Annotated in this window: 56 protein-coding genes and 1 pseudogene (2 of these 57 cut by a window edge); 35 read left to right on the top strand and 22 right to left on the bottom strand. The window is 71.7% G+C overall.

The genetic code is table 11. The annotated features are described in order from the left end of the window. From ligD to ACIQHQ_RS08270, 11 genes are all read left to right on the top strand, one after another. On the top strand, nt 1–461 hold the 3' portion of the coding sequence (gene ligD, locus ACIQHQ_RS08320; RefSeq protein ID WP_402610950.1) for a non-homologous end-joining DNA ligase. It extends 499 nt beyond the left edge of the window; the window shows 461 of its 960 coding nt (coding positions 500–960); the start codon falls outside the window, past its left edge; its stop codon occupies nt 459–461. 93 nt (nt 462–554) lie between these two features. After that, a complete protein-coding gene (locus tag ACIQHQ_RS08315) occupies nt 555–923 on the top strand; it encodes a gas vesicle protein (protein WP_402611610.1) in 369 nt (122 codons plus the stop codon). Nucleotides 924–968: 45 nt separating this feature from the next. Continuing rightward, entirely contained in the window at nt 969–1,403 is a 435-nt protein-coding gene (locus ACIQHQ_RS08310; protein ID WP_402610949.1) for a gas vesicle structural protein GvpA, read from the top strand. Then, nucleotides 1,400–2,173, top strand: a complete 774-nt coding sequence (locus ACIQHQ_RS08305) for a GvpL/GvpF family gas vesicle protein (RefSeq protein ID WP_402610948.1) — start codon at nt 1,400–1,402, stop codon at nt 2,171–2,173. Before ACIQHQ_RS08310 ends, ACIQHQ_RS08305 begins: the two co-directional genes overlap by 4 nt. A gap of 4 nt (nt 2,174–2,177) precedes the next feature. Beyond that, nucleotides 2,178–2,441 carry a gas vesicle protein GvpG gene (locus ACIQHQ_RS08300; RefSeq protein ID WP_390978985.1) on the top strand — a complete coding sequence of 88 codons (264 nt, stop codon included), beginning with the start codon at nt 2,178–2,180 and terminating at the stop codon, nt 2,439–2,441. Beyond that, nucleotides 2,438–3,241: a DNA primase gene (locus tag ACIQHQ_RS08295; protein ID WP_402610946.1), complete on the top strand. Its 804-nt coding sequence runs from the start codon at nt 2,438–2,440 to the stop codon at nt 3,239–3,241. Before ACIQHQ_RS08300 ends, ACIQHQ_RS08295 begins: the two co-directional genes overlap by 4 nt. Continuing rightward, nucleotides 3,238–4,410 carry an SRPBCC family protein gene (locus ACIQHQ_RS08290; protein ID WP_402610944.1) on the top strand — a complete coding sequence of 391 codons (1,173 nt, stop codon included), beginning with the start codon at nt 3,238–3,240 and terminating at the stop codon, nt 4,408–4,410. The genes ACIQHQ_RS08295 and ACIQHQ_RS08290 overlap by 4 nt, the downstream gene beginning before the upstream one ends. Next, the gene (locus ACIQHQ_RS08285; protein WP_031108661.1) at nt 4,407–4,745 is read left to right on the top strand and encodes a gas vesicle protein; all 339 of its coding nucleotides are present in this window, start codon (nt 4,407–4,409) and stop codon (nt 4,743–4,745) included. The genes ACIQHQ_RS08290 and ACIQHQ_RS08285 overlap by 4 nt, the downstream gene beginning before the upstream one ends. After that, a complete protein-coding gene (locus ACIQHQ_RS08280; RefSeq protein WP_402610942.1) occupies nt 4,742–5,497 on the top strand; it encodes a GvpL/GvpF family gas vesicle protein in 756 nt (251 codons plus the stop codon). The genes ACIQHQ_RS08285 and ACIQHQ_RS08280 overlap by 4 nt, the downstream gene beginning before the upstream one ends. Nucleotides 5,498–5,513: 16 nt before the next feature. Beyond that, on the top strand, nt 5,514–5,702 hold the full coding sequence (locus tag ACIQHQ_RS08275) for a gas vesicle protein (protein WP_003994122.1): 189 nt from the start codon (nt 5,514–5,516) through the stop codon (nt 5,700–5,702). A 35-nt stretch (nt 5,703–5,737) separates the two neighbouring features. Beyond that, on the top strand, nt 5,738–6,001 hold the full coding sequence (locus ACIQHQ_RS08270) for a gas vesicle protein K (RefSeq protein ID WP_358606917.1): 264 nt from the start codon (nt 5,738–5,740) through the stop codon (nt 5,999–6,001). An 85-nt stretch (nt 6,002–6,086) separates the two neighbouring features. Here ACIQHQ_RS08270 and ACIQHQ_RS08265 read toward each other — a convergent pair whose 3' ends face one another. Continuing rightward, nucleotides 6,087–6,257, bottom strand: a complete 171-nt coding sequence (locus ACIQHQ_RS08265; RefSeq protein ID WP_402610940.1) for a hydrophobic protein — start codon at nt 6,255–6,257, stop codon at nt 6,087–6,089. 42 nt (nt 6,258–6,299) lie between these two features. Beyond that, entirely contained in the window at nt 6,300–7,121 is an 822-nt protein-coding gene (locus tag ACIQHQ_RS08260) for a class I SAM-dependent methyltransferase (protein ID WP_402610938.1), read from the bottom strand. 484 nt (nt 7,122–7,605) lie between these two features. On the opposite strand from ACIQHQ_RS08260, the gene ACIQHQ_RS08255 reads away from it, so the two are divergent. Together ACIQHQ_RS08255 and ACIQHQ_RS08250 are read left to right on the top strand one after the other, a co-directional pair. After that, a complete protein-coding gene (locus ACIQHQ_RS08255) occupies nt 7,606–8,148 on the top strand; it encodes an MOSC domain-containing protein (protein ID WP_402610936.1) in 543 nt (180 codons plus the stop codon). 63 nt (nt 8,149–8,211) lie between these two features. Further along, complete coding sequence (locus ACIQHQ_RS08250) at nt 8,212–9,831, top strand: ATP-binding cassette domain-containing protein (protein ID WP_402610935.1); 1,620 nt, start codon at nt 8,212–8,214, stop codon at nt 9,829–9,831. Nucleotides 9,832–9,850: 19 nt separating this feature from the next. Here the strand turns inward: ACIQHQ_RS08250 and ACIQHQ_RS08245 are convergent, their stop codons facing one another. Then, nucleotides 9,851–10,951, bottom strand: coding sequence for a Vms1/Ankzf1 family peptidyl-tRNA hydrolase (locus ACIQHQ_RS08245; RefSeq protein ID WP_402610934.1), 1,101 nt, complete (start codon nt 10,949–10,951; stop codon nt 9,851–9,853). Nucleotides 10,952–11,044: 93 nt separating this feature from the next. Here ACIQHQ_RS08245 and ACIQHQ_RS08240 point away from each other — a divergent pair, with 93 nt between their 5' ends. Then, nucleotides 11,045–11,302, top strand: coding sequence for a DUF6158 family protein (locus tag ACIQHQ_RS08240; RefSeq protein ID WP_382486735.1), 258 nt, complete (start codon nt 11,045–11,047; stop codon nt 11,300–11,302). A gap of 149 nt (nt 11,303–11,451) precedes the next feature. Here the strand turns inward: ACIQHQ_RS08240 and ACIQHQ_RS08235 are convergent, their stop codons facing one another. From ACIQHQ_RS08235 to ACIQHQ_RS08225, 3 genes are all read right to left on the bottom strand, one after another. After that, a complete protein-coding gene (locus ACIQHQ_RS08235) occupies nt 11,452–11,994 on the bottom strand; it encodes a type 1 glutamine amidotransferase domain-containing protein (protein ID WP_402610932.1) in 543 nt (180 codons plus the stop codon). Nucleotides 11,995–12,094: 100 nt separating this feature from the next. Beyond that, nucleotides 12,095–12,526, bottom strand: coding sequence for a CBS domain-containing protein (locus ACIQHQ_RS08230; RefSeq protein WP_402610930.1), 432 nt, complete (start codon nt 12,524–12,526; stop codon nt 12,095–12,097). Nucleotides 12,527–12,598: 72 nt separating this feature from the next. Further along, complete coding sequence (locus ACIQHQ_RS08225; RefSeq protein WP_352117383.1) at nt 12,599–13,000, bottom strand: DUF2795 domain-containing protein; 402 nt, start codon at nt 12,998–13,000, stop codon at nt 12,599–12,601. Between the two features lie 161 nt (nt 13,001–13,161). Here ACIQHQ_RS08225 and ACIQHQ_RS08220 point away from each other — a divergent pair, with 161 nt between their 5' ends. Further along, nucleotides 13,162–13,341: a hypothetical protein gene (locus tag ACIQHQ_RS08220; RefSeq protein ID WP_402610928.1), complete on the top strand. Its 180-nt coding sequence runs from the start codon at nt 13,162–13,164 to the stop codon at nt 13,339–13,341. Here ACIQHQ_RS08220 and ACIQHQ_RS08215 read toward each other — a convergent pair. Then, entirely contained in the window at nt 13,295–15,088 is a 1,794-nt protein-coding gene (locus ACIQHQ_RS08215; RefSeq protein ID WP_402610927.1) for a thiamine pyrophosphate-requiring protein, read from the bottom strand. The two genes, ACIQHQ_RS08220 and ACIQHQ_RS08215, sit on opposite strands and share 47 nt — an antisense overlap. Before the next feature lie 234 nt (nt 15,089–15,322). Here ACIQHQ_RS08215 and ACIQHQ_RS08210 point away from each other — a divergent pair, with 234 nt between their 5' ends. From ACIQHQ_RS08210 to ACIQHQ_RS08195, 4 genes are all read left to right on the top strand, one after another. After that, a complete protein-coding gene (locus tag ACIQHQ_RS08210) occupies nt 15,323–16,117 on the top strand; it encodes an RNA polymerase sigma factor SigF (RefSeq protein ID WP_402610926.1) in 795 nt (264 codons plus the stop codon). Nucleotides 16,118–16,243: 126 nt separating this feature from the next. Beyond that, complete coding sequence (locus tag ACIQHQ_RS08205) at nt 16,244–16,921, top strand: hypothetical protein (RefSeq protein WP_402610924.1); 678 nt, start codon at nt 16,244–16,246, stop codon at nt 16,919–16,921. A 218-nt stretch (nt 16,922–17,139) separates the two neighbouring features. Then, on the top strand, nt 17,140–18,387 hold the full coding sequence (locus ACIQHQ_RS08200; RefSeq protein WP_402610922.1) for an aminotransferase class I/II-fold pyridoxal phosphate-dependent enzyme: 1,248 nt from the start codon (nt 17,140–17,142) through the stop codon (nt 18,385–18,387). Further along, nucleotides 18,384–19,445 carry an MBL fold metallo-hydrolase gene (locus ACIQHQ_RS08195; protein WP_402610920.1) on the top strand — a complete coding sequence of 354 codons (1,062 nt, stop codon included), beginning with the start codon at nt 18,384–18,386 and terminating at the stop codon, nt 19,443–19,445. Before ACIQHQ_RS08200 ends, ACIQHQ_RS08195 begins: the two co-directional genes overlap by 4 nt. Nucleotides 19,446–19,448: 3 nt before the next feature. On the opposite strand, the gene ACIQHQ_RS08190 is transcribed toward ACIQHQ_RS08195, so the two are convergent. After that, nucleotides 19,449–20,045 carry a DedA family protein gene (locus ACIQHQ_RS08190; RefSeq protein ID WP_402611609.1) on the bottom strand — a complete coding sequence of 199 codons (597 nt, stop codon included), beginning with the start codon at nt 20,043–20,045 and terminating at the stop codon, nt 19,449–19,451. Nucleotides 20,046–20,095: 50 nt separating this feature from the next. After that, nucleotides 20,096–20,869: an MBL fold metallo-hydrolase gene (locus ACIQHQ_RS08185; protein WP_402610919.1), complete on the bottom strand. Its 774-nt coding sequence runs from the start codon at nt 20,867–20,869 to the stop codon at nt 20,096–20,098. 84 nt (nt 20,870–20,953) lie between these two features. On the opposite strand from ACIQHQ_RS08185, the gene ACIQHQ_RS08180 reads away from it, so the two are divergent. The 8 genes from ACIQHQ_RS08180 (at nt 20,954) to dnaK (ending at nt 30,185) form a co-directional block, all read left to right on the top strand. Next, a complete protein-coding gene (locus tag ACIQHQ_RS08180) occupies nt 20,954–21,355 on the top strand; it encodes a hypothetical protein (RefSeq protein WP_402610918.1) in 402 nt (133 codons plus the stop codon). 108 nt (nt 21,356–21,463) lie between these two features. Continuing rightward, nucleotides 21,464–23,542 carry a phage holin family protein gene (locus tag ACIQHQ_RS08175; RefSeq protein ID WP_402610916.1) on the top strand — a complete coding sequence of 693 codons (2,079 nt, stop codon included), beginning with the start codon at nt 21,464–21,466 and terminating at the stop codon, nt 23,540–23,542. Between the two features lie 97 nt (nt 23,543–23,639). Continuing rightward, nucleotides 23,640–24,701: an ATP-binding protein gene (locus ACIQHQ_RS08170; protein ID WP_402610914.1), complete on the top strand. Its 1,062-nt coding sequence runs from the start codon at nt 23,640–23,642 to the stop codon at nt 24,699–24,701. A gap of 68 nt (nt 24,702–24,769) precedes the next feature. Further along, nucleotides 24,770–26,500 carry a hypothetical protein gene (locus ACIQHQ_RS08165; protein WP_402611607.1) on the top strand — a complete coding sequence of 577 codons (1,731 nt, stop codon included), beginning with the start codon at nt 24,770–24,772 and terminating at the stop codon, nt 26,498–26,500. Between the two features lie 78 nt (nt 26,501–26,578). Then, nucleotides 26,579–27,007 carry an OsmC family peroxiredoxin gene (locus ACIQHQ_RS08160; RefSeq protein ID WP_363116990.1) on the top strand — a complete coding sequence of 143 codons (429 nt, stop codon included), beginning with the start codon at nt 26,579–26,581 and terminating at the stop codon, nt 27,005–27,007. 280 nt (nt 27,008–27,287) lie between these two features. Then, nucleotides 27,288–27,506: a hypothetical protein gene (locus tag ACIQHQ_RS08155; protein ID WP_402610912.1), complete on the top strand. Its 219-nt coding sequence runs from the start codon at nt 27,288–27,290 to the stop codon at nt 27,504–27,506. Then, the gene (locus ACIQHQ_RS08150) at nt 27,503–28,243 is read left to right on the top strand and encodes a glycerophosphodiester phosphodiesterase family protein (protein ID WP_402610910.1); all 741 of its coding nucleotides are present in this window, start codon (nt 27,503–27,505) and stop codon (nt 28,241–28,243) included. Before ACIQHQ_RS08155 ends, ACIQHQ_RS08150 begins: the two co-directional genes overlap by 4 nt. A gap of 61 nt (nt 28,244–28,304) precedes the next feature. Continuing rightward, the gene (gene dnaK, locus ACIQHQ_RS08145; RefSeq protein ID WP_402610908.1) at nt 28,305–30,185 is read left to right on the top strand and encodes a molecular chaperone DnaK; all 1,881 of its coding nucleotides are present in this window, start codon (nt 28,305–28,307) and stop codon (nt 30,183–30,185) included. A gap of 17 nt (nt 30,186–30,202) precedes the next feature. Here dnaK and ACIQHQ_RS08140 read toward each other — a convergent pair whose 3' ends face one another. Beyond that, nucleotides 30,203–30,670, bottom strand: coding sequence for a nitrate reductase molybdenum cofactor assembly chaperone (locus ACIQHQ_RS08140; RefSeq protein WP_402610906.1), 468 nt, complete (start codon nt 30,668–30,670; stop codon nt 30,203–30,205). Between the two features lie 134 nt (nt 30,671–30,804). Beyond that, nucleotides 30,805–31,668, bottom strand: a complete 864-nt coding sequence (locus ACIQHQ_RS08135; protein ID WP_402610905.1) for a helix-turn-helix domain-containing protein — start codon at nt 31,666–31,668, stop codon at nt 30,805–30,807. A 240-nt stretch (nt 31,669–31,908) separates the two neighbouring features. On the opposite strand from ACIQHQ_RS08135, the gene ACIQHQ_RS08130 reads away from it, so the two are divergent. Further along, entirely contained in the window at nt 31,909–32,334 is a 426-nt protein-coding gene (locus ACIQHQ_RS08130) for a hypothetical protein (protein WP_402610903.1), read from the top strand. Here the strand turns inward: ACIQHQ_RS08130 and ACIQHQ_RS08125 are convergent. Further along, a complete protein-coding gene (locus ACIQHQ_RS08125; RefSeq protein ID WP_402610902.1) occupies nt 32,316–33,122 on the bottom strand; it encodes a helix-turn-helix domain-containing protein in 807 nt (268 codons plus the stop codon). The two genes, ACIQHQ_RS08130 and ACIQHQ_RS08125, sit on opposite strands and share 19 nt — an antisense overlap. Nucleotides 33,123–33,251: 129 nt before the next feature. Here ACIQHQ_RS08125 and ACIQHQ_RS08120 point away from each other — a divergent pair, with 129 nt between their 5' ends. After that, nucleotides 33,252–33,557, top strand: a complete 306-nt coding sequence (locus tag ACIQHQ_RS08120; RefSeq protein WP_402610901.1) for a 4a-hydroxytetrahydrobiopterin dehydratase — start codon at nt 33,252–33,254, stop codon at nt 33,555–33,557. A 4-nt stretch (nt 33,558–33,561) separates the two neighbouring features. After that, nucleotides 33,562–34,305, top strand: coding sequence for a class I SAM-dependent methyltransferase (locus tag ACIQHQ_RS08115; RefSeq protein WP_402610900.1), 744 nt, complete (start codon nt 33,562–33,564; stop codon nt 34,303–34,305). On the opposite strand, the gene ACIQHQ_RS08110 is transcribed toward ACIQHQ_RS08115, so the two are convergent. Together ACIQHQ_RS08110 and ACIQHQ_RS08105 are read right to left on the bottom strand one after the other, a co-directional pair. Next, complete coding sequence (locus ACIQHQ_RS08110) at nt 34,274–34,750, bottom strand: hypothetical protein (protein ID WP_402610899.1); 477 nt, start codon at nt 34,748–34,750, stop codon at nt 34,274–34,276. The genes ACIQHQ_RS08115 and ACIQHQ_RS08110 overlap by 32 nt on opposite strands. Beyond that, complete coding sequence (locus ACIQHQ_RS08105; protein ID WP_402610898.1) at nt 34,747–35,226, bottom strand: hypothetical protein; 480 nt, start codon at nt 35,224–35,226, stop codon at nt 34,747–34,749. The genes ACIQHQ_RS08110 and ACIQHQ_RS08105 overlap by 4 nt, the downstream gene beginning before the upstream one ends. 39 nt (nt 35,227–35,265) lie before the next feature. On the opposite strand from ACIQHQ_RS08105, the gene ACIQHQ_RS08100 reads away from it, so the two are divergent. Further along, a complete protein-coding gene (locus ACIQHQ_RS08100; protein ID WP_402610897.1) occupies nt 35,266–36,216 on the top strand; it encodes a helix-turn-helix transcriptional regulator in 951 nt (316 codons plus the stop codon). A gap of 182 nt (nt 36,217–36,398) precedes the next feature. Here the strand turns inward: ACIQHQ_RS08100 and ACIQHQ_RS08095 are convergent, their stop codons facing one another. Beyond that, nucleotides 36,399–39,047: a cellulose binding domain-containing protein gene (locus tag ACIQHQ_RS08095; protein WP_402610896.1), complete on the bottom strand. Its 2,649-nt coding sequence runs from the start codon at nt 39,045–39,047 to the stop codon at nt 36,399–36,401. Nucleotides 39,048–39,263: 216 nt separating this feature from the next. Further along, nucleotides 39,264–42,182: a glycoside hydrolase family 48 protein gene (locus ACIQHQ_RS08090; RefSeq protein WP_402610895.1), complete on the bottom strand. Its 2,919-nt coding sequence runs from the start codon at nt 42,180–42,182 to the stop codon at nt 39,264–39,266. 456 nt (nt 42,183–42,638) lie between these two features. Here ACIQHQ_RS08090 and ACIQHQ_RS08085 point away from each other — a divergent pair, with 456 nt between their 5' ends. The 3 genes and pseudogenes from ACIQHQ_RS08085 to ACIQHQ_RS08075 form a co-directional block, all read left to right on the top strand. After that, nucleotides 42,639–44,357, top strand: a complete 1,719-nt coding sequence (locus ACIQHQ_RS08085) for a glycoside hydrolase family 6 protein (RefSeq protein ID WP_402610894.1) — start codon at nt 42,639–42,641, stop codon at nt 44,355–44,357. A 130-nt stretch (nt 44,358–44,487) separates the two neighbouring features. Continuing rightward, nucleotides 44,488–45,399, top strand: coding sequence for a class I SAM-dependent methyltransferase (locus tag ACIQHQ_RS08080; RefSeq protein WP_402610893.1), 912 nt, complete (start codon nt 44,488–44,490; stop codon nt 45,397–45,399). A 307-nt stretch (nt 45,400–45,706) separates the two neighbouring features. Beyond that, a pseudogene (locus tag ACIQHQ_RS08075) lies at nt 45,707–46,185 on the top strand (hypothetical protein); the annotation flags it as partial. 78 nt (nt 46,186–46,263) lie between these two features. On the opposite strand, the gene ACIQHQ_RS08070 reads toward ACIQHQ_RS08075, so the two are convergent. From ACIQHQ_RS08070 to ACIQHQ_RS08060, 3 genes are all read right to left on the bottom strand, one after another. Beyond that, the gene (locus tag ACIQHQ_RS08070; protein WP_402611605.1) at nt 46,264–47,055 is read right to left on the bottom strand and encodes an aldo/keto reductase; all 792 of its coding nucleotides are present in this window, start codon (nt 47,053–47,055) and stop codon (nt 46,264–46,266) included. Nucleotides 47,056–47,213: 158 nt separating this feature from the next. Then, on the bottom strand, nt 47,214–49,040 hold the full coding sequence (locus ACIQHQ_RS08065) for an AMP-dependent synthetase/ligase (RefSeq protein ID WP_402610892.1): 1,827 nt from the start codon (nt 49,038–49,040) through the stop codon (nt 47,214–47,216). Nucleotides 49,041–49,334: 294 nt separating this feature from the next. Next, complete coding sequence (locus tag ACIQHQ_RS08060; protein ID WP_402610891.1) at nt 49,335–50,213, bottom strand: LysR substrate-binding domain-containing protein; 879 nt, start codon at nt 50,211–50,213, stop codon at nt 49,335–49,337. Nucleotides 50,214–50,375: 162 nt separating this feature from the next. Between ACIQHQ_RS08060 and ACIQHQ_RS08055 the strand changes: the two genes are divergently transcribed. Then, the gene (locus ACIQHQ_RS08055) at nt 50,376–51,389 is read left to right on the top strand and encodes a bile acid:sodium symporter family protein (protein WP_402611604.1); all 1,014 of its coding nucleotides are present in this window, start codon (nt 50,376–50,378) and stop codon (nt 51,387–51,389) included. On the opposite strand, the gene ACIQHQ_RS08050 is transcribed toward ACIQHQ_RS08055, so the two are convergent. From ACIQHQ_RS08050 to ACIQHQ_RS08040, 3 genes are all read right to left on the bottom strand, one after another. After that, complete coding sequence (locus ACIQHQ_RS08050; protein ID WP_402610889.1) at nt 51,325–52,560, bottom strand: DUF4185 domain-containing protein; 1,236 nt, start codon at nt 52,558–52,560, stop codon at nt 51,325–51,327. The genes ACIQHQ_RS08055 and ACIQHQ_RS08050 overlap by 65 nt on opposite strands. An 11-nt stretch (nt 52,561–52,571) precedes the next feature. Further along, nucleotides 52,572–54,443 (bottom strand): exo-alpha-sialidase, encoded by a 1,872-nt coding sequence (locus ACIQHQ_RS08045; RefSeq protein ID WP_402610888.1) that lies wholly within the window; start codon nt 54,441–54,443, stop codon nt 52,572–52,574. 140 nt (nt 54,444–54,583) lie between these two features. After that, nucleotides 54,584–54,779: the 3' end of a zinc-binding alcohol dehydrogenase family protein gene (locus ACIQHQ_RS08040; protein WP_402610887.1), read on the bottom strand. Its footprint extends 722 nt past the window's final position; the window shows 196 of its 918 coding nt (coding positions 723–918); the start codon falls outside the window, past its right edge; the stop codon is at nt 54,584–54,586.

Below are 54,779 nucleotides of genomic sequence, written 5' to 3'. Positions count from 1 at the left end.
GGCTGCTCGGGGAACTGCTCGACGAGCTGGAACTGCCCTCGGCGCTGATGACCACCGGCTCGCGCGGGCTGCACGTGATCGTGCCGCTGAACGGCCGGCACGACTTCGACGAGGCGCGCGGCTTCGCCCGGGACGTCGCCGACCTGCTCGCCGCCGCCCACCCCGACCGGCTCACCACCGCCGCCCGCAAGAAGGAACGCGGCGACCGGCTCTACCTCGACATCCAGCGCAACGCCTACGCCCAGACCGCCGTCGCGCCCTACACGGTCCGGCCCCGCCCCGGCGCGCCGGTGGCCACACCCATCACCTGGGGGCAGCTCGACGACCCGGAGCTGCACGCCCGCCGCTGGACCATCGCCGACGCCGTCGAGCAGGCCCGCACCAATCCCTGGTCAGGCCTGCTGCGCCGCGGCCGGGCGCTGGGACCGGCCCGGCGGCGGCTGAACGCCCTGCGCGGCTGAACCACCGCCTCCGTCAGCCGGGCAGGTGGCAGATGCATGCGTCCCCAGAGGTTTGGCGAACACGCTTGCGGCCACACGGAGGGGGAGGTGGCCATGTCGAACACAAACAACACGCAAGAGTCGCAGAGTTCACAGAAGTCACAGGACTCTCAGAATTCGAGCAAAACGAACGACAACCGGTCGGCCCCGAAACGGCCGAGCCCGATGGAGGTGCTGCGCCAGGCGCGCGGCCAGCTCGCGGAACTCACCGGCATGGAAGCCGAGTCCGTGTCGTCCTTCGAGCAGACGGAGGAGGGCTGGGCGCTGGAGGTCGAGGTCCTCGAACTCGAGCGCGTGCCCGACACGATGAGCCTGATGGCGAGCTACCAGGTCGAGCTCGACCCCGACGGACAGCTGACGGGTTACCGGCGCGTCCGCCGCTATGAACGCGGTCGGTCCGACGCGCGCAGGGGCGGCCGCTAGGCCCCCTGACCGGACCCGCACCCAACACGAGGAGGAACACCCGGCATGACAGTCGTACCGGCACAGCAGTCCGGCGGCGGAGGCGGCAGCAGCGGTCTCTACGACGTGCTTGAGCTCGTCCTGGACAGGGGGCTCGTCATCGACGCATTCGTGCGTGTCTCCCTGGTCGGCATCGAGATCCTCAAGATCGACGTCCGCGTCGTCGTCGCCAGCGTCGACACCTATCTGCGCTTCGCCGAGGCGTGCAACCGGCTCGACCTGGAGGCCGGGCCGCGCAAGGACCCGGGCCTGCCCGACCTGGTCGGCGAGATGACCGAGTCCGGCGCCCGCGGCAAGTCGAAGGGGGCGCTGTCCGGCGCAGCCGAGACCATCTCCGACGCCTTCAAGCAGGGGCGGAGCGAGAACGCCGAGCGTGAGACCGAGTCGCGTCCGCGAGCCCGCAAGAGCACGTCGTCGCGCCGTAAGGAGGAGCAGGAGTGAGCACGTACGTCTACGGCATCGCCGCCGGTTCGCACCCCGGGCTGCCCGAGGGCATGAGTGGCGTCGGCGACCCGCCCCGCCCGGTGCGCATCCTGCGCGAAGGTGACCTCGCGGCGATCGTCAGTGAGGCGCCCGACGGGCTGCGGCCCAAGAGGAAGGAACTGCTCGCCCACCAGAACGTGCTCAGCGAGGCCGGTGCGGCCGGCTGCGTGCTGCCCATGCGGTTCGGCAGCGTCGCCCCGGACGACAACTCCATCACGGGGGTGCTCGCCGAGCGCGCCGAGCACTACAAGGAGCGGCTGCGGGCGCTGGACAACCGGGTCGAGTACAACGTCAAGGCCAACCACGTCGAAGAGGCCGTCCTGCACCAGGTGATGGCCGAGAGCCCCGACATCCGCGCGCTCGCGGAGGCCAATCGGCAGGCCGGCGGCGGCAGTTACGACGACAAGATCCGGCTCGGCGAGATGGTCGCCGCCGCGGTCAAGGCCAAGGAGGCCGACGACGGCGCGGCGGTGCAGCGGGCCCTGGAAGGGGCCGCCGACGACACGAGCGTGGGCCCCGAGTCCACGGGCTGGCTGGCCAACGTGTCGTTCCTGGTGGACCGGGAGTCGGCCGAGTCCTTCCTGGCCGCGGTCGAGCAGGTCCGCAAGGACATGCCGCACCTGGAGGTGCGGGTCAACGGTCCGCTCCCGCCGTACAGCTTCGTCGAGCCCGGCCCGGCCGAGCCCGCTGGCACCGTGGCGAGCGGCACGGACACCGGAGCGGGGTGACGACGTGGGCTTGATCTCCGAGGTGCTGCTGCTGCCGTTCGCACCGGTACGCGGCAGCGCCTGGGCCATCAAACAAGTAGTCCAGGAGGCCGAGCGGATCTATTACGACCCCGCCACCATACGGGCCGAACTGGCTCGCCTCGAGGAACAGATGGAGGCCGGAGAGATCACCGAGGAGGAGTTCGACCGTCTTGAGGACGATCTCCTCGACCGGTTGGAGACCGCTTCGCGCGGGAGCGCGGGAACAGGCAACGGGACAACACCATGAACCGAATGGGACTGGGTCTCGCCGTGGGGGCCGGATACCTCCTGGGACGGACCAAGAAACTGAAGATGGCGGTGGCCGTCGGTGGCCTGGTCGCCGGAAAGAAGCTGAATCTGAGCCCGCGCATGGTCGCGGACCTGCTTCAGCAGCAGCTGCGGAACAACCCGCAGTTCAAGGAGATCGGGGACCAGCTGCGCGAGGACCTGCGCGGTGTCGGCAAAGCGGCCTCCGGTGCCATGGTCGAGCGGCAGATCGACGCCCTCGCCGACCGGCTGCACGGCCGTACCACCCAGGTGCGCGACCAGCTCAAGGGCGCGGTGCCCGGCAGCGGCCGGGACGACGAGGACGACGACGCCGAGACCGAGGACGAGGAACCCGAGGGGGAGGCGACCGAGGACGAGGAACCCGAGGGGGAGGCGACCGAGGACGACGAGCCCGAGGACGAGGCGACCGAGGACGAGGAACCCGAGGGGGAAGCGACCGAGGACGACGAGCCCGAGGACGAGGCGACCGAGGACGACGAGCCCGAGGACGACGACGAGCCCGAGGACGACGACTCCGCGTCCCAGGGGGACGAGGAGTCCGAGCCGGCGGCGAAGAAGGCCCCGGCCAAGAGGGCCCCCGCCAAGAAGACGGCCAAGCAGGCCCCCGCCAAGAAGGCCGCCAAGAAGGCCCCCGCGAAGAAGACCGCGGCCGGGCGCAAGACGGCGGCGAAGAAGACCACGACCGCCAAGAAGGCGACCTCCGGGAGCAGAGGCGGCAACGCACGCTCCCGGCTGCCGAAGGGAGGCGGTGAGGGATGAGCGACACTCTCGGCTCGGCGAAGTCCGCCGCCAACGGAGCGGCGAAAAACCCGCTCACCGACCTGGCCCACAGCGAGGCCGCAGACCGGCTCAAGGCCGAGCTGCAGGAGTACCTCGCCGCTCAGGCCACGCGCATGCTGACCGGCGTCGGCCGCAAGCTCGGCGAGACCACCGGCAAGCTGAACGACATCGCCGAGGGCAACAGCCCCGGTTTCGCCAAGCTCGCCCTCGACGGCGGCCGCAAGATCGCAGAGGGCAAGGGCCCGTTGCGTTCCGCACTGGAGGTCGGCGGCTCCAACCTCAAGGACAAGGTCACCGGTGCCTTCAAGGGCCTGGGCGGCAAGGGCAAGGGGAAGGGCAAGGGCCGTTCCGGCAACAAGCCCACCGTCATCATCGAGCACATCGACGTCGGTGTGCCGCTGCGCACCGCGTACGACCAGTGGACCAAGTACCAGGACTTCAGCACTTTCGCGAAGGGCGTCAAGAGCGCGAGCCGCGACGACGACACCCACTCCGACTGGCAGGCGAAGATCTGGTGGTCCAACCGCAGCTGGAAGGCGAAGACCACCGAGCAGGTCCCCGACGACCGCATCGCCTGGACCTCCGAGGGTGCCAAGGGCACCACGAAGGGCGTCGTCTCCTTCCACCGGCTCACCGACAACCTCACCCGGGTGCTCCTCGTCATCGAGTACTACCCCTCCGGGTTCTTCGAGAAGACCGGCAACATCTGGCGCGCCCAGGGCCGCCGCGCCCGGCTCGACCTCAAGAACTTCGTCCGCTTCATCACGATCAAGGGCGAGGCGGAGGACGGCTGGCGCGGTGAGATCCGCGACGGCGAGGTGGTCCGCAGTCACGAGGACGCGCTGGCCGAGGAGGAGTCCGAGGAGGAGTCCGAGGAAGAACGCCCTGAGGGCGAGGAGGCCGAGGACGAGTACGACGACGAGGAGGAGCCGGAAGAGGAGGGCGAAGGGGAGCCCGAGGGCGAGTACGAGGACGACTCCGAGGCCGAGTACGACGAGGAGGCCGAGGACGAGGAGCAGCCCGAGGACGAGGAGCAGCCGGACGAGGAGCAGCCCGAGGGGGAGGAGGAACCCGAGGGCGAGTACGAGCAGGACCAGGACGAGTACGAGGACGAGGATGAGGAAGCCGAGGCAGGGAGCCGGCGATGACGACGCCCAGCAGGATGCCCGAGCCCTACGGTCAGGGAAGCGGTGCCAACCTCGCCGACATCCTTGAACGGGTGCTGGACAAGGGCATCGTCATCGCGGGCGACATCCGGATCAACCTGCTCGACATCGAACTCCTCACGATCAAACTGCGGTTGATCGTCGCCTCGGTCGACAAGGCGAAGGAGATGGGCATCGACTGGTGGGAGACCGACCCGGCCCTGAGCTCACGGGCCCGCCGTGACGAACTGACTCGTGAGAACGCCGAGTTGCGCGAGAGGCTGGCCCGCCTTGAGGAACTGGAGCCCGGCCGCGCGGAGAAGAAGGAGGCACCGTGACCGGACTGCGGTACGTCTACGCCGTCTGCCGCCCCTTCGGGACCCCGCTCCAGGCCCAGTTGACGGGGGTGGCGGGTGACCCGCCGAGAGCACTGACTCACCACGGCCTCGTGGCCGTGGTGAGCCACGTGCCGGAGCGGGACTTCGCGGAGGAGCCGCTTCGCGCCCATCTGGAGGACCTGGACTGGCTCACCGAGACCGCCCGTGCCCACCAGGGCGTCATCGACGCACTCACCACGGTCACGACCCCGCTGCCGCTGCGACTCGGCACCGTCTTCCACGACGACAGCGGCGTCCGCATGATGATGGAGGAGCGCGAGGAGGACTTCCTGCGCACCCTCGACCGGTTGGAGGGACGGGTCGAGTGGGGTGTGAAGGTGTACGCCGAGTCCGAAGCGCAGGAGAGCGCCCGGCCGCCTCAGAAGGCCACCTCGGGCCGGGACTATCTGCGCCAGCGGCGTATGCAGACCAGGTCCCACGAGGAGATGTGGCAGAAGGCCGAGGCCTTCTCGACGCGGCTGCACGAAGAACTCTCCGCGTTCGCGGAGGATTCCCGGCTGCACCCCCCGCAGAATCCCGCGCTTTCCAAGGCGACCGGGCGGAACGTGCTGAACGCCGCCTATCTCGTTCCGCGTGCGCATTCCGAGGAGTTCGTGGAACTGGTGGATCGCACGAAGGGTGAGGTGCCCGGAATGCGCATCGAACTCACCGGCCCCTGGGCCGCCTATTCGTTCGCCGGCGAGACCACATGAACGACGGAGTGAAGACGTGACCGTAGTGGAACGCCGTGAGGTCGCCCTCGTGGACCTGCTCGACCGGCTGCTGGCCGGTGGCGTCGTGATCACGGGGGACATCACACTGCGGATCGCCGACGTCGACCTCGTCCGTATCGACCTCAACGCGCTGATCAGTTCGGTGAACGCCCAGGTGCCCTCACCGTTCGAGGAGTTGCTGTGACCACGCCCGATCACCCCCGGCCGCGCTCCAACCGGATGGATCTGGAGCCCGACACCGTCGAGCGCGACCTGGTCAAACTCGTGCTGACGGTGGTGGAACTGCTGCGTCAGCTCATGGAGCGCCAGGCGTTGCGGCGGTTCGATGTAGGGGATCTGAGCGAGGAGCAGGAGGAGCGGATCGGGCTCACGCTCATGCTGCTCGACGAGCGGATGACGGAGCTGCGCGACCGCTACGGACTGCGGCCCGAGGACCTCAATCTGGACCTCGGGCCGCTCGGACCGCTGCTTCCGCGGGAGTGACGCACACGCGCTTCCCCGGCCCTGAGTCACTCAGGGCCGGGGAAGCGCGTGTGCATTCACCACCTGTACCAGCGGCCGTGTGCATTCACCACCTGTACCAGCGGCCCCTGCCGCCGGATGCCGACGTGCCGCGGAAGAAGAATCCCAGAAGCCACAGGACCAGAACCGCGAGTGCGATCCACCAGAGAATCTCTACTGCAAATCCGGCGCCGAAAAGAATCAAAACCAGAAGCAGTACCAGCAGGATGGGAACCATAATTCGAACCTCCTGGTCTCAGGGTGTCCCGAAAATGGCGTTTCAGGCTTCCTCGCGGCAGACAATTTCCCCGTGCAGCACGCTGAACCAGCCGTCCTCCCGGGCGCCCCACTCCCGCCAGGCCTCGGCCAGGGCCCTCAGCCCCGCCTCGTCGGTGTGTCCGCCCTCCACGGCCCGGTCCGCGTAGGCCGACGCCAGGGTGCGGTCGGCCCACAGTCCGCTCCACCACGCCCGCTCCTGCGGCGTGGCGAAGGTCCAGGTGCCGGAGCTCGCCGTGATGTCCGTGAGCCCGGCCCGCAGGGCCCAGGCCTTCAGCCGGCGTCCGGCGTCCGGTTCGCCGCCGTTGGCCCGGGCGACCCGTCGGTAGAGGTCCAGCCACGTGTCGAGTCCCTCGGACGCCGGATACCAGGTCATGGCCTCGTAGTCCGCGTCCCGCACGGCGATGAGGCCGCCCGGCTTGACGACCCGCCGCATCTCGCGCAGCGCTCGCACCGGATCGCCCACGTGCTGGAGCACCTGGTGTGCGTGGACCACGCAGAACGTGTCGTCCGGGTAGTCCAGGGCGTGCACGTCGGCGACCGCGAAGTCGATGTTGGCCAGCCCCCTCCCGGCCGCCGTGGCGCGCGCCTGCTCCAGGATCTCCGGTGCCCGGTCGACCCCGGTGACCTGTCCGTCGGGCACGAGCTCGGCCAGGTCGGCGGTGATCGTGCCCGGCCCGCAGCCGACGTCCAGGATCTTCATGTGGGGCTTGAGCGAAGGCAGCAGGTACGCGGCCGAGTTGGCGGCGGTCCGCCAGGTGTGCGAGCGCAGCACGGACTCGTGGTGCCCGTGGGTGTAGACGGCGGTCTCCCTGGGTTCCGGCATGGCGGATCCCACCCCTTCCGGTCGGGTCGGCATGAGATCACCGTACGCAGGAATGCCGCATAGTGAGACCTGCATCCTGACATGTGGACTGATGATGTGTCAGTGAGGCGCCGGAACCCTGCGGTCGGCCGGTACAGGACCCCAGACAGACCACGCCGCGCGCCGCCGCCCCGCGGCCACGGGGTGTGCGGCTTGCGCCGAGGGGGACGCGGCCGCGGACCAGAGCGCGTCGTGGTTCGGGCTGCGGCTCAGCCGGGGAGGGACGGGATCCGCCCCCGGTCGGTGCCGGGCCGCCGCGGCGTCGAAGAGCCGGCGGTCCGGCGTGAGGGCTCGGTCGCGCAGGGGACGGTGCCCGGCTTCGGAACAGTGAGCTCCACGTCGGGGAGCGTCATGCGGTGCGGGTACCCGGTGGGGCTGGACACTCCGGCGGTCCCGGGGCAGGCTCGTGGCTGATCACCATCAGCGAAGCAGGGGGAAGAGACGGATGAGCGGGCACGTGACGGCGGTCAGCAGCAACGGGGAGTACTCGTTCACCAAGCCGAACCGGGACAGCATCACGCTGCTCGCCGGGCTCGGGGTGGAGGGGGACGTGCACGCCGGGGTGACGGTCAAACACCGTTCGCGCGTCGCCCAGGACCCCACCCAGCCGAATCTGCGGCAGGTTCACCTCATGCACGAGGAGCTCTTCGCCGAGGTGGGGGAGGACGGGTTCGAGGTGGCTCCCGGCCAGCTCGGAGAGAACATCACCACGCGGGGCATCGACCTGCTGGGACTGCCCACCGGCACCCTGCTGCGCATCGGCGACGGCGCGGTCCTGGAGGTCACCGGGCTGCGCAATCCCTGCGTGCAGATCGACCACTTCCAGGACGGGCTGCTCAAGCGGGTCGTCGGACGGGACGAAGCGGGGAACATCGTGCGCAAGGCCGGGATCATGACCGTCGTGCGGGAGGGAGGCGTGGTGCGGCCCGGCGACGCCATCGAGGCGGAACTTCCCAGCGGGCCGCACCGGCCGCTGGAAAAGGTCTGACCGGCGGCCACCGGCCCGAAACCCGTTTGCCCCGGGCCCCCGCGCCCCCACAGAATCGGCCCCATGGGTCACCTCGAAGCCGCGCATCTGGAGTACTACCTGCCTGACGGAAGGGCGCTGCTCGGTGACGTCTCGTTCCGGGTGGGCGACGGTGCCGTCGTAGCACTCGTGGGGCCCAACGGCGCCGGGAAGACCACCCTGCTGCGGATGCTCGCCGGTGAGCTCAAACCGCACGGCGGGTCCGTGGTCGTCGGTGGCGGGCTCGGGGTCATGCGGCAGTTCGTGGGATCCGTACGCGACGAGACGACCGTGCGGGACCTGCTGGTGTCCGTGGCGACGCCCCGCATCCGCGAGGCGGCCCGCGCCGTGGACGCCGCCGAGCACGCCATCATGACCGTCGACGACGAGGCCGCCCAGCTGAAGTACGCGCAGGCCCTCGCCGACTGGGCCGAGGCCCGCGGCTACGAGGCCGAGACGCTGTGGGACATGTGCACGACGGCCGCGCTGGGCGTGCCCTACGACAAGGCGCAGTTCCGGGAGGTCCGCACCCTGTCCGGCGGCGAACAGAAGCGGCTCGTCCTGGAAGCGCTGCTGCGCGGCACCGACGAGGTGCTCCTCCTCGACGAGCCCGACAACTACCTCGACGTCCCCGGCAAACGCTGGCTGGAGGAACGGCTCGAGGAGACCCGCAAGACGGTCCTGTTCGTCTCCCACGACCGCGAACTCCTCGCCCGTGCCGCCGAGAAGATCGTCTCCCTGGAGCCCGGGCCCGCGGGTGCCGACGCCTGGGTGCACGGCGGCGGCTTCACCACCTTCCACGAGGCACGGCGTGAGCGCTTCGCCCGCTTCGAGGAGTTGCGCAGGCGCTGGGACGAGAAGCACGCCCAGCTGAAGAAGCTGGTGCTGAACCTGCGTCAGGCCGCGGCGGTCAGCCATGAGATGGCCTCCCGCTACGCGGCCGCGCAGACGCGCCTGCGCAAGTTCGAGGAGGCCGGACCGCCCCCGGAGCCGCCGCGCGAGCAGGACATCAGGATGCGGATCAAGGGCGGCCGCACCGGCGTCCGGGCGGTCACCTGCGCGAACCTGGAACTCACCGGTCTGATGAAGCCCTTCGACCTGGAGGTCTTCTACGGCGAGCGCGTCGCCGTGCTCGGCTCCAACGGCTCCGGCAAGTCGCACTTCCTGCGCCTGCTCGCCGGCGACGACGTGGCGCACACGGGGGAGTGGAAACTGGGCGCCCGGGTGGTGGCCGGGCACTTCGCGCAGACGCACGCCCATCCGGAGCTGGAGGGCCGCACGCTCCTCGACATCCTGTGGAAGGAGCACGCACAGGACCGCGGCGCCGCCATGTCCCGGCTGCGCCGCTACGAGCTCACCCAACAGGCGGAGCAGACGTTCGAACGCCTCTCCGGCGGCCAGCAGGCCCGCTTCCAGATCCTCCTGCTGGAGCTCCAGGGCGTGACGGCGCTGCTGCTGGACGAGCCGACCGACAACCTGGACCTGGAGTCCGCCGAGGCGCTCCAGGAGGGCCTGGAGGCCTTCGACGGGACGGTCCTCGCGGTCACCCACGACCGCTGGTTCGCCCGCTCCTTCGACCGCTTCCTGGTCTTCGGCAGCGACGGCCGGGTCCGGGAGACCCCGGACCCGGTCTGGGACGAACGCAGGGTGGAACGGGCCCGTTAGGGCCCGGGCCCGCTCCGGTTCACTTCCAGCGCAGCAGCGCCCCCAGGCCGCCCACGGGGACCTCCCGCTCCGACACCGACAGCGCGGGCGCGTCGGTGGCCACCGCGGAACGGATCAGCGCGTCGTCGGCCCGGGCCGGCCACGAGTGCTGCTCGCCGAGGATCTTCAGGTCCGTCCGGCGGACCGCGAGCTGATCGGGATCCTCCCCGATCCACACCTCGCGGTGCGCGTCCGGGCCGTCGACCCTGACCAGCAGCTCGTCGATACGGTGCTCACGGGCCGCCTCGACCAACGCGGGCACGCCCTCGACGGCCCCGGTCCGGCCCTCGTCGTCCGGGGCGCGGGCGGCGCGGAAGCGCTCCAGCTCCGCCTCCGCCTGCCGCCCGACGTGCTCGGCCCGGGCCCGCTCCACATCCTCGTCGAGCAGTCGGCTGCCGGTGCCGTGCGGCGCCTCGACCACCACGTCGTGCAGCCGCTTGGGCAGCCGCTCGTGCACGGACCGCCGCTCGCGGTCGTCACCGACGAGGATCAGCAGGTCGGCCTTGGTCTCCTCCTGGCACACGGCCAGCGCGTCGGCAATCTCCGCCGCGTTGTGTTCCCAGGTGTTCTCCACCCGGAGCTGGAAATGCCGCTCGGACCAGTCCGCGGTGCTCGTCCGGTGCATCGGCCACCGGCGGCCCGTGACGCCCCCGGCGTCCTCCCGGCCCAGCGCGCTGCGCAGCTCGAAGTCCGCGCCCTTGCGGTCGACGTAGGCCACCACGCACACCGGGTCCTCGCCGGCCAGCTCCAGCAGGGGCGCGACCCGGGGCAGCGGCGCCCATTCGGCCCAGTCGCCGCCCTGCGGGGGACGCACCAGCGGCGGGTCGAGAACGACCTCACCCGCACGGGCGAACAGGGCCCTGCCGTGCGGTTCGGAGGAGTGCCGCAGATCCTCGATCGCGCTCCGCACGGCCTGGCAGGTCGCCTCGTCCGCCCCCTGCGCGGCCAGCTCCCGGGACATCGCCTGGGCCGTCAGCTCCCGCTCGTGGGGAGTGCCCTCCGTGTGACGCGAGGTGTCGACGTACACGGAGGCCCAAGGGCCGGGGTGTTCGTACAGTGGGTGCAGAAAGGCGAGATCCATGGTTCCTCCCGGATACCGCTCGGGGCAGTGCTCACTTGCTCCGGGGGCGGGTACCCGGACCACAGGGACGAACACGACGAGCGGGGCGACACGATGACCGGAGTGGACCCTGACCGGCTGGACGACCAGCAGCTGATGAAAGAGCTGGAGACCATCCACCGCACGCGCCACGACACGCTGCTGTACGGCTCGAACGACGCGTTGCGCGCCCACAACGAGCGCATGGCGCAGCTCGAGGGCGAGTACCTGCGCCGCAACCCGCGCCGCCCGGTGGCCGCGGGCCGCACACGCGAAGGGGCCCGGGAGCGGGGGAGCGGGGAGTCGGCGACCCCCACGACCCCCGGCACCTGAGCCCCTCGAAGGACCCGGCCGGAAGGAACCGGCGCCAGGACGCTTCGCCGGCCCCGGCCAGGCGCTCGTCGCGACGCCCTGGCCCACGGGCCGGCCGTGGAACGCTCCGCCCCCCGCCGGCCGCCGCTGCTTCCCGGCCGGGGTGACGATCAGGCGGCCTGCTGCGCGACGACGTCGAGGAAGGTCTCGCAGAACGCCTTCAGATCGTCCGGCTTACGGCTGGTGACCAGCTTGTTCGCCCCGTGGTCACAGACCGTGACCTGCCTGTCGACCCAGGTGCCGCCCGCGTTGCGGATGTCCGTCTGCAGGCTCGGCCACGACGTGAGCTCCCGGCCGCGGACGACGTCCGCCTCGACCAGCGTCCACGGCGCGTGGCAGATCGCGGCCACGGGACGGCCCTGCTCGAAGAAGTCCCGGACGAAGGCGACGGCCTTGTCGTCCATGCGCAGGAAGTCCGGGTTGGCGACGCCGCCCGGCAGCACGAGCGCGCCGAAGGAGTCCGGCGAGGTGTCGCCGACGACTTCGTCCACGGGGAACGTGTCCGCCTTGTCGAGGTGGTTGAAGGCCTGGATCTCCCCCTGCTGCGTCGACACCAGCACGGGCTCGTGCCCCGCGTCCTTCGCGGCCTGCCACGGATCGGTCAGCTCGACCTGCTCGACGCCCTCGGGTGCGACCAGAAACGCGATACGCATGATGTTCGGTGTCCTTTCCGGGAGTCTGCGGTGCTCCGCCGCGCCGCCTCACTCCCTGCGTCGTTCTCGTCCTCGTGCTTCTCGTTCTTCCTGCGCGTGCTCACGCACCGCCCCGGGCGTCCGGCTCGGCCCGGCTGATGTCGGCGAGCGCCGACGCGGGATCCTCCACCTCGGCCACGTCGCCCAGGCTCACGATCCCGACCGGCAGGCCGTTCTCCACCACCGGCAGCCGGCGCACCGCGTGCTCACGCATCAGTGCCACGGCGGTCGCCGTCCGGTCCTGCGGCGTCACCGTGACCGGGTTCCTCGTGCACACGGCCTGCGCGCTGACCGTCATCGGATCGGCGCCGTCGGCGACGGCCCGCACCGTGATGTCACGGTCGGTGAGCACGCCGATCACGTCCTGCCCCTCGGCCACCAGCACGTCGCCGATGTTCTGCGTGCGCATCAACCGCGCCGCCTCGACGAGCGAGGCGTCCGGACGCACGGCCACCACACCCGCTGTCATCACGTCCTTGACGTACTCGGCCACCACTCGGGCCTCCCCTTTCGTTCCCAGGCCGGCGGGGGCACCGCGGCGCACCGCGATGCCCCGGCACGGTCCTTACGCGTACTCCCGGGGCCCGGTCTCACGGGCCCGGATCAGGGCTTGGGCCAGCTCCTGGACATTGCCGTAGCGCTCCTGGCGCGGCAGCCCCTCCAGGGCCTCCACCAAGGCGTCGGGCGCCTGGTGGCCGCGCAACGCGCGGGCCAGCTCGCGCGGGCTCGCGGGGAACGCCCTACGGCCCAGGATCCGGGCCAGCTCCAGGCGCACCGACTCAAGAGACGTCGGCGCGCGGCTCGGCGTCACCGGCCCGTGGGCGACCTCGGGGTCGTCCTCGGCGGCCGGTTCCGGGTCGTGCCACTCCTCGCTGCGCGTGGGATGCCCGGACCTGAGCAGACCCTGAAGTTCGTGCTTCATCTCGTCGTCCCGATGGACGCTCAGCCGGTCGCTGCCTCGCTGCATGTCTCCCTCCAGACGTTCGGGGGCCCGCACCGCGTACCCGAACACCGGGGGCCGACACAGGGTCCGCGGCCCCGATCGCCGCCGCCCCCGCTGGTTTGCGCCAGGCCCTGCGGGAGACCCGGATCGCACCCCCCACGCACCTGTCTGGGGAAGGACACGCCATGGCGATGCTCGCTGTGCTCATCCCGCTGCTCATGCTCGGAGTGGTGCTGGTGCTGGGGCGCTACGAGGAACTGCTGCTGCCGCAGGAGGACGCCGGTCGGCGCGAGCCGGCCGACGTGCCCCCCGCGACCGCTACCGCTTCTCCCGCCCCGGCAGGAACTCCTGCACCTTCGCCCTGAAGCCCCGCTTGACCATCGATCCCCGGTCCGCGTCACCCTTCAGGATCGACGCGGCGGTCGCCTCCACCTGGTCCCAGGTGGCGTGCGGCGGGATCGGTGGGACAGCCGGATCGGTCAGGAACTCCAGCACCGCGGGGCCGTCCGCCTCCAGCGCGGTCCGCCAGGCCGCCTCCACGTCCTGCGGCTTCTCCACCCGGATGCCGGTCAGCCCCAGGGACCGCGCGAACGCGGCGTACTGCACGTCCGGAAGCTCCTGCGAGGGCAGGAACGACGGCGCGCCCTCCATGGCCCGCATCTCCCACGTGACCTGATTCAGATCGTGGTTGTTGAACACCGCGATGACCAGCCGGGGATCCTCCCACACGTGCCGGTACTTGGCCGCCGTGATCAGCTCGGCCATCCCGTTCATCTGCATCGCGCCATCCCCGACCAGCGCGATCGCCGGCCGGTCCGGGTGCGCGAACTTGGCGCCGATCACATACGGCACCCCACAGCCCATCGTCGCCAGTGTGCCGGAGAGCGAGCCGCGCATCCCCGGCTTCATGGTCAGGTGCCGCGCGTACCAGTTGGCCGTGGAACCCGAGTCGGACGTGACGATCGCGTCGTCCGGCAGCAACGGGTCCAGTGCACGCACCACGTACTCCGGGTTGATCGGATCGGCGTCGAGTCCCGCCCGGCGCTCCATCACGTCACGCCAGCGCGCGACGTTGTCGCACACGGTGTCGTACCACTCGCGCCCGCGCCCCTCCTCGATCAACGGGATCAACCGCTCCAGGGTGACCCTGGCGTCACCGACCAGGTTCACCTCGTACGGGTAGCGCATCCCGACCATGTGCGGATCGATGTCGATCTGCACGCCCCGCGCCTTGCCGAACTCCGGCAGGAACTGGGTGTACGGGAACGACGACCCGATGGTCAGCAGCGTGTCGCAGTCCCGCATCAGCTCGTACGACGGCCGGGTGCCCAGCAGGCCGATCGAGCCGGTGACGTACGGCAGTTCGTCGCTGAGGACGTCCTTGCCGAGCAGGGCCTTCGCGACCCCCGCGCCGAGCAGCTCGGCCGCTCGCTCCACCTCGGCCCGCGCGCCGGCCGCACCCTGGCCGACCAGGATCGCCACCTTGTCACCGGAGTTGAGGATCTCGGCGGCCCGACGCACCGAGTCGTCGGACGGTACGGCCGTCCACGCGCTGCGGTCCAGGCTGGAGGGCACCATCCGGAACTCGTGCGTCGGCGGCGCGTAGTCGAGCTCCTGCACATCGCCGGGGATGATGACCGCGGTCGGGCAGCGGCGCGCGTACGCGGTGCGGATCGCCCGGTCCAGCACGTTCGGCAGTTGCTCGGGCACCGTCACCGTCTCCACGAAGTCCGAGGCGACGTCCTTGTACAGCGTGTGCAGATCGACTTCCTGCTGGTAGGAGCCGCCCATCGCGGTGCGGTGCGTCTGACCGACGATCGCCAGCACCGGCACATGGTCCAGTTTGGCGTCGTACAGGCCGTTCAGCAGATGGATCGCGCCCGGCCCGGACGTCGCGGCGCACACCCCGAGACGGCCGCTGAACTTGGCATAGCCGACCGCCTGGAGCGCGGACATCTCCTCGTGCCGCGACTGCACGAAACGCGGCTCGTTCTCGGCCCTGCCCCACGCGGCGAGCAGGCCGTTGATGCCGTCGCCGGGATAGCCGAAGACCTGCTCCACTCCCCACTCGCGCAGCCTGTGCAGGACATGGTCGGCGACCTTGGTGCTCATGAACGACCTCCCGGACGTAGGGGGACAGAGCCGACGGTACGAGTCACCGTGGGCGACGGGGGAAAACCCCACGGGTTTGCGTGGGGTGGCGGGGGGCAGGCGCACCCCAGTGCTTCGGACAGGAGGCACGCCCGTGGAAGCGGCGTCGCGCGCCGCGCCCAGGGCCCGTCCGACAGCGGATGCGCTTCCACGGTGACCGTCCGACCCGGAGCACTTTCTAGGGAATGCGACGTCATGCCGACCCGAATCAGCGCGAAGCAGCACCCCCACCACGACGCCCCCGACACCGCCGAGGCCTTCCGCAGGCTCGCCTCGACGCCCGCCGGCCCGCAGCGCGACGCGCTCCGCGACGAGATCGTCGAGGCCTGGCTGCCCATGGCGGACCGCCTCGCCGGACGCTTCCGCAGCCGCGGCGAGAGCTCCGAGGACCTGCGCCAGGTCGCGGCCCTCGGCCTGGTCAAGGCCGTCGACCGGTTCGACCCCGAGCGCGGTCACGCCTTCGAGAGCTACGCCGTGCCGACCATCACGGGCGAGATCAAGCGGCACTTCCGGGACCACATGTGGACCCTGCACGTACCCCGCCGCGTCCAGGACCTGCGCAACCGCGTGCGTGTCGCCGGCCAGGACCTGTCCCAGACCATCTCTGGCCGCCGCCCCACCGTGGCCGAGATCGCCGAGCACGCGAACCTGACCGAGGAGGACGTCCGGGCCGGTCAGGAAGCGCTGGAGAGCTTCACGGCGCTGTCCCTGGACGCGGAGCTGTCCGGCAGCGAGGACGGGTACTCCCTGAGCGACGCGCTCGGGTCCTTCGACCCCGCGCTGGACACCGTCGTCGACCGCGAGTCCGTCAAGGCCCGGCTGGCGGCGCTGCCGGAGCGGGAGCGCGCGATCCTGTACATGCGGTTCTTCGACGACATGACGCAGAGCCGGATCGCCGAGGAGCTGGGGATCTCGCAGATGCACGTGTCCCGGCTGATCAGCCGGTGCTGCGGCCGGGTGCGGGAGCAGGTCATGCGGGACGTGGCCTGACGCCACGCTTCGCCGCTGTCACCCGGTCGAGTGGCACTGTCCCGCCAATGGGGCCTTGCCGCGCGCGGCCGCACAACGGCCTGGCTGTCATGGCAGAGGGGTATGACTACCGAAGGAGTCCCCTCGATGCGCCGCAGCCTGCACGCCCTGTCCGTCGCCGTCCTGGCCGGTTCGGCCCTGGTGGGCTCCGCGCCGGCGGTCTTCGCCGAACCGGCCGCCGAGGTCAGTCCCGCCACCGTCCAGCCCGGGGGCACGCTCACCGTCTCGGTCAGCTGTGATCCGACCGACGGACCGCCGCCCGACACCATCGACGCCACCTCGCAGGCCTTCGACGAGGGCATGGTGCCGCTGCGCCGGGTCACCGGCAACGACGACGCGGTGTCCGGCCCGGCCTACCGGGGCACGGCCCGCATCGCCTCCACCGAGAACTTCGAGGGCGATCCGGACGCCGAGGGCGAGGACTCCGCCTGGACCGTCGACGGCACCTGCCCGGCCCCTCCCGGCGGCGAGGGCGAGCCGTGGAGCGCGACGTTCACCGTCGCGCACGGCTCGGGGCCCCACGAGCCGTCGCACGAACCCGCACACCACCCCACCCACAGGCCCTGCCCCGAGCCCACCCACCACCGCGCACCGCACTCCACCGAGTGCGGCGCTGCGGTGATCGAACACGGGGTGCGGGCCGGGGACGGCGGCGCCTTCACCGACTCCGTGCCGGCCCTCGTCGCGGGCGGCGTGCTGATCGCGGGTGCGCTCGGAGCCGCCGTGCACCGGCTGCGCCACCGGGAGCACGACCCCTGCCGCTGACCCGCCCGGTTGTACCGCCCCGGAAGGACCCGGCTTCCCCGGCCCGGGCCCCCTCATGCTGTGATCGACACGACCCCGCCGGGCGCCCATGGGGCGGCGGCACCCTGGGTACTCGGTGGCCGAGGGCATGAGCCGCACCGTACGGGGCACCGGGCAGCGGACGGGGCACGCGCCGAAGGCGACATGACACGGCGGTACCAGGCACAGCGGAGGTACGGATGCGGCGGACGGCCCCGGAAGGTCACGGCCCTGTCCGGTTCGGGCCGCCGCTTCCCGAGGACGGACTGCCCGTCCTGCCCGAGCTGTCCGCGGTGCTCGCCGCAGCGGCGTCCCGGGGCGAGAACGAGCCGGTCGGCGGCGGCCAGGCCCTGCGTGAGGCCGCCTGCGGCTATTGGCACCGGCGCGGACTGCCCTGCCGCCCGGACCGGGTGGCCGCCGCCCCGGGCTCGCCCACGCTGCTGCTCGCACTGACCGCGGCGCTCGGCGGCGACGTCCTCGTACCGAGACCCTGCGCCGCCTGGTGGGCGCCGTACGCACGCCTGCTGGGCCGCCCCGCCTTCCAGGTGCCGACCCCGCCGGAGAGCGGCGGCGTTCCCGACCCGTACGCGCTGCTGGAGACCGTGCGCCGGGTCCGCGCCGAGGGCGGCGACCCGCGGCTGCTCGTGCTGTCCGTCGCCGACGACCCCACCGCGACCGTCGCCCCGCCCGAACTGCTCCACGAGACCGTCGAGGCCGCCCAGTCAGCGGGCCTGCACCTGGTCAGCGACGAGACCTGGCGCGACACCCTGCACGACCCGCACGACACCGTACTGCTCAGCCCCGCCGAGATGGTGCCCGACCGGGTCACCGTCCTCACCGACCTGGCCGGCGCCCTGCTCCCGCCCGGCTGGCCGGCCGCCGCGGCCCGCTTCCCGGCCGGCGAGGACGGCGACGGCCTGCACGCGCGCGTGCTCGACGTCCTCACCGCCCTCGACGCCCGCGTCGCCGCGCCCGTCGCCGCGGCGGCCGCGTACGCCCTCGGCGAACCGGAACCGGTCACCGCGCGCGTGGCGCACACCGTGCGCCTGCACGCACTCCTGGCCGCCCAGGCGCACTCCGCCGTGGTCGCCGCGGGCGCCCTCGCCCGGCCCCCACGCTCCGGCCGTCACCTGTACGTGGACCTGGCCCCGCTGAGGCCCGCGCTGAACGCGCACGCCATCGGCGACGCACAGGAACTGGAGGACTTCCTCACCGCGCGCCTCGGCATGCCCGCCCCGGGCGGGCACCGCTTCGGCGACGACCTCGAAGCCCCGCGCGTGCGGCTTTCCACCGGCGCGCTGGTGGCCGGTTCCGACACCGAACGCGCCGAATGCCTCACCTCACCCGCGCCGTTGGAACTGCCGCACGTGCACCGCGCGTTGATCCAACTGAAGTCGGTCTTCGACGATCTCCGCGACGACGCTCAGCGATGGGAGCCTCCTCGATGACGCAGCAGTCCGAGTCGACCACCAGCACGACCACCCAGGAGCCCGACGAGTCCGCGCTCCCGTCGCCCCTCGCGCCCCCCTGCCCGCCGCTGGCCGAACCCCGGCCGCTGGCCGAGCGGCGGGTGTGGCCGCGCACCTTCCACGACCGGCTGACCGCGCCGCTCCCGGGTCTGAAGGCCGTGGCCCGCTTCGCCCGCGAGGGCGCGGTGAGACCGGGCCCGGAGGGCCTCGCCGACATCCCCCGGCTGCCCTACGCCCCGGCCCCGCTGCCCCGCGTCGACGCCCGCACCGTCGCCGTCACCTGGGCGGGACACGCCAGTTGGGTGTTGCGCATCGGCGGGCTGACCGTCCTCACCGACCCCGTGTGGTCCCGCCGCATCCTCGGCACCCCGGCCCGGATCACCCCCGTCGGCGTCCCCTGGGAGGACCTGCCGCCCGTCGACGCCGTCGTCATCAGCCACAACCACTACGACCACCTGGACGCCCCCACTCTGCGCCGCCTCCCGCGCCACACCCCGGTGTTCGTCCCGGCCGGGCTCGCCCGCTGGTTCCACCGACGCCAGTTCACACGCGTGACGGAGCTCGACTGGTGGGAGGCGGCCGAACTGGACGGCGTCCGCTTCGACTTCGTCCCGTCCCACCACTGGTCCAAGCGCAGCCTCACCGACACCTGCCGCAGCCTGTGGGGCGGTTGGGTCCTCACCGACCGGGACGGCCGACGCGTCTACTTCGCGGGCGACACGGGCTACGGGCACTGGTTCTCCCGCATCGGCCGCCGCTACCCCGGCATCGACCTGGCACTGCTGCCCATCGGCGCCTACGACCCCCGCTGGTGGCTCAGGGACGTCCACTGCGATCCGGAGGAGGCGGTCCGCGCGGCCCAGGACCTGGGCGCGAGCCGGATGGCCCCCATGCACTGGGCGACGTTCGTGCTGTCGGCGGAGCCGGTGATGGAACCGCTGACGCGTGTGCGAGCGGCCTGGGAGAAGGCGGGGCTGCCCCGGGAGAACCTGTGGGACATGCCCGTGGGCGCCTCCCGCGTGCTGTCCGGGGACTGACCCTCAGGAGCGCGGAGAGCCGCGCATCCGCCGCACCACCGTCGGCACCACGCTGATCAGCACGGTCAGCGCGATCGCCGCCACCACGCCCTGCCACGGCTCGGCGAACAGGGCCCCGCCGAGAATCCCGATGAGCTGGTACGTCACGGCCCAGGCCAGACACGCCGGCAGGTTCCCCCGGGAGAACCTCCGCATCGGCCACTGCGCCAGCAGGCAGGCCAGCATCACCGGGATGCGTCCCGCCGGCACCAGCCGCGACAGCACCAGCACGGCGACACCGTGCGCGGCGAGCTTCTCCTGCGCCTGCTCGAGCCGGTCCTCCGGCGCCCGGGACCGGAGCGCCTCCAGCCACCGCGACCCGTTCTTCGACTTCAGTCCGCGCCGCCCCAGCCAGTACAGTGCCGCATCGCCCAGGAACGCCGCCAGCGACGCCGTCACGAACACCATCGCCAGGGAGAACGGCGCCGTCCGGTGCATGGCGACCACCGCCGCCGAACTCACCAGCGCCCCCGTCGGAATCACGGGCACCAGCGCCCCGGCGAGCACCAGCAGGAAGAGCGTCGGGTACCCGATCGCCTGCTGCGTGGACTCCGAAACCAGGGACGCCGGTGTGACGGCCGACGCCGCGAGCGCCCAGGGCGCGGACCAGCTCACCGCGCACCCTCCAGGCGCACGCTCTCCCCGTGCCCGAGCCGGTGCACCGCCACGGCCGGCGCGTGCCGGGCCGCCAGCCGGACGAACTCGTCCCCCGGCGCGTGGAACTCGTGGGGGCGCACGGCGTCCATGCCGATCGGCCAGTACGTGCCGTAGTGCACCGGCACCGCACTGCGCGGTGCCAGCCGTTCCAGCGCCTGCGCCGCCCGGCCCGCGTCCAGGTGCCCCTCGCCCAGGTACGGCCCCCAGCCGCCCACCGGCAGCAGCGCCACGTCGACCGGCCCGACCTCCTTGGCCATCTCGTCGAACAGGCCGGTGTCCCCCGCGAAGTACGTGCGGGCCTCGCCGGCTATGACGTAGCCGAGGGCGGGGGAGCGGTGCGGCCCGAACGGCAGCCGCCGTCCGTCGTGCAGCGCGGGCACGGCCCGTACGACGATGTCACCGACCTGGGTCTCGTCCCCGGGGGCCACTTCGCTCACCCGCAGGTGCGAGAGCCGGCGCAGTCCGGGTACCGCCCGGCGCGCGCCCCGGGGCACGAGCAGGCGCGTGCCCGGAGCGAGTCGCATCAGCGACGGCACATGCAGATGGTCGGCGTGCAGATGGGAGACCAGCGCCACGTCCGCGCGCGGGGCGCCCGGGGGTGGCAGGGCCCCGCGCCGGCGGCGCAGGTGTGCGAGCCGGCGTGCGAACAGGGGATCCGTGAGCACGCGCACGTTCGAGTCCTCGACGGTGCAAGTGGCGTGACCCCACCAGGTGATCTCCACCGGCACTCCTTTGCCTCCTTCGCGCGACTCCCCCGAAGCCTACGTGCAGGAGTAGGGTCGGCGGCGAAACCGGAGGTGAGGGGGACGCCCATGGTGCCGGTGCGGGTCACGGCGATCGCGAGTCTGACGCCGCTGGAGGAGCTGGACGACGATCCGTTCCTCGTCGACTCCCGCAGTCAGCACGAGATGTGCGCCCGCTGGGCCGCCGAGCGGGGCTACGTGGTCAGCCGGGAGTTGCTCGTCCGGGGGCTGCGGCCCGACCACGGCGCGCTGTGGGACGGCGTCCGGCCCGGCCTCGACCTGTTCGTCGCCCCCAGCCGCCGGGTACTGGAGAGCGCGCTCGCCTCCGTCGAGGAGTTCACCGCCGAGTGCGTGCGGCGGGGTGTACGCGTCGAGACCGTGGGGCATGCGGAACCGGCGTACGACGCCGCGATGAAGGCGTGCGTGCACCGGCGGCTGTCGATGCCGACGGCCGGCTACGACGGGCGCTGACGTCTCTCACCGGATGCGGCCCGGGGACGAAAAGACCCGACCGGGCGTTGGGAAACTGTCGGGGAGGGGCCGCGGCGGTCGCGGGCGAGGGACGTGAGGTGACGGGGCGTGCGGGGCGTGCGGTGGCGGCGGATCGCCAGTCAGGTGGGGCGGAGCGTCGCCGTGTGGGCGGTCTCCACCCTCACCATGCTCGTGCTCGCCGGAATCCTCCCGGACTTCCGCCTCCGTTCGGAGAACGGCGACAGCGCGACCGACATCGCCGTCACCGCGGCCCTCGGCGCCGGCGCCTTCGGTCTGCTGTCGGCCGTGGTGTGGCCGCTGCTCGTCCGGCTCCTGCTCCTCGTACCGGCGCTCGTGCTGGGACTGCTGGTGTTCTTCCTCAACGGCGCCCTGCTGCTGCTCGCCCTGCGTCTCAACCCGGCCGAGCGCGGCGCCGCCGCGCCGGAGACCGCCGTCGTCGTCGCCGCCGTGATGTCCGCCGTGGCGTCCGCGACCGGCGCCGCCCTGGCCGTGCGGGACGACGACGCCTACCGCCGCAGGCTGTACCGCCTCTCCGACCGTCGCCGCCGCCGGTCCGGACCGCCCTGCCCCGCCGACCCGGGCACGGTCTTCATCCAGCTGGACGGCGTCGGTCACGACACGCTGCTCGACGCGGTAGGCAAGGGCCTGATGCCCACCGTCGCCCGCTGGCTCGACATAGGCGACGGCGGCCGCCCCACCCACCGGCTCACCCCCTGGCGCACCGACTGGTCCAGCCAGACCGGCGCCAGCCAGCTCGGCATCCTGCACGGCAGCAACCACGACGTCCCCGCCTTCCGCTGGTACGAGAAGGACACCCGCGAGGTGGTCGTCTGCAACCGCCCCACCAGCGCTGTGGAACTGCAGCGCCGGGCCGTCGAGTACGCGGGGCACGGCGGGCTGCTCACCGTCGACGGCGCCAGCCGCGGCAACCTCTTCAGCGGCGGCGCCGACCAGCAGGCCCTCGTGCTGTCCATCGCCGCCCGCCGCCGCAGCCGCGAGAACCGCTCCCGCGACGGCTACTTCGCCTACTTCTCCGACCCGGCCAACGCCGTGCGCACCGCGCTCGGCTTCGTCGCCGAGGTGGGCCGGGAGATCGGCCAGTCCACCCGGGCGCGCCTGCGCAAGCAGCGCCCCCGCGTCGCCCGCGGCGGCCTCTACCCCCTGGTCCGGGCCTTCGCGACCGTCGTCGAGCGGGACGTCGTCGTCGCCGCGGTGACGGGTGACATGCTCGCCGGCCGCACCGCCGTCTACGCCGACCTCGTGGCCTACGACGAGGTCGCCCACCACTCCGGCCCGGCGAGCCGCGACGCGCAGAAGGTCCTCGACCGCCTCGACCGCTCCCTCGCCCTGATCGAGAACGTCGCCGAGCACGCCCCGCGCCCCTACCGGATCGTCGTGCTGTCCGACCACGGCCAGAGCCCCGGCGAGACCTTCCGCTCCCGCTACGGCCTCCCGCTCGGCGACCTGGTACGGGCCGGCTGCGGCCTGCCCGTACCGCGCAAGGCGCAGCGCACCCGTAGCGGTGCGGAGGCCCGCGCCGCCGTCCGCGCCGCGCTGCGCATCCCCGTGGAGGAGGCCGGCGAGCAGCATCGCCCCGGGCGCAGCGCGGAGCCGATCGTGCTGGCCTCCGGCAACCTCGGCCTGGTCTCCTTCCCGGACGTCACGCACCGGATGAGCAAGGAGGAGATCGACGCCCGCCACCCCGCGCTGCTGCCGACCCTCGCCAACCACCCCGGCATCGGATTCCTGCTGGTCCGCAGCGAGAAGCACGGCGGCGTCGTCCTCGGCGCGTACGGCGCCGAGATCCCGCTGGCCGACCTCGACGACAACCCGGGCCCGCTCGCCCCGTTCGGGCCGGGCGCCGCCGAAGCGGTCCGCCGTACGCACGCGTTCCCGCACACCGCCGACATCATGGTCAACTCCATCCACGACCCGGCCGACGGCGAAGTCCTGGCCTTCGAGGAGCAGATCGGTTCCCACGGCGGTCTGGGCGGCGCCCAGGGCAGACCCTTCCTGTTGTCGCCGCTCGGCCTGACCCCACCGGTCGCCGAGGGCGAGGAACTCGTGGGCGCCGAGCACGTGCACCGGGTGCTGCGGCGCTGGCTGCGCGAGTCGAACGGACCGCAGGTCCCACTGGAGGCCACCGAGGAGGAGCGCGCCGCCTGAAAATCGGCTGCGCCCACCGGGGCCGTCCGCACACACTGTTCGCACCGGACGCCGCAACCTGCGCGTCCCCTTCGAACACCCCCGAGGAGTCGCCGCCTTGCAGGCAGCCGTCACCGTCACGCCCGCCCGCGTCCCCGACCTGCTGCTCGGCCTGGCCACCGTCCGGCCGGTCTTCATCTGGGGCGCCCCCGGCATCGGGAAGTCCTCCCTGGTACGGAACTTCGCCGAGTCGCTGGGCCTGGAGTGCGTGAGCCTGCTGGGCACCCAGCTCGCCCCCGAGGACCTCATCGGCGTCCCGCAGATCCGCGACGGCCGCTCGGTGTTCTGCCCGCCGGAGACGATCGCCCGCGACGAGCCGTACTGCCTCTTCCTGGACGAGCTCAACGCGGCCACACCGGACGTGCAGAAGGCGTTCTACTCGCTGATCCTGGACCGACGGATCGGCAGCTACGAACTGCCCAAGGGCTCGATCGTCATCGGCGCCGGGAACCGGGCCACCGACAACGCGCTCGCCCGGCCCATCGCCTCCGCGCTCGTCAACCGCCTCGCGCACGTGCACCTGGAGGCCTCCGCGAAGGACTGGCTGACCTGGGCCGCGGGCAACGGCATCCACCCCTGGATCGTGGACCACCTCACCGACCGCCCCGACCACCTGTGGTCCAAGCCGCCGAAGAGCGAGGAGCCGTTCTCCACGCCCCGCTCCTGGCACATGCTCTCCGACGCCCTGCACTCCTTCGGGCGGGACCTCGACGAGGAGACCCTGAAGGTCCTGGCACACGGCACACTGACCCCGGCGCACGCCTCCGCCTTCTGCGGCTACGTCAAGATCGTCCGCAGCCGGTTCGGCATCGAGGCCGTCATCAAGGGCGACGCCCCCTGGCCGAACCGGCCGGAGGACCGTGACCTGCTCTACTACCTCGCCGAGTCCTTCCGCGGCCGTCTCATCAAGGAACTGCCCGTGAGCAAGGAGCACATGTCCGCGAACGGCCGGCAGACCGCCTACCGCGCCAAGTCTCTGCTGGTGCGGCTCGCGGAGATCTCCGTCGAGGTCGCCCAGACCGTCATCGCCTCCGACAGCGACGGCAACCCCGTACTGCCCTCCTGGTTCCTCGTCGAGGCGGCACGCGACATGCCCCGGCTGGTGGAGGCCCGCCGGTGAGCCGTGGCCGGGGCAAGGTGCGGGAGAAGAAGAAGCGGGACCTCGCCGCCGAGGCCTTCGCCGAGGGGATGCGGCTGATGAAGGCCAACCCCGCCCTCGCGGCGGTGGAGTTCGACGTCTGCCGTCACGAGGAGTGCCGCTTCGCGCCCCGTGACGGACTCGTGGCCGTCGACTCCGACGGCGATCTGCACGTCCACCCCTCGCGCCTGGCCGAACCGGCCGACTGGGCCTGGGCGCTCGCCCACGCCGTCCTGCACCTCGGCTTCGGGCACGTCCCGGCGGTCAAGGGCAAACGCGTGCAGCCCGACCGCCACGACCTCGCGGCCCGCTGCGCCGTCGTCAACCGCTTCCTGCTCGGCTTCAGCATCGGCGAGACCCCCGAGCACCTGCCCGCCTCCTACCCGGACGGCGACGAGGAGCAGCTCGCCATCCGCTGGCGCCGCGACGGACTGCCCGCCGCGTACGAGCGCCTGGGCACGGCGGGCGACGAGCCCGACCAGGTGCTGGTGCCGTGGGTGGGCTGGTCCCAGCCGCCCGACTGGCAGCTGGCCTTCGCGACCGCCCTGACCCGGACCGTGTCCGCCGCGATGGACATGGCGGGCGGCCGTCGCGACAGCCTGGACGGCGAGGCCCCCCGGCGGCGCCCCTGGGAGCAGGCGTTGGGCTGGTTCATCTCCTCCTACCCGCTGCTCGGCGGCATCGCCTCCGGCATCAAGCTGGTCGCCGACGCCGAACTCGCCCGCGCCCACGGCATCGGCGTCGCGGCGGTCGACGCCGCGGCGGCCGAGATCTACGTCAATCCGCTGCGCCGCTTCGACGACGAGGAGTGGCGGTTCGTCCTCGCCCACGAGATGCTGCACGCCGCCCTGCGGCACGGCGACCGCTGCGGCACCCGTGACCCGTACCTGTTCAACGTCGCCTGCGACTACGTCATCAACGGCTGGCTGAAGGAGATGCAGGTCGGCACGATGCCCGACGGGCTGCTGTTCGACCCGGACCTCGCGGGCCTGTCCGCCGAGGAGGTCTACGACCGCATCGCCGGCGACCTGCGCCGCACACGCCGGCTGGCCACGCTGCGCGGCAAGGGCGTCGGGGACATTCTCGGCGGCCCGCTCGGCCCGCCCCGCGACTACGTCGACCTCGACGCCTTCTACCGCCGCGGCCTCGCCCAGGGCCTCGACCTCCACCAGCGCCAGGAGCGCGGGTTCCTGCCCGGCGGCCTGGTCGAGGAGATCCGCGCGCTCAGCCATCCGCCGCTGCCCTGGGACGCCCGACTCGCCCGATGGTTCGACGAGTTCGTGCCCGCCCCCCGGCCCGTCCGGTCCTACGCCCGCCCGTCACGGCGCCAGGCGGCCACCCCCGGCATCCCGCGCGCCGGACGGTACTTCCCGCCCGAGGAGATCGCCCGCTGCACCTTCGGCGTGGTCCTGGACACCTCGGGCTCCATGAACCGCGTCCTGCTCGGCAAGGCCCTGGGCGCCATCGCCTCCTACGCCGGCGCCCGGGACGTACCGGCCGCCCGGGTCGTGTTCTGCGACGCGGCCCCGCACGACGCCGGCTATCTGCCCGTCACCGATATCGCCGGCCGGGTCCGCGTGCACGGCCGCGGCGGCACCGTCCTGCAGCCCGGCATCGACCTGCTGCACCGCGCCGACGACTTCCCGCCCGGCGCGCCCGTGCTGATCATCACCGACGGCTGGTGTGACGTGCTGCGGGTGCGGCGCGAGCACGCGTACCTGATCCCGCAGGGAGCACGGCTGCCGTTCACCGCCAGAGGGGAGGTCTTCCGCGTGAGTTGAGCCGGAGTGTGATCGGATGGGGGACACGGGGCCCGGTGACGGGCCCGCTTGCGAGTCCGCACGCGAAAGGAAGAACTCGTGGCTACCACGCGCTCCGCACACACGGTCTGGGAAGGCAACCTGCTCGAGGGCAACGGTGTCGTCACCTTCGACTCCTCCGGTGCCATCGGCGAGCAGCCGGTGACGTGGGCCTCGCGCGCTCAGGAGGCGAACGGCAAGACCAGCCCCGAGGAGCTGATCGCGGCCGCCCACTCCAGCTGCTTCTCGATGGCCTTCTCCAACATCCTCAACAAGGCCGGGACGCCGCCCACCAAGCTCATCACCTCGGCCGACGTCACCTTCCAGCCGGGTGAGGGCATCACCGGCATCCACCTCACCGTCGAGGGCACCGTCCCCGGCATCGACGAGGCGGCCTTCCAGGCCGCCGCCGACGAGGCCAAGGTCGGCTGCCCGGTCAGCCAGGCCCTCAAGGCCACCCCGATCACGCTGACCGCCAAGCTCGCCTGACCTGCCCCCTACCGCCGCGCGGGTCCGCCCCCAGGGCGGCCCGCGCGGCGTCGTCGGTTCACCACCCCGGGCCGGGGTATGCACCAGACGCCTCGAACCGCCGGGCCGGAAGGAACGTGATGCTGCCGGGAACATCCACGAACGCGACGGTGCTCGACTCCGCCACCCGTGACCGGACCCGCGTCCTGCTGCTGTTCAGTCCCTCCGGACGGCTGCGACCCCGGGACAGCGCCCGCCGCGGCTACGACCGCTTCGCCGGGCACCCCAGGGACCAGCCGGGATGTGGTCCCCGTCCCGGCTCCCGACGAACGTCCTCGACGTACGCGCCTACGGCGCCGCCTACGCGCCGGACGGGCTGCCCTTCGTCGTCCTGGTCGTGATCGGCCGGGTGCTGCTCGGACGGGTCAGCACCCGCTCCCGATCGCCGCTGCCCGCGCCCGACGACGCCTTCGCCCCCGTGCCGCCTCTCCGCTCACCCTCCGGGAACCGACGACCATGACGCCACACGCCGCCGTCTCCGCCCACCGGGGCGGCTCCGAGCGCGCCGGCCCGGCCACCTGGGAGGCGTACGAGGACGCGATCGACTCCGGTGCGGAGTTCGTCGAGTTCGACATCCGCCGCACCAGGGACGGGGTCCTCGTCGTCCACCACGACCCCCGGGTCGGCCCCGCCGGGCCGCCGCTGTCCGCGATCACGCACGCCGAGCTGTGTGAGCGGGCCGGATACGCCGTGCCCGTCGTGGACGAGGTCATGGCACTGATCGCCGGGAAGCTCGTGGCCCACCTGGACCTCAAGGAGACCGGCTACGAGCGGGAGGTGATCGACCGCGCGGTGGCCCTGCTCGGCGTGGACGGGCTCGTCGTGACGACCCTCGAGGACCGATCCGTCGCCGCTGTCACACGGCGCTACCCGGGTGTGCGCACCGCCCTGTCCCTGGGGCGTGACCGTACGGAGCTGGCCCTCGCCCGGCTGCCCGGGACACGCCTGAGCGAGCTCTTTCCCGCCCGGCGCATCCGGGCCTGCGGGGCCCACGGTGTCGCGGTGCACCAGCGGCTGGCCAGGGCCGGCGTGCTGCGCCAGGCGACCCGGCACGGCCTGTTCACCATGGTGTGGACCGTCAACGACGACACCCTCATGCAGGCCTTCCTCGCCCACCCGCGCGTCGACGTGCTCGTCACGGACCGCCCCCGGCGCGCCGTGGCGCTGCGCGGGGCGATCACCCCTTCGCGGCATTGACAACCGCGCACTCAAGTTTTGTGCTGGAGAGTGGGAAGCGCCCTGGCGGAAGGGGACAGCGATGGGACGTGCGGTCGGAATCGACCTCGGAACCACGAACTCGGTGGTCGCCGTGCTGGAAGGCGGCGAGCCCACCGTCATCGCCAACGCGGAGGGGGCCAGAACGACACCCTCGGTCGTGGCGTTCGCCAAGAACGGTGAGGTGCTGGTCGGGGAGGTGGCCAAGCGGCAGGCCGTGACGAACGTGGAGCGCACCGCCCGCTCGGTCAAGCGGTACATGGGCGACGCGCACTGGCGCTTCCCCGACGAGGGTGACGTGGACGGCACCCGGTACCGGGCGCAGGAACTGTCCGCGCGGGTGCTGCAGAAGCTGAAGCGGGACGCGGAGTCCTACCTCGGCGAGGACGTCACCGACGCGGTGGTCACCGTCCCCGCCTACTTCGACGACTCCCAGCGGCAGGCGACCAAGGAGGCCGGTGAAATCGCGGGCCTGAAGGTCCTGCGGATCATCAACGAGCCGACGGCCGCGGCCCTCGCCTACGGCCTGGACAAGGAGAACGACCAGACGGTGCTCGTCTTCGACCTCGGCGGCGGCACCTTCGACGTGTCGCTGCTGGAGATGGGCGAGGGCGTCATCGAGGTGAAGGCCACCAACGGTGACACGCACCTCGGCGGCGACGACTGGGACCAGCGGATCGTCGAGTACCTGATCAAGCGCTTCAAGGGCCAGAACGGCGTCGACCTCGCGGCCGACAAGATGGCCGTGCAGCGGCTGCGCGAGGGCGCCGAGCGGGCCAAGATCGAACTGTCCAGCTCGACCGAGACGACGATCAACCTGCCCTACATCACGGCCTCCGCCGAAGGGCCCCTGCATCTCGACGAGAAGCTGACCCGGGCCCAGTTCCAGGAGCTCACCGCCGATCTGCTCGACCGCTGCAAGGACCCGTTCCACCAGGCGGTCAAGGACGCCGGCGTGAAGCTGTCGGCGATCGACCACGTGATCCTCGTCGGCGGCTCGACCCGGATGCCCGCGGTGACCGACCTGGTCAGGGAACTCACCGGCAAGGACCCGCACAAGGGCGTCAACCCCGACGAGGTCGTGGCCGTGGGCGCCGCGCTCCAGGCGGGCGTCATCCGCGGCGACGTCAAGGACGTGCTGCTGCTCGACGTCACCCCGCTGTCCCTGGGCATCGAGACCAAGGGCGGCATCATGACGAAACTCATCGAGCGCAACACGACCATCCCGACACGGCGTTCGGAGATCTTCACGACGGCGGCGGACAACCAGCCCTCGGTCGGCATCCAGGTCTACCAGGGCGAACGGGAGATCGCCGCGTACAACAAGAAGCTCGGCGTCTTCGACCTGACCGGCCTGCCGCCGGCGCCGCGCGGTGTGCCGCAGATCGAGGTGGCCTTCGACATCGACGCCAACGGCATCATGCACGTCTCCGCGAAGGACCTGGCGACCGGCCGCGAGCAGAAGATGACCGTGACCGGCGGCTCGGCCCTGCCCAAGGACGACATCGACCGCATGATGCGCGAGGCCGAACAGTACGCCGACGAGGACCGCAAGCGCCGCGAGTCCGCCGAGACCCGCAACCAGGCCGAGCAACTCGTCTACCAGACCGAGAACTTCCTCCGCGAGAACGGCGACAGGGTCCCCGCGGACACGAAGTCAGAGGTCGAGGCGGCCGTCGCCGAGGTGAAGGAGCACCTGGAACGCCAGGCGGACACCGCGGCCGTGCGCGCCGGCGTCGAGAAACTCGCCTCCGTCAGCCAGAAGATGGGCCAGGCGATGTACGCCCAGACCCAGCAGCCCCCCACCGAGGAACCCTCGGCCACCCCGCAGGACGAGGAGGGCGTGGTCGACGCGGAGATCGTGGACGAGGACAAGGACCAAGGAGGCCGACGCGACGAGAAGCGCGGGCCCGCCCCGGACTGAACCGCTGACGGCGGGGGCTAGCGCCCCGTGGCCACCGGCGGCAGTGTCGCGCACACCGCGTCCAGGACCGTCGCGTACGGCGTGCCGAAGGCGGTGAGTCCGGTGCGGAGCTGGTCCAGGCCGTCGCGGTGCTCCGCCAGCAGCCCGGTGTTGCCGGTGCGGGCCGCGAACTCCAGGACCGCCGGCAGGAAGTCCGGCGGTTCCTCGCCGGTGGTCTCCAGGCCGTGCGCGCGGTACATCTCCTCGCAGGGGGCCGGCGCCGCCTCCCGCCAGACGCTCAGATACAGGCTGTGGTCCTGCCCGGCCTCGAACACCTCGACGTAGTGGGCGGCCAGTTCCCTCGGCGGGGTGAGGGCCGCGTGGTCGGCGAACTCCCGCAGTTGCGGGGCTGCTTCGCGCAGCAGCGGCAGCCGGGCGCGGAAGTCGTCGTCGGGGTACATCAGGCACAGCGCCGCCGCCTGGTACAGCACCTCGAATCCTGGCATCGGACCTCCTTCGCGTGGGCTCCCTTGCCTGCCCCGTCATCCCAGACGCTAGGGGCGGGCCGGGGAGCACACCTGCCGGCGGCGCCCGTACGGGTCAGAACCCGTGCCGTGACGTCACGGCGGAGACGAGGGGCTCAGTAGCGCTCGCGGTACTCCCGCAGCAGTTCCTCCGTGCGCTGCGCGGAAGCGGCCCCGGCCGTCATGTGGTCCAGCACCTCCAGATGCGTGGAGACCTCCTTGCGGGAGTCCAGGTACAGCGCACCGGTCAGATACTCGGTGAAGACCATGTCGGGCAGTTCCGGCTCGGCGAAGCGGAACAACGAGAACGGCGCGTACGTCCCCGGATGCGGGCCGTCCGCGAACTCGGCGATCTGGAGGGTGACCCGGTCGCGCCCGGCGTACTCCAGCAGCTTGTCCAGTTGGTCGCGCATCACCCGGCCGTCGACGCTCACCGGGCGCCGCAGCACCGTCTCGTCCATGATGACCCACAGGTGCGGCGCGTCCGGGCGGTCCAGGAGCCGCTGCCGCTCCATGCGCAGCGACACATGCCGCTCGATGGCCTGCGGCCCCGCGTTCGCGATGGTGCCGGCCGCCAGCACGGCCCGCGCGTACCCCTCGGTCTGCAGCAGCCCCGGCACGAAGTGCGGCTCGTACGACCGGATGATCCGGGCGGCGCCCTCCAGGCTCACGTACAGGCTGAACCACTCCGGCAGCACGTCGTGGAACCGCTGCCACCAGCCCGGCCGGTTCGCCTCCTCGGCGAGGTCGACGAACGCGCTCACCTCGTCCTCGGTCACCCCGTAGGCGGTCAGCAGGATCTGCACGTACGGGATCTTCAGCGCGACGTCGGCGGTCTCCATCCGCCGGACGGTCGCGGGGGCGACCCGCAGCACCCGGGCGGCCTCGTCACGACTGAGGCCCGCGGCCTCACGCAGCTCCTGCAACCGCTTGCCCAGGACCACCTGGCCCACCGTGGGTGCGGCCCGCCGTTCACTCACGCCACGCCTCCCCAACGTGCCAAGCCTGCGATCAGTCTGTCACGTCCGGCCGGGGGTATCACAGGGCCTCGCACCGGGAAGATCGCGCAAGCCGGGGCGAGACAGGGGCATTACCCCGCGGGTAATCGACCGGACGCCGCCCGGACGGGATCGTGAACCCACCGGGTCCCGGGCCGGCGCACTCCGGCCCGGGACCCGGCCCCAGCCGCCGCACCACGACCCGACGGAGGGTGATTCCCCATGTCCGCCATCCAGCTCGCCGCGCTCGCCCGGACCTGCGAGCCGCAGTCCGCGCTGCGCCGCTTCCTCGCCCTGGACGCCGTGGTGACCGGCGCCAACGCGCTCGCCTACCTGGCGTTCTCCGGTCCCCTCGGGCGCTTTTTCGGCGCCGACGCCACGCTGCTGCTCGGCCTCGGCGCGTTCCTCGCGCTCTACGCGGCGGGCGTGGGCCTGCTGGCCGCCCGCCGACGACCGCCGACGCTCGGCGTGCGGGCCGTCGTCGAGGGCAACCTCGCCTGGGCGGCGGTGAGCCTCGTGGCGCTGGCGCTGTGGCTCACGCCGAGCACTCCGGGCGCCGTGTGGACGGTGCTCCAGGCCCTGACCGTGGCCACGTTCGCCGTCCTCCAGCACGCGGCTCTGAGGGCCCGTCAGGACAGCAGCTGCTGAAGGTGCTTGACCGTCGCCGGGTCGGCCGGGAGCAGGGTCTCGATGGCCAGCTCGGCGACCGTCACGTCCATCGGAGTGTTGAACGTGGCGATCGAGGAGATGAACGACAGCGTCCGGCCCTCGTGCTCGATCCGCAGCGGCAGCGCGAAGTACGGCACCGGATCCGACGGCTCGTCCGCCGGATCCGCCTCGGGCGCCGGATAGGCCGCCACCTCCTCGTACAGCGCCCGCAGCGACTGCGAGCGGTGCAGCGCGATCTGCCGCTCCATCTGGTCCAGCAGATGACCCCGCCAGGCGCACAGATTGCGGATGCGCGGCGCGAGGCCTCGCGGGTGCAGGGCCAGCCGCATCGCGTTCAGCGGCGGTTCGAGCAGTGAGGGGCAGACCCCGTCGACCAGCGTCATGACCCCGCGGTTGGCGGCCACCACGTTGTACAGCGCGTCCACCACCAGCGCCGGATACGGCTCGTAGCCGCTGATCAGCCGCTCGATGCCCTCCCGCAGCGCGCCCAGCGCCGGGTCGTCCAGCGGGGTCTCCGGGTAGCGCGGGGCGTAACCGGCCGCGAGCAGCAGAGCGTTGCGCTCCCGCACGGGCACCTCCAGGTGCTCGGCCAGCCGCAGCACCATCTCCTCGCTGGGCCGGGAGCGGCCGGTCTCGACGAAGCTGATGTGCCGGGCGGAGGAGTCCGCGCGCAGGGCCAGCTCCAGCTGGCTGACCCGCCGCCGCTCCCGCCAGGCCCGCAGCAGCGGACCCACGCCCTTCTCGGCGGTGGACGCGTGAGTGGTCATGTCAGGACCGTAGTCGAGAACCGGTCGTGCCGGACAGGCACCACCTCGTGACCAGGGTCCCGGCAGCCGGGCTGTGGCAGGCTGAGGGAGCACCCCGAGGACTCCGGATCACGACAAGGAGCGCAGCCCATGCCCGTCGAACCGCTGCCGCAGAAGGAGATCGAGGACCGGCTGGCCGAGCTGCCGGGCTGGTCGCTCGACAAGGATCACCTCATCCGCTCCTACCGGCTCGGCTCGCACTTCGCGGCGACGGCGATGGTCGTGCACATCGCCCAGGTCCAGGAGGAGCTGAACCACCACTCCGACCTCACGCTCGGCTACCACACCGTCTCCCTGTCCCTGCACACGCACAGCGCGGGCGGCGCCGTCACCAAGAAGGACTTCGAGCTCGCCCGCAGGGTGGAGGACCTCGCCCCCGGTCACGGGGCACACTGACGAGGTGCTCGACTACGACAAGGAAGCGGAGCGGTACGACGCCTCGCGCGGCGGGGAGCCCCGTGCGGCGGCCGCCGCGCAGGCGGTGCTGGGCCTGCTGCCGCCGGACACACGCGCCCTGCTCGACGTCGCCTGCGGAACGGGCATCGTCACCCGCCGGTTCGCCGCCGCCCGCGACGGCATACGGGTGACCGGTGTCGACCTCGCCCCCGCGATGGCCCGGCAGGCCTCCACCCGGCTGCCCGGTGCCGTCGTACGTGCCGACAGCCGCCGGCTGCCCTTCCGGGACGGGCAGTTCGATGCCGTGTGCAGCGTGTGGCTGCTGCATCTGGCCGCCGGGCCCGCCGACGTGCGGACCATCGTCGGCGAGTGCGCCCGGGTGCTGCGGCCCGGTGGGATCTACGTCACGACGGTCGACAAGGCCGCCTCCCACAACGTGGGCAGTGACATCGATGTCGTCCTGTCCTCCCGGCCGCCCAGCCCCGTCCGGGACGCGGCGGCGGACGTCGAGTCCTGTGCCGCCGCCCATGGCCTGGTTGCGGCCGGGCAGGCCCGCTTCACCGGTCACGGCCAGGGCCGCAGCCCTCGCCGTACCATCGCCGACCTGCGCCGGGGCTGGTTCGTCACCCTGCCGCCGGGCGATCCGCTCGCCGACGGTTTCGCCGCCCGTCTCGCGCGCCTCCCCGACCAGGACCGGCCCCGCCCCGACCCGGTGTTCAGCCTGCGGTCGTTCCGGAAGACCGGATGAACTCCATGATCCAGTTGGTGAGCCAGGTCTCCCCGCCGTCGACGGAGAACGCCTGCTCCCAGCGGGCCGACGTGGGGGAGACACCCGACCAGAGGAACCGGACCCGCACCTCCTTGCCGTCGTGCGTGTCGTCGCCGTGGAACTCGCCGCGTCCGTTCTCGAACCGGCCGAAGACCGGCGGGAACAGGGTTCCCGTGAGGCTGGAGGCCCAGTTCAGCGACCACCGCTCGGTGTCCGGGTCGAAGAGGCGAAGGGTCGCGCCCTTGGCCGACAGCCGCGGCATGTCGATCTCGTCGACGTTCGCGGCCCCGTCGAACAGCGGCCGGCAGAGGCTGGTGCCCCGGAACTCGGTCCAGGCGCTGTCCGGGTCGAGGAAGTCGGTGCGGCGCCGGTGGTGGACGTCCCACGCGCCGTGGAAGAAGTCGAAGTCGTGCGGGCTGCTCATGCGCGGTCTCCTGTGGTTCCTTCGGGCAGCGAGTCGGCCACGTAGGCCTTGATGTCCGGGACTGCGGGTGTGAGCAGGTGCCGCACCCAGGCGTCCCGCTCGTGCAGGATCGGCGGCAGCTCCCATACGCAGCCGATCCACGGCAGTCCGGGAGTGATGAAGTGGGCGGGATCGCGGTCCGGGCAGCCCAGCACGGGCTGTCCCGCCGCCGCGCCCCTGAAGTGCAGGACGTTGTCCCACACCCAGCTGTACGCGTTCAGGTAGGCGCCGTCGTCACCGCCCCGGTGCAGGACGACGAAGGTCGCCGGGGGCGTGCCGTCCGGCTCCGGCAGCAGTTCCGGCAGGATCGCGTACGCCGCCTTCTCCACCTCGGGTTCGATGCCCGCGGGGTCGGCGGTGACGTGGTAGCGCTTGATGTGACGTCCGGCCACCTCGATGGGTGGGGGCACGGTCAGCAGTTTCTCGGTGAAGCCCATGCCGGGACGCTAGGGCCGCTTCACTGCCATCCTGTGTCAGTGAAGTCCAGCCGGCTCATCTCCGTCCTCCTGCTGCTCCAGACCCGCGGCCGGATGACCGCCGCCCAGCTCGCCGAGGAACTGCAGGTGTCGGTGCGCACGGTGTACCGGGACGTCGAGGCGCTGAGCGCGGCCGGTGTCCCGCTGTACGCCGACGCGGGCCACTTCGGCGGCTACCGCCTGCTGGACGGCTACCGCACCCGCCTCACCGGGCTGACCGCCGACGAGGCCGAGGCGCTCTTCCTCGCGGGTGCCCCCGGTGCCGCCGCCCAGCTGGGTCTCGGTTCCGTCCTGGCCGCCGCCCAGCTCAAGGTCCGCGCCGCGCTGCCGTCCGTACTGCGCCCGCACGCCGACCGGATCAGCGGCCGCTTCCACCTCGACGCGCCCGGCTGGTACGCCGATGCCGACGAGACGCCCCACCTCCCGGCCGTGGCCGACGCCGTCTGGAACAGCCGTGCCGTGCAGGTGCTGTACCGCCGCTGGCGTGAGCCCACCGACGTGGAGCGCCGCCTGGAGCCGTACGGCCTCGTCCTCAAGGCGGGCCGCTGGTACGTCGTCGCGGGCCCGGGCGGCCCCCGCACCTACCGGGTCGACCAGATCCTCCGACTCACCGCAACCGAGGAGGAGTTCACCTGCCCCGGCGACTTCGACCTGGCCGGGTACTGGGCGGCGTACCAGCGCGACTTCCACGACCGGCTCCGCCCGACCCGGGCCGTGGTCCGGCTGGCACCGGGTGTGCCCCTGCCCGGCCCGGCGCAGACCGACGCACACGTGGAGGAGGACGGCTGGACCCGTGTCACCGTCGCCATCGAGTCCGTCGACCGTGCCCACGCCGACTTTCTGCGCCTGGGCAGCGGCATCGAGGTGCTCGAACCCCCTGAACTGCGCGACCGGATCGCCCGGACCGCGACCGAACTGGCCAAACGGTACGGCCACCGGCCCGCCCGGTGACGACCGGCCCCGACTCCGGCGCGCGGTCCGGCCGAAGCCACCGCTGACACCGTGGGCGCCGGTTCCGCCTTGTCGTGCGACCGCGCCTTCTCGGTGATGGAGACGGTGACGGCGGGCGGGGCCGGTCCGGACACGCGGAGAGGGCGCATGCCGTTGCCGGCACACGCCCTCGGATCGCCCGGTCAGGCAAGCGTGCAGGTCTGCTCGCCCAGCTTGAACGCGACCGGTTTCGTGTTCGTGCCCGACCAGTCCGCCGTGAAGCCGAAGCCCACCGACGAGCCCGCCGCCACGTTCGCGTTCCAGCCGAGGTTCTTCGCCGTCACCGCCGCGCCCGACTGCGTCGCACCGGCGTTCCAGGCCTGGGTCAGCTTCTGGCCGTCCGCGAAGGTCCAGCCGAGGGACCAGCCGTTCCAGGCGGTGGTACCGGTGTTGGTGAGCTGGACGTCCGCCTGGAAGCCGCCCGACCACTGGCTGGTGACCTTGTACGTCACCTTGCAGGGCCCCGCCGGGCCGGGGCCGGGGCCCGGGTCCGTCGTGCCGCCGCCGGAGCTGTCGCCGTAGACGACGCCACGGCCGTTCGTGGACACGTAGACACGGCCGTACACCCGCGGGTCGCCGGTGATCGCCGCGCCCGTCCACCCCCACTGGTGGGCGTCGTCGTTGATGCGCGTCCAGCTCGCGCCCTTGTCCGTGGAGCGGAAGATGCCGCGCACGCCGCCGATCTTCGCGCTGGTGAACAGCGTCTGGTAGGACGCGCCGGGCGCCGCCTTGCCGAAGCCGATGGTGTCGGCCTGCTCGACGCCGGAGAGCTTGGTGAAGCTCGTCCCGCCGTCCGTGGAATGCCACAGCCCGTACGCGCCGTCCGTCGCGCCGCCCGCCAGCCACACGTCGCCCTTCCCGCCGGGCAGTGCCTTGAAGCGGACGCTGTCGCCGCTCGGCAGCCCGGTGGCCGGTGACTCCTTGAAGGTCGCGCCGCCGTCCGTACTGACGTAGAACTTCCCGGACTTGAAACCGTAGAAGGTCTTCGGGTCGACACGGTCCGACTCGACGATCGCCCCGGCGGGGATCCCGCCCGAGGCCTGCCATGACGTGCCGAAGCCCGTCGTGTGGTGCACGCGGGCGCCCTCGGGGCTCCACACGAACCGGCTGCCGTCGGCCGCGGACGCGACCGTGCCGCCGCCGCTCACGCCCGAGGGGTCGGTGCCGGCGGACCAGTTGGCGCCGTTGTCCGTCGAGAACGCGATGTGCGGGCCCGAGTCGAGGTTGCCCACCCGCACGACGGTGTCCGGGCTGGACTCGGCGAAGTCCAGACTCGTCGTCGTCGTGAAGTTCGGCTGAGTGAACATCATCGGCGGGACCTTCGCCAGATCCGTGTGGCGGAAGCCGCCGATGTCACCCAGCGCGCTCAGCAGCGGGGCGCCCGACGGGGGAGAGGCGAGGTCGTTGACCGCCGTCTCCTCCAGTCCCCGGACCATCGGCTTGACGGTGAACTTGCCGCCGCTGTCCCAGTTCCCGAGGTTCTCGGTGCCGTAGATCGTCGCGCCCGTCCCGTACATCATGCGGTTCGAGTCGAACGGGTCGATCTCCAGGGCCTCGGTCATCCAGCCCAGCTTCGGCGTCTGCTCGGGCGGCTGCGGGTTCGCGCCCCAGGTGAGCCACGGCGCGGACGAGACGTCCATCGTGTAGCGGTTCTCGCGGTTCGGGTACGACGTGTAGTCCCACGCCTTGGTCCAGGTCGCGCCGCTGTCCGTGGAGCGGAAGATCTGCGTGTCCGGCCACCAGGCGCTGTACGCGGTCGCCATCACCGTGCCCGGCTTCTGCCGGTCCACCGTCAGCCCGCTGAATCCGTAGAAGGTGTCGGCCTCCGCGACCGGGCTGATGTTCGTCCAGGCTCCTGTGCCCGTCGCGTACCGCCACAGTTGGCCCTTGCCGCCGTCGTACGGGCCGCCCTTGTCACTGTAGGCGAGGTAGAGGGAGCCGTTCTTCGCCTCCAGCACGCCCTTGTGGGCGAGGTAGCCGGTGGGCTGCCCGGCCAGCCGCTGCCAGGTGGCGCCCGCGTCCGTCGACCGGTACACCGCGTTGTCCTTGTCGGCGACCCCGACATAGATCGTCTTCGTCGCGTTGCCGGCCGTGCCCGTGGACTCGTCGAAGGTGACCCAGACGATGCCCTGGTTGTCGCTGGAGTAGCCCGACGTGTCACTCGGGTCCGCGACGTAGTTGCCCACGTTGGGGAAGTTCGCGACCTGCGACCAGGTCACGCCCGCATCCGTCGACCGCCACAGCCCCTTGCCGCTGGGTGCCCCCAGGTACAGCACGCTGTTCCGGTTCGGGTCGACGGCCAGCCGCTCGCCCATGCCCCGCCCCGGCATGTTGCCGCCCAGCTTGAACGGCAGATTCGTCTTCCGCCAGGTCGCGCCCCGGTCGGAGGAGCGCATGATCGCGCCGTTCTTCGGGTCCCAGCTGTTGGTGTACGTGCCCACCGCCGCGTACACCCGGTTCGGATCGACGGAGTCGGACGCGATGCCCACGACGCCCGTGTGCCCCCAGTCGTCCCAGCCGACCGAGTCCAGCAGTGGCGTCCAGGTCTTCGAGGCCTCCTGCCAGCGGTAGGCGCCGCCGATGTCCGTGCGGGCGTAGGCCAGGTTCTTCTCGGAGCGGTTGAAGACGATCCCCGGGACGAAACCACCGCCGTCGATCCGGGCGTTCTTCCAGGTGTAGGTGTCGGCTGCCGTCCTCGGCGACGGCGGGTCGGCGGCCAGGGCGGTGGGGGCGCCCGACAGCAGCCCGGCCGCCAGCGCCAGCACGGCCGTGAGAATGCGGGTTCTTCGCACGGTGGGGCTCCTTCCGCGGGAGGGGGAACGTGCGAGGGCCGGGCGACTCCCGCGCGGGGAGCCGCCCGGCCGTGGTGGCCCCGCGTCAGGTGCGGGGCCATGTACGCAGAGCATCGGACGCACCTGCTGTTTCAGGGGCGCGGGGGACTGCGCGACCAGCCACAGCCGGACCCGCAGCCGTCGTCCCCGCGCCACCCGCGGAGCGCCCGGCGGGGGCTATTCGAGAAGCTCCGCGTACGAGCCCATGGCCAAGGCGATGTCCGCCTGAGCCCAGAACCGGTGGTACGTGAACGACGGCACTGCGCCGCCGGCGAGGTAGCTCTCGATCTTCGACCAGGCCGGGTCGTCCTTGTAGAAGGACCGGATCGACTCGAACGTCGACGACGAGTTGATCGCGTCACCGTTCGGCATCGTGCCCGTCCAGCCACTGGGGACGTGCACCGGGTCGCGGAAGCGGTTGTAGTCCGCGCGGTTCTCCGGGACGGCGATCCCGAGGGCGTCCTGGTGGTTCACCCACATGCCGTCCAGCAGCTTCTTCGCCGCCGCGGCGGCCTCCGTGTCACCGGAGCGGTCCGCGTAGTACGTCAGGGTCTTGGCGTACGCGGCGGCCACACCGACGTCGTTGGTGTAGTCGGCGACGGTGACGCGCAGTCCGCTGTTGGAGCCGGGGCTGGAGGCGTTCCAGGTGTCGGGCTGGCCCGACCACTGGAGCGTCGCCGGGATGCGGAAGGTGCCGTCCGGGTTGAACGTGGTCTTGGACAGCGCCCAGTCGACCCACTTGTCGAGGACCGTCTTGGCCTTCGCGTTCCCCGTCTGCTGGTACAGCTCGGCGACCCGCTCCATGGACCACGCCTGGAAGCCGAACCACTGGTTGGACGGCGGGTCGTGGTACACGGGCTTCTCGTCGTAGTACATGCCGTAGAACGTCGACTTGCCCGAGGGCGGGGTCGCGTACCGGCCCGCCCAGCTGTTGGTCGCGCCGCCGGCGATGGCGCCCTCACTCGACTGCAGCCAGCGGTAGAACTCCAGCTGCCGGTCCATGGACTTGGCCCAGTCCGCGGCACCCGTCGCCGACTTGGGCTTCAGCGGCGCGTAGTTGCCGAGCGCGTAGGCGGCGAGGGGGTTCTGGTAGCCGCCGTGGGCGTGGCTGGAGCCGATGCGCCAGGCCCAGCCGGCGTTGGTGTCCGTGGCGCCGCCCCAGGCGTAGTACCAGGACATCAGGTAGAACGAGGCGTCCTTGCCGGTGCCCGCGGGGCAGGCCGAGGGCCCGACACAGTTGCCGACCTTCTTGAAGTACTTGTCGAACATCGAGTAGCGCAGGTAGTCGCCCATCTTGGCGGCCTTGGCGACCGTCGCGGAGACGGCGGAACCCTTGCCCTGCTCCTTCGCCCACAGATCCGCCCAGTAGGCGGCCTGCACGGCCCGCGCGTCGGCGTCCGGCGCGTTGGTGAACTTCCACTGCTTGGCGTAGGAGGCGTCAGCGGTGAACAGGTCCAGATAGCCGTTCTTGCCGCCGAACTTGAAGGCGTCGCAGGTCGGCTGCGGCACCGTCTCCCACACCGACTCCTGCGCACCGCGCTGGAAGGTGTTGATGTACGACGGGCCGGTGTCCGACGGGCCCGCCTCGCACTTGCCGGGTGAGTTGCCGTAGCCGTAGACGTTGTCGACGTCCTGGAGCCAGTGCATGCCGTAGACGTCGTCCGTGCCGTAGGCGCTCTTCAGTTCGCCCGCGATCGGGTCCGTGCCGACCGAGACGCCGGTGTCGAGCTTGGCCGGGTACTCGTTCGGCGTGTCCAGCTCGGGGGCGTAGGTGGCCGGCTTGGCGGGGTTGTAGAAGGAGTTGGTCGGCTGGTCGGCCTTGGTGGGGATCATGTACTTCTCCATGATCTCCCAGGCGCCGTTGAACTTCGACCAGTCACCCGTCACCTTGCCGTACATGGCCTGGAGCCACAGGAGGTAGCTGTACGCCTCCGAGGTGGTCTCGTGGCCGTGGTCCGGCGCCTCGACGATCAGCGTCTCGACCGAGTGGTAGGGAATGCCCTCGGGGGAGAAGTAGCCGTTCGCCGGGTTGGTGATCTTCCCGTACAGCTCCAGGAAACGGGCGTCGTACACCTTCGCCGCCGCCAGCTGGGTGACGGTGACCGAGGCCTTCGCATGGCCCGCGGCCGTCGACTCGAACACGGCGGAACCGGTACCGGAGCCCGCGGCGCTGACGGTCACCTTCTGCGCGGTGTTCCAGTTCTGCGGTGTGAAGGTCAGCGAGGCGCCGGCCGAGACCGACAGGCCCGAGTTGCCGCTCGCGCGGGCCGAGGTCACCGTCACGTTCGCGGACGGCTGCTTGGACAGCTTCACCTCGTACGTGCCCGACTTGCCCGACTGGACACCCAGTTGGAGCGGTGAGGCGACGACGGTCGGACCGGAGGCGACGGTGATGCCGACCGGCGTGGAGTCGGCGGAGGCGCCCATGCTGTCGTACGCCTTCGCCACCAGCGAATGACTGCCCACGGTCAAGTCGGAGACGGAGAGCGTGTAGGGCGCGCTCGTGTCCGTCCCCAGCAGCTTGGTGTCGTCGTAGAACTCCACCTTGCTGATCGAGGCGTTGTCCGCGGCAGCGGCGGTGGCCGCCAGAGGTACGGCCTGTCCCTGGGTGTAGACGGCGCCCGCGTTCGGGCTGGTCAGCACGGCGATCGGCGGCTGGTGCGCGCCGGTGCAGGACGTGCCGTTGACCGAGAAGGACGTCGGCGCGGTGTTGCCGCCGCTGTAGGAGAACTGGGCACCGGTGGAGACGGCGGCACCCGCGGCGACCCGCGCGTTGTGGGCGGCGTTCTTCACGGTGATGTTCTGGCCGGACTGCGACCAGGTGCCGTTCCAGCCGTTCGCCAGCTTCTGGTTGCCGGAGTAGGCGTAGGTCAGCGTCCAGCCGTCGATGGCGTCCGTGCCGCGGTTGGTGAGGGTCAGGTCCACCGTGAAACCGGAGCCCCAGTCGTTCGTCTTGTAATCGACACTGCACTGAAGTGCCGCCGCTTGCGCGGTTGTCGACCCTGAGGAGAGCATCGTCAACGGAAGCGCGAGAGCTGCGAGGGCGGCGGTCCACAACCGCCGCACCGCTCCGCGTCTCCGGGGTGGGGGATGCATGGTGCTGGTCCCTCCTTGCGGCTCGGAGAAGTCAAGGCTTGAACCAGTGGGAGCGCTCCCATAGTGCGGATCCCGTCAGGTACGGGTCAAGGTCCTTGAAGAGTCGAAAAGATTCGACGCCCCGCCTGGGGCAAAAGTCGGTGACTCCCCTGTTCTTTACCGTCACTTGGCGCTACCTTCCTTGGCACCAGTGGGAGCGATTCCATCAGTCGACGCGTCCGTCACGGCACGCCCGACCTGCAAGGAGTCGCTCATGCGACACCCCCCGCCTTCAGTGCTTTGAGCCGCCGCCGGACGCCCGCGGCGGACGGTCGCTGCCCCGCGTCGGCCGCGTACGGTGCCGCACCGGCTCCGCCCTGCCCGCGAGAAGCCTCACGCACCTGACGAACTCCCCAACGTGTCGCGGCGCAACCGCGGACATCGCAAGGAACCCCAACGGAAGAGGGACCCCCACTCATGAGCCGTACGAGAACCGCGTTACTGGCCGCCATGGCCCTGGTCGGTGGTGCGACCGGCACCGCCTTCGCCGTCGACGCGGGCGGTGCCGACGTCGCCGCCGTCCCGTGCACCGTCGACTACAAGATCCAGAACGAGTGGAGCACCGGCTTCACCGCCGCCGTGACCCTCACCAACAACAGCGCCGCCAAGTCCTCGTGGTCGCTGAAGTGGTCCTACGCAGGCAACCAGAAGGTCACCAGCGGCTGGAACGCCAAGATCAGCCAGAGCGGTGCCGCCGTGACCGCCGCCAACGAGTCCTACAACGGCCGGCTGGCGACGGGAGGTTCGGTCAGCTTCGGCTTCCAGGGCAGCTACAGCGGCAGCAACGCGATCCCGGCGACCTTCACCCTCGACGGCGTGACCTGCAACGTCGACGGCGGCCCCGGCGGCCCCACGGATCCGCCGGACCCGGGCGGCCCGTCGAACCGGGTGAACAACCCCTACGAGGGCGCGAAGGTGTACGTGAATCCGGAGTGGTCCGCGAATGCCGCCGCCGAGCCGGGCGGCAGTCGTGTTGCCAACCAGCCCACGGGTGTCTGGCTGGACCGGATCGCGGCCATCAACGGCGCGGGCGGCAAGATGGGCCTGCGTGCCCACCTCGACGAGGCACTTCGGCAGAAGGGTTCCGGCGAACTCGTCGTCCAGCTCGTGATCTACAACCTGCCCGGCCGGGACTGCGCCGCCCTCGCCTCCAACGGCGAACTCGGCCCGACGGAGATCGACAAGTACAAGACGCAGTACATCGACCCGATCAAGGCGATCCTCGCCGACTCGAAGTACGCCTCGCTGCGGATCGTCACCACGGTCGAGATCGACTCGCTGCCGAACCTCGTCACCAACACCGGCGGCCGTGCGACGGCCACCCCGCAGTGCGACGTGATGAAGGCCAACGGCAACTACCAGAAGGGCGTCGGCTACGCGCTGAACAAGCTGGGTGACGTGCCCAACGTCTACAACTACGTGGACGCCGGCCACCACGGCTGGATCGGCTGGGACGACAACTTCGGCCCCAGCGCCACCCTGTTCAAGGAGGCGGCGACCACGGAGGGCGCCACCGTCAACGACGTCCACGGGTTCATCACCAACACGGCCAACTACAGCGCCCTGAAGGAGGACAACTTCTCCATCGGCGACAACGTGGCCGGCAAGTCCGTCCGCGAGTCGAAGTGGGTCGACTGGAACCGCTACGTCGACGAGCTGTCCTTCGCCCAGGCGTTCCGCAACCACCTGGTCTCGGTGGGCTTCAACTCGAACATCGGCATGCTGATCGACACCTCCCGCAACGGTTGGGGCGGCACCGCACGACCCACCGGACCGGGTGCCACGACCAGCGTCGACACGTACGTCGACGGCGGGCGCTACGACCGCCGCATCAACCCCGGCAACTGGTGCAACCAGGCCGGAGCCGGCCTCGGCGAACGCCCGCGGGCCAACCCGGCCGCCGGAATCGACGCGTACGTGTGGATGAAGCCGCCGGGCGAGTCGGACGGGTCGAGCAAGGCCATCCCGAACGACGAGGGCAAGGGCGCCGACGGAATGTGCGACCCGGCGTACAAGGGCAACCCGCGCAACGGCAACAACCCGTCCGGTGCTCTGCCGGACGCGCCGCTGTCCGGGCACTGGTTCTCCGCCCAGTTCCGGCAGCTGATGCAGAACGCGTACCCGCCGCTGTCCTGAACCGTCTCCGTTGACCGGCCGATCCGCCGGGGCCACGAGCCCTGGCGGATTTGCCGCACCGGCAACAGCAGTGGCCTCCGATCGGTGCGTCGGCGCACGCTGACCGCATCCGAGCGAGAGGCTGACCACCATGGCGCACCAACACGGCCACGAGCACACGCACAAGCACAAGCCTGAGCCTGGCCATCACCACGACCACACGGATCTCGACTGGGCCGAGATGGGGCCGATGCTGGAGTCCTCGGCGGAACTCTTCGCGTCCCTGTACGAACGGGCACTGGGCTGGCTCGCGCAGGAGGTGACCGAACCGGGCCTGATCGTCGACGCGGGCAGTGGGCCGGGTGTCGTGTCGTGCCTGTTCGCGGAGACGTTCCCGGGCGCGCGGATCGTGGCGGTGGACGGCTCCGCGGCGCTGCTGGAACGGGCCCGGGCGCGGGCCGAGCGGCAGGGCGTCGCCGACCGCTTCGGCACGCTCGCCGGTGACCTGCCCGATGCGCTCGGCGAGCTGGACTACCCCGCCGACCTGCTCTGGGCGAGCCGCAGCCTGCACCACCTGGGCGACCAGCGGGCCGCGCTGGCCGCCTTCGCGCAGCGGCTCGCGCCGGGCGGCACGCTGGCCCTCATGGAGGGCGGTCTGCCCTTGCGGTTCCTGCCGCGTGACATCGGCATCGGCCGACCCGGTCTCCAGGCGCGGATCGACGCGGTGGAGACGGAGTGGTTCACCCGGATGCGCACCGCGCTGCCCGGACACGTGGCCGAGACGGAGCACTGGCCGGCCCTGCTGGCCGCCGCGGGCCTCAAGCACACGAGGACGCACAGTTTCCTGCTCGACCTCCCGGCGCCCGCCTCGGACCGGGCGCGTGCCTATGTCGTGGCGTCCCTGGCCCACATGCGCGACAAGCTCACCGAAGGGCTCGACGCCGAGGACCTCGCGACGGTCGACCGACTCCTCGACCCCGACGACGAGGCGAGCTTGCACCACCGCCCGGACGTGTTCGTCCTGGAGGCCCACACGGTGCACACGGCGGTCCGGCCCGCGTAGCGTCGGCGGCCCTCGGCTCCGAGAGCGCTTCAACTGACGGACCCCCGGCATCGCACGTCGTCCCACACCCCAGGGGGAACCCATGTCCGATCCTCGCCGTGCCGAGCCACGATCCGACACGCCGCCCGTCCGGGCCGTAGACGGCGGAGACACCCGTGAGGGCCGGGTGCGCCAGGGGGCGGCCGGTCCGGCGGCGCGCGGCGCGGCGAGCGATGCGTGCTGCCCGGGAGCCCAGTTGTGCTGGAAGGTGGATGTCGGCGACTGGCCGATCGGCACGTCGACGCCCTCCTGGGTGAGGTGACGGGTCATGTCAGGGGACGCCGCCTCGAGGGTCGCGCTCGTCACCGGTGGAGACGGGGCCCTGCTGCTCGAGCGAAGCCGAGAGCCTGGGGGAGGGATCGGCGCCACCGTCGCCCGGCAACCGCCGGAAGGCGACCACCGGGTCGCCGTCACCGGCCGCGGCGCGGAGCGGCCGCGCACCTCGCCGGGGAACCGGGGTGGCCCGACGGCCTGCTGACGATCGCCGGGCACACCGCCAAGCCGGGAGTGGGGGAGGGCGGCGACCGGGCTCGCAGAAAACCGCGGCGGCAGGTCACCGAGTGGGGTGTGGGCGTCACCCTGGCGGCGCCGGGCCGGTGGAAACCCCCTCCTCGGGACTCCGGCGGCAGCCTCCCACCCGGTCACCTCCTCACCGCGGGCCAGATCGCCGGCCCGGTCCTCTGCCCGATGGGCCAGCCGGAGGGTGCCGACGTCGACACGGTGGCCGTAGGGCCGGTGGGGCAGCCGGTCCGAGAGGGCGGTGAACCGGCGGCGCCCCGGACCCGGCCCGCCAGGGCTCGGGGGCCGGGGCGCCGCCGATGTGGCTCAGTCTTCGTTGAACTCCGCCGGGTGCGGGCCCAGGCGCCGGTCCTCGTCCAGGGCGCTGATCGCCGCCAGGTCCTCGTCGTCGAGGCTGAAGTCGAAGACCTCGATGTTCTCCTTGATCCGCGACGGCGTCACGGACTTCGGGATCACCACGTTGCCCCGCTGGAGGTGCCAGCGCAGCACCACCTGGGCCGGGGTGCGGTCGTGCTTGCGGGCGATGGCCACGATCGCCGGGACCTCCAGCAGGCCCTTGCCCTGGCCGAGCGGCGACCAGGCCTCCGTGGCGATGCCCCGCTGCGCGTGGTAGGCACGGGTGGCCTCCTGCTGGAGGTGGGGGTGCAGCTCGATCTGGTTCACCGCCGGGACGACCGAGGTCTCGCCGATCAGGTTCTCCAGGTGCTCGGGAAGGAAGTTGGAGACGCCGATGGCCCGGATCCGGCCGTCGGCGTGCAGCTTCTCGAACGCCTTGTAGCTGTCGACGTACAGACCCCGCTCCGGCGTCGGCCAGTGGATCAGGTACAGGTCGACGTAGTCCAGGCCGAGGTTTTCCAACGACGTGTCGAAGGCGCGCAGCGTGGAGTCGTACCCCTGGTCGGCGTTCCAGAGCTTCGTCGTGACGAAGAGCTCCTGACGAGGCAGACCGGCGGCGGCGATGGCCTTGCCGGTGCCCTGCTCGTTGCCGTAGATCGCCGCGGTGTCGATGCTGCGGTACCCGGCCTCCAGCGCCGCCGCGACGGCCGTCTCGGCCTCGTCGTCCGGCACCTGCCAGACGCCGAAACCCAGCTGGGGCATCTCGACGCCGTTGTTCAGGATGATCGGGGGGACCTTGCTCACGAGCTCTCGATCCTTCGGTAAGTGGTCAGATGCGCTCCCATCGTGAACGATCACGGGCGGTGATGCATTCCTGACGGGAGGATTCCGAAGCCACACCTGCCCCGCCGGGGCGGAGGTCACGCTCGGTAGAGCGCCTCGACCTCGTTCTCGTACGCCTTCTCGATCGCCTTGCGCTTCAGCTTCAGGGACGGGGTCAGCAACCCGTGCTCCTCCGTGAACGGCTGAGCCAGGATGCGGAAGGTGCGGATCGACTCGGCCTGGGAGACCAGGGTGTTGGCGGCGACCACGGCGCGCCGCACCTCCGTCTCCAGGTCCGCGTCGCGCACCAGCTCCGCCGGGGACATCCGCGGCTTGGCCCGCATGGCCAGCCAGTGCTCCACGGCCTCCTGGTCGAGGGTGATCAGGGCGGCGATGTACGGACGGTCGTTGCCGACGAGGATGCACTGGTTGACCAGCGGATGGTCCCGGACGCGTTCCTCCAGGACACCGGGCGAGACACTCTTGCCGCCGGATGTGACCAGGATCTCCTTCTTGCGGCCGGTGATGGTGAGGAAGCCGTCCTCGTCGAGTGCGCCGAGGTCGCCGGTGGCGAGCCAGCCGTCGTGCAGGGCCTCGTCGGTGGCCTTGGGGTTGTTGAGGTAGCCCTGGAAGACGTTCTCGCCGCGCAGCCAGATCTCGCCGTCGTCCGCGATGTGCACGGTCATGCCGGGGATGGGCTGCCCGACGGTGCCGAACCGGGTGCGGCCGGGCGGGTTGGCGGTCGCGGCGGCGGTCGACTCCGTCAGGCCGTAGCCCTCGTAGATGTGCACGCCCGCGCCGGCGAAGAACAGCCCGAGCCGGCGGTCCATCGCCGAGCCGCCGGACATGGCGTGCTTGATGCGGCCGCCCATCGCGGCGCGGATCCTGGCATAGACCAGCTTGTCGAACAGCTGGTGCTGCATGCGCAGGCCCGCCGACGGGCCGGGGCCGGTGCCCCAGGCCTTGGCCTCCATCGCGTCGGCGTACTTGATGGCGATGTCGACGGCCTTGTCGAAGGGGCCGGAGCGGCCCTCCTTCTCGGCCTTGCGGCGGGCCGCGTTGAACACCTTCTCGAAGATGTACGGCACGGCCAGGAAGAACGTCGGCTTGAACGCGGCCAGGTCCGGCAGCAGGGCCGCCGCGTTCAGCTGCGGCTGGTGGCCGAACTTCACCCTGCCGCGGATCCCGGCCACCTGGACCATCCGCCCGAAGACGTGCGCGAGCGGCAGGAACAGCAGGGTCGCCGCCTCGTCGCCGCGCTTGGAGTGGAACACCGGCTCCCAGCGCTCGATGACGGTGTCCGCCTCGTACATGAAGTTGCCGTGCGTGATGACACAGCCCTTGGGGCGGCCGGTGGTGCCCGAGGTGTAGATGATCGTGGCGACCGAGTCGGGTGTGACGGCCTGCCGATGGCGGTGCACCACCTCGTCGTCGAGGTGCGCGCCCGCGTCGTACAGCTCGTGCACGGCACCGGAGTCGAGCTGCCACAGCCGGCGCAGCTGGGGCAGCCGGTCGATGACGGTGGCGATGGTCATCGCGTGGTCCTCGTGTTCCACGACCGCTGCCGTCACCTCGGCGTCGTACAGCATCCAGAAGCACTGCTCGGCGGAGGACGTGGGGTAGACCGGGACGACCTGGGCGCCGATGGTCCACAAGGCGTAGTCGAACAGGGTCCACTCGTAGCGCGTGCGGGACATGATCGCGACCCGGTCGCCGAACCGGATGCCGCTCGCCAGCAGGCCCTTGGCCAGGGCGAGCACCTCGTCGCGGAACTCGGCGCTGGTGACGTCCCGCCACTGGCCGGAGTCGTCCTTGCGGCCGAGGGCGATGTGCAGCGGGTCCTGCTGGGCATGCTCGAAGACCACGTCGGCCAGACCGCCCACCGGAGGTGCCAACGCCAACGGAGGGTTGGTGAACTCGCGCAAACCCCGCTCCTCAGCGCTCCTGTCGAGTGACGCCCCGCACAGCGCCGTGAAAGCTACCCCACCCGGGCAGGGGGCGGGAGGGGGTGCGAAGGTGAGCACCGCTCCGGTCTGCGAGGGTCAGCGCGGGAAAAAGCGCTCACATGGGGAGGGGTCGGACGCATTCCTGACGGTTGAGTAAGTTTCGGTGCCGTAATCTCCACCGAATCTGTACGAGTCCCGGTGTCGTCCCGATGCGCCTTCGAACGGTGTCTCTTCTGTCAGCGGGGCGACGGCGGATTCTGTTACTCCCGCTTGTCACAGCCCCTTGCGCTCGCTGCGGTGCAGCCGGTCGCCGCCCGCCAGGACCGCCGCCGCCAGGGCGTCCGCCGCGCCTTGGGCGGAGGGCCGGCGCCGGCCGTGGACCAGGACGAAGTCGACCTGCCCCAGTTCCGGCAGCCCCGCCCGGTCCGGGACCCGGACCAGTCCCGGCGGGATGAGGCCGCGCGAGTGGGCCATCACGCCGAGACCGGCCCGGGCCGCCGCGACCAGGCCGTTGAGGCTGCCGCTGGTGCACACCACGCGCCACTGGCGGCCCTGCCGCTCCAGGGCTTCCAGGGCGAGCGCGCGGGTGATGCCCGGCGGCGGGTAGACGATGAGCGGCACCGGGCGGTCCGGATCGAGCCGGAGGCGTTCCGTGCCGATCCACACCAGCCGGTCGTGCCGGACCAGCTCACCCCGCGGGTCCTCGGGCCGCCGCTTGGCCAGGACCAGATCCAGCTTTCCCGCGGCGAGCTGCTCGTGCAGCGTTCCCGACAGTTCCACCGTCAGCTCCAGGTCGACCTCCGGATGCTCGTGCCGGAAGCCTTCGAGGATCTCGGGCAGCCGCGTCAGCACGAAGTCCTCCGAGGCGCCGAAGCGCAGCCGGCCGCGCAGCCGGGTGCCCGTGAAGAACGCCGCGGCCTGCTCGTGCACCTCCAGGATCCGGCGGGCGAAACCGAGCATGGCCTCGCCGTCCTCCGTCAGCTCCACCGAGTGCGTGTCCCGGGTGAACAGCGTCCGCCCGGCGGCCTCCTCCAGCCGCCGCACGTGCTGACTGACCGTGGACTGCCGCAGTCCGAGCCGTCGCGCGGCCTGCGTGAAGCTCAGCGTCTGCGCCACCGACAGGAACGTGCGCAGATGCGCGGGGTCGTACATGGCTGCCAGGTTATCGCGAAACGCGATGGCAGTGAGAGCGGTGTACGGGATTCCCGATCGCCGGACGGTGGAGCAGGATGGAAGGGGCCGACACGGCCCCGGACCGACGGACGCGTACCAAGCAAGTGGAGCACCGTGAAACGCCTGCAGTGGCCGCAGTGGATGCCGATCGACCCCTACATCCTGCTCCTCCTCGCGACGGTGGGCCTGGCCGCACTGTTCCCGGCGCGCGGAGCGGCCGCCGGCATCGCCTCCGGTGCCTCCACCGCCGCGGTCGCCCTCCTCTTCTTCCTGTACGGCGCCAGGCTGTCCACCCGCGAGGCGCTCGACGGGCTGCGGCACTGGCGGCTCCACATCACGGTCCTGGCCTGCACCTTCGTCGTCTTCCCGCTGCTCGGGCTCGCCGCCCGCGGGCTGGTGCCGGTGATCCTGACGCACCCGCTCTACCAGGGTCTGCTCTTCCTCACGCTCGTCCCGTCCACCGTGCAGTCGTCGATCGCCTTCACCTCGATGGCCCGCGGCAACGTGCCCGCGGCGATCTGCGCGGGCTCCTTCTCCTCCCTCGTCGGCATCATCACCACCCCGCTGCTCGCGGCCTCGCTGCTCGGCGGCGACGGCGGCGGGTTCTCCGCCGACTCGCTGCTGAAGATCGTGCTGCACCTGCTGGTGCCGTTCGTCGCCGGGCAGCTGCTGCGCCGCTGGATCGGCGGCTTCGTCACCCGCCGCAAGCGGGTCCTCGCCCTGGTGGACCGCGGCTCGATCCTGCTGGTCGTCTACACCGCGTTCAGCGTGGGTGTGGTCCAGGGCATATGGCACCAGGTCAGTCCCGCGCGGCTCGGCGGCCTGGTCGTCGTCGAGGCGGCGATCCTCGCCGTGATGCTGCTGCTCACCTGGTACGGCGGCAGGGCGCTGCGCTTCGGCCGGGCGGACCGGATCGCGATCCAGTTCGCCGGCTCGAAGAAGTCCCTGGCCGCCGGGCTGCCCATGGCGAGCGTCCTGTTCGGCGCGCAGGCGGCGCTCGCCGTGCTGCCGCTGATGCTCTTCCACCAGATGCAGCTGATCGTGTGCGCGGTGATCGCCAAGCGGCGCGCGCGGGAAGCGCCGGGTGAGGTCACCGCGCCGCAGCCAGGCGCAGCGTCACAAAGCGTGGCCGATACAGGGACACGTTCCGGCTGAGCCGGTCGGCGGCGCTCGTCGTCTCCAGCCAGTTGACGTCGTAGCTCAGGACGAGCCGTCCCGAGCCGCTCAGCACCGGATGCGCCTGGGGGTTGTAGGCGGCCACCTGCCCCTGCGGCAGCGAGGGGCTGAACTCCTTCGCCGGACCGTGCCACGGTCCGGCCGGGGAGCAGGCCCAGTAGGACGCCACGGTGGTCAGGCCCTTCGGGCCGGCGGCCATCGTGAACAGCACGTAGGTGCCGCCGTCCCGGACGACCGTGAACGCGCTGCCCACGCCCGTGCGCCGCCCGTCGCCGAGCACCGGCCGGGGGCGGGCGCCGGGCACCCAGGCCGAGCCGCTCCAGTACTGCCAGGCGTCCGGATCCGCGAGCCCGCCCTCCGGCACCCGGGCCGCGTACGCGTGCGAGGCGGGGCGGGAGGCGGCCCGGCCGTCGTCGCCACCGAACACGTACGTCCAGCCGTCCTCCTCGACCAGCGTCGTGCCGAACAGCACGCGGCGGGACGGGTCGCGGACCGAACGCTGGTCGAGGACCTCGACGATCGACTCCAGGCGCAGCGCGGGCAGCGACAGGGTGGCGACCTCGGTGGCGGTGGGCACGCCGTAGATCCAGGGAGCCTGCCCCGCCGTACGCACCCACAGCAGGACCCGCACGACCTGCTCCGGGGAACCGGGGGAGCGGGGTTCGACGCGGGCGGCGACCGGCCAGCGCCACCGGCCCGGCGCCGGATCGGCGAACAGCGGGGCGGGCAGGGTGGATTCGAGCCGGCCGTCACGCATCAGCACGGCCGAGTTGCGCACCAGCGGCGCGGTGGTGTCCCGCCAGGCGTAGGACTCGCCGTGCGGGTTGGGCGGTCCGTACACCTGACCCAGATAGGTGTCCGAGAACAGCCACAGCACCCGGCCGTCCGGCAGCCGCACCGAGTGGGTGCCGTCGCCGCCGGTCCAGTCGTCGGTGCGGCTCGCGTCGTCGCCGTAGCGGGCGAACTCGGCGGTGAGGCCGTCGTCAGCCTCCCAGGATCCGACCGTGAGCGCCCGGCAGGCGCCGTCGCCGGAACCGTCGTCGTCCGGCAGGGCGATGAGCAGCGCGGCGCCGAGAACCAGGACCAGCAGAAGGCCGATCCCGGTTCCCGTGCGCTGTCGTGCTCGTGCTGCTCCTGAGTCGTCGGGCACGGTACGTGACGTTAGTTGCTGCCGCCCACCCGGTCCATGGGCAGCCACAGCACCGTGCCCCGCGGGGCCGCGCCCGAGCTGCCGGAGGCCAGCTCCTTGTCGCTCAGGGCCCGGTTCCACACGCGGAGGTCGTCGATGGCCCCGGTGAGGAACGCCCGGCTGTCCATGCGCTGGCCGATGTGCACCCCGAAGGGGGAGTTGCGGCTCACCGAGCCCGGCACGTCCGCGGTGCTGAGCGCCTCGCCGTCGAGGAAGAGCGTCAGATTCCCCCCGCCGCGGCGCAGCGCCAGGTGGTGCCAGCGGCCGTCGTTGTGGGCGCCGTCGGTCGACACCGAGGCCGACCTGACGGTCGCCGCGCCCGACCGGGTGGTGATCAGCCCTCGCACCCGGTTGCCCGCCGGCTCCCCGCGCAGCCAGATCTGCGGCTGTGTGGTGCCGATGCCGCCCATCCACAGAAAGGGCTGCTCGCCGGTCGTGGCGGTGTAGCGGAAGTGCAGCGAGACCGTGAAGTCCCCCTCGCCGAGCGGCAGCCGGGACCGGTAGGGCAGTCGTACGGCGTCGTCGGCGCCGTCGAAGGACAGCGCGCCGCCGCGGGCCCCGGCCGTCGGCCCGGCGCCGCCGAGCACGGCCGCGGGCCGGGCACCCGGCGCCGCGTCGGGGGTGGTCGGGTCGGCGCCCCGGCGAGGCTTCAGCCAGTCCTCGGTGAAGCGGGCGAAGCGGATCTCGTCGCGCGCGTCGACCGCCCCGCCCTCGTACAGCAGGCCCACCGTCGCGCGGTCGACGGCCGCCATGTCGGAGTAGCCGGACCAGTCCGTGGTGACGACCGTGCCCCGGTCCACGCTCTCCCAGGTGCGTCCGCCGTCGTAGGAGGAGCGGACCATCATCGTGCGGCGGCGGTCGGGGTCGGCCGGAGCGGACAGCAGCATCCGGTCACCGAGGCGCAGGGTCGCGCCCTGGACCTGCGGGGTGTACAGGTCCGGCAGGGCGCGGAACGGGGTGGCGAAGCTGTCGCCGCCGTCCGGGCTGAGGGTCTGGGAGCGGTGGCCCAGGTCGGTGCCGTCCTGTTCCCGGCCGCTGACGAGCAGGGCGCCGTCGGCGCGCTCGGTGAGCGTCACCTCGGACGGCTTCTGCCGGAACGTGCCGTCCTGCCCTATGGGCCAGGTGTCCGTGGCGCCGACCCGCCAGGAGTCACCGCCGTCGTCGCTGACGACGAGCGCGGCGTGGTTGGCGGAGACCCGGCTGCCGTTCCACGTCTCGGTGTTGACGCCGAACACGAGCCGCCCCGCGTGCTTGCCGCGGGTCAGCTGGATTCCGTGCACGGGGCCGGTCGCGTACCAGGAGTTCCAGTGCCCGGGCAGGATCTCGCCGCTCAGATCGCGCGGCTCGGACCAGGTGCGGCCGTCGTCGTCGCTGTACTGCAGATGGGGGGTGCGGTCGCAGGGGACGGTGCAGTTGCCGGCGTCCGTACGGCCGGTGTTGAACGTCTCGGCCAGCAGGATCCGGCCGGTCCGGCGGTCCACGACCGGCGCCGGGTTGCCGTGTGTGTCGCCCGCGCCCTCGGTGACGACCTGGAGCGGCCCCCAGGTGCGGCCCCCGTCGGTGGAGCGTTTGACGACGATGTCGATGTCGGCCGCGTCACCGCAGTTGAGGACGCGGCCCTCGGCGAACGCCAGGAGGGTGCCGCTGGTGGTGCGCACGATCGCCGGGATCCGGAAGCAGGCGTAACCGGAGTCCTGGGAGGCCTTGAAGAGAACCTGCTGCTCGAACTCCGTTGCCGGTGCGGCGGGTTGGCTGTGCGCCGGGACGGTGGGCGCGAGCAGCGCCCCGGCGGCGGCCGTGGCGGTCAGGGTGGATCTCAGACGTGCGCGAAGACTTGACGGCATGGTGCGACCTGCCCTTCATGCGTCTGTCGGCCGGACCACCGGGGGATAGGAACAGACATCCGGTCATCCGGACATTCCACGTCCAATGTGTGGGCCACAGACGGTACTTGGCTTCTCGGACCCCCCACAAGAATCCTGCGTCAGGGGATCAGGACGACCTTGCCCAGATTGGCCCGGGCCTCGATCTCCGCGTGCGCTTTGGCCGCGTCCTCCAGGGCGAACTCCCCGTGGACGACGGGCTTGAGCTCTCCCGCCGCGAACAGCCGCCACACTTCCTCACGCCACCGCTCGTACAGCTCCGGTTTCCCGCGGGCGATACGGGCCATCTGGAACCCG

The sequence above is a fragment of the Streptomyces sp. NPDC092370 genome, from assembly GCF_044755265.1.
Classification (GTDB): domain Bacteria; phylum Actinomycetota; class Actinomycetes; order Streptomycetales; family Streptomycetaceae; genus Streptomyces.
Note: the sequence above shows the minus strand (reverse complement) of the source record. Positions and strands in the feature narration are given on the sequence as shown.

What these genes read in the sequence shown, in the direction of transcription:
- ACIQHQ_RS08315 (WP_402611610.1), top strand. Translation starts at nt 555, where the DNA reads ATGTCGAACACAAACAACACGCAAGAGTCGCAGAGTTCACAGAAGTCA.
- ACIQHQ_RS08310 (WP_402610949.1), top strand. Translation starts at nt 969, where the DNA reads ATGACAGTCGTACCGGCACAGCAGTCCGGCGGCGGAGGCGGCAGCAGC.
- ACIQHQ_RS08295 (WP_402610946.1), top strand. Translation starts at nt 2,438, where the DNA reads ATGAACCGAATGGGACTGGGTCTCGCCGTGGGGGCCGGATACCTCCTG.
- ACIQHQ_RS08290 (WP_402610944.1), top strand. Translation starts at nt 3,238, where the DNA reads ATGAGCGACACTCTCGGCTCGGCGAAGTCCGCCGCCAACGGAGCGGCG.
- ACIQHQ_RS08285 (WP_031108661.1), top strand. Translation starts at nt 4,407, where the DNA reads ATGACGACGCCCAGCAGGATGCCCGAGCCCTACGGTCAGGGAAGCGGT.
- ACIQHQ_RS08270 (WP_358606917.1), top strand. Translation starts at nt 5,738, where the DNA reads ATGGATCTGGAGCCCGACACCGTCGAGCGCGACCTGGTCAAACTCGTG.
- ACIQHQ_RS08265 (WP_402610940.1), bottom strand. Translation starts at nt 6,257, where the DNA reads ATGGTTCCCATCCTGCTGGTACTGCTTCTGGTTTTGATTCTTTTCGGC.
- ACIQHQ_RS08260 (WP_402610938.1), bottom strand. Translation starts at nt 7,121, where the DNA reads ATGCCGGAACCCAGGGAGACCGCCGTCTACACCCACGGGCACCACGAG.
- ACIQHQ_RS08255 (WP_402610936.1), top strand. Translation starts at nt 7,606, where the DNA reads ATGAGCGGGCACGTGACGGCGGTCAGCAGCAACGGGGAGTACTCGTTC.
- ACIQHQ_RS08250 (WP_402610935.1), top strand. Translation starts at nt 8,212, where the DNA reads ATGGGTCACCTCGAAGCCGCGCATCTGGAGTACTACCTGCCTGACGGA.
- ACIQHQ_RS08245 (WP_402610934.1), bottom strand. Translation starts at nt 10,951, where the DNA reads ATGGATCTCGCCTTTCTGCACCCACTGTACGAACACCCCGGCCCTTGG.
- ACIQHQ_RS08240 (WP_382486735.1), top strand. Translation starts at nt 11,045, where the DNA reads ATGACCGGAGTGGACCCTGACCGGCTGGACGACCAGCAGCTGATGAAA.
- ACIQHQ_RS08235 (WP_402610932.1), bottom strand. Translation starts at nt 11,994, where the DNA reads ATGCGTATCGCGTTTCTGGTCGCACCCGAGGGCGTCGAGCAGGTCGAG.
- ACIQHQ_RS08225 (WP_352117383.1), bottom strand. Translation starts at nt 13,000, where the DNA reads ATGCAGCGAGGCAGCGACCGGCTGAGCGTCCATCGGGACGACGAGATG.
- ACIQHQ_RS08220 (WP_402610928.1), top strand. Translation starts at nt 13,162, where the DNA reads ATGGCGATGCTCGCTGTGCTCATCCCGCTGCTCATGCTCGGAGTGGTG.
- ACIQHQ_RS08215 (WP_402610927.1), bottom strand. Translation starts at nt 15,088, where the DNA reads ATGAGCACCAAGGTCGCCGACCATGTCCTGCACAGGCTGCGCGAGTGG.
- ACIQHQ_RS08210 (WP_402610926.1), top strand. Translation starts at nt 15,323, where the DNA reads ATGCCGACCCGAATCAGCGCGAAGCAGCACCCCCACCACGACGCCCCC.
- ACIQHQ_RS08205 (WP_402610924.1), top strand. Translation starts at nt 16,244, where the DNA reads ATGCGCCGCAGCCTGCACGCCCTGTCCGTCGCCGTCCTGGCCGGTTCG.
- ACIQHQ_RS08200 (WP_402610922.1), top strand. Translation starts at nt 17,140, where the DNA reads ATGCGGCGGACGGCCCCGGAAGGTCACGGCCCTGTCCGGTTCGGGCCG.
- ACIQHQ_RS08195 (WP_402610920.1), top strand. Translation starts at nt 18,384, where the DNA reads ATGACGCAGCAGTCCGAGTCGACCACCAGCACGACCACCCAGGAGCCC.
- ACIQHQ_RS08180 (WP_402610918.1), top strand. Translation starts at nt 20,954, where the DNA reads ATGGTGCCGGTGCGGGTCACGGCGATCGCGAGTCTGACGCCGCTGGAG.
- ACIQHQ_RS08165 (WP_402611607.1), top strand. Translation starts at nt 24,770, where the DNA reads ATGCGGCTGATGAAGGCCAACCCCGCCCTCGCGGCGGTGGAGTTCGAC.
- ACIQHQ_RS08155 (WP_402610912.1), top strand. Translation starts at nt 27,288, where the DNA reads ATGTGGTCCCCGTCCCGGCTCCCGACGAACGTCCTCGACGTACGCGCC.
- ACIQHQ_RS08150 (WP_402610910.1), top strand. Translation starts at nt 27,503, where the DNA reads ATGACGCCACACGCCGCCGTCTCCGCCCACCGGGGCGGCTCCGAGCGC.
- dnaK (WP_402610908.1), top strand. Translation starts at nt 28,305, where the DNA reads ATGGGACGTGCGGTCGGAATCGACCTCGGAACCACGAACTCGGTGGTC.
- ACIQHQ_RS08140 (WP_402610906.1), bottom strand. Translation starts at nt 30,670, where the DNA reads ATGCCAGGATTCGAGGTGCTGTACCAGGCGGCGGCGCTGTGCCTGATG.
- ACIQHQ_RS08130 (WP_402610903.1), top strand. Translation starts at nt 31,909, where the DNA reads ATGTCCGCCATCCAGCTCGCCGCGCTCGCCCGGACCTGCGAGCCGCAG.
- ACIQHQ_RS08125 (WP_402610902.1), bottom strand. Translation starts at nt 33,122, where the DNA reads ATGACCACTCACGCGTCCACCGCCGAGAAGGGCGTGGGTCCGCTGCTG.
- ACIQHQ_RS08120 (WP_402610901.1), top strand. Translation starts at nt 33,252, where the DNA reads ATGCCCGTCGAACCGCTGCCGCAGAAGGAGATCGAGGACCGGCTGGCC.
- ACIQHQ_RS08110 (WP_402610899.1), bottom strand. Translation starts at nt 34,750, where the DNA reads ATGAGCAGCCCGCACGACTTCGACTTCTTCCACGGCGCGTGGGACGTC.
- ACIQHQ_RS08105 (WP_402610898.1), bottom strand. Translation starts at nt 35,226, where the DNA reads ATGGGCTTCACCGAGAAACTGCTGACCGTGCCCCCACCCATCGAGGTG.
- ACIQHQ_RS08090 (WP_402610895.1), bottom strand. Translation starts at nt 42,182, where the DNA reads ATGCATCCCCCACCCCGGAGACGCGGAGCGGTGCGGCGGTTGTGGACC.
- ACIQHQ_RS08085 (WP_402610894.1), top strand. Translation starts at nt 42,639, where the DNA reads ATGAGCCGTACGAGAACCGCGTTACTGGCCGCCATGGCCCTGGTCGGT.
- ACIQHQ_RS08080 (WP_402610893.1), top strand. Translation starts at nt 44,488, where the DNA reads ATGGCGCACCAACACGGCCACGAGCACACGCACAAGCACAAGCCTGAG.
- ACIQHQ_RS08070 (WP_402611605.1), bottom strand. Translation starts at nt 47,055, where the DNA reads ATGCCCCAGCTGGGTTTCGGCGTCTGGCAGGTGCCGGACGACGAGGCC.
- ACIQHQ_RS08060 (WP_402610891.1), bottom strand. Translation starts at nt 50,213, where the DNA reads ATGTACGACCCCGCGCATCTGCGCACGTTCCTGTCGGTGGCGCAGACG.
- ACIQHQ_RS08055 (WP_402611604.1), top strand. Translation starts at nt 50,376, where the DNA reads ATGCCGATCGACCCCTACATCCTGCTCCTCCTCGCGACGGTGGGCCTG.
- ACIQHQ_RS08045 (WP_402610888.1), bottom strand. Translation starts at nt 54,443, where the DNA reads ATGCCGTCAAGTCTTCGCGCACGTCTGAGATCCACCCTGACCGCCACG.